The sequence below is a fragment of the Pontibacter diazotrophicus genome, from assembly GCF_003367245.1.
Classification (GTDB): Bacteria; Bacteroidota; Bacteroidia; order Cytophagales; family Hymenobacteraceae; genus Pontibacter; species Pontibacter diazotrophicus.
Genome location: NZ_QRGR01000010.1, coordinates 173014 through 228563 on the forward strand (window position 1 = coordinate 173014; position 55550 = coordinate 228563).

Below are 55550 nucleotides of genomic sequence, written 5' to 3' on the forward strand. Positions count from 1 at the left end.
CTTTGGCACCACTGTTCTCCGTTACATCATTGATGTATACACCATTCAGTGTTTTCAGATTCTGCTCTTTTGCGAAGGAAGCATCAATCTCACGGATAGAGGCACCTAACAAGGCACGCTGCACCTCTCCATACTTCAGCAGGTCGTCTACTACCTTGCTCACAATGGCAGATGGCACGGCAAAAGAATAACCGGCAAAAGAGCCTGTTTGTGAGGCAATCGCTGTGTTGATACCCACCAGGTCACCATTCAGGTTTACAAGGGCACCACCAGAGTTACCAGGGTTCACGGCAGCATCAGTCTGGATAAAGGACTCAATGGCCATATCGTTACCTCTGCGCAGGATATCGATGTTACGGCCTTTGGCACTCACGATACCAGCTGTTACAGTAGAAGTAAGGTTCATGGGGTTACCAACGGCAATTACCCATTCTCCAATCTGCAAATCATCAGAGTTCCCGTAACGTACGGTAGGGAGCTTATCAGCATCCACCTTCAACAAGGCAATGTCTGTAGTAGGGTCACTACCGACAAGCGTAGCCGTGAGACGGCGCTTATCATCCATTACTACTTCGATTTTATCGGCCTTATCAATTACGTGGTTGTTCGTTACGATGTATCCGTTTGAGGCAATGATTACGCCTGAACCGGAGCCCATCTGCGGCCCACGCGGTGCGCGCTCGCCGAAGCCGTCACCAAAGAACTCGCGTAAGAACGGGTCCATCGGGCTATTGCCACGGGCTGTGGCTCTGCCGCTATACTCCGTCATTACGTGTACTACGGCTGGCGTAGATACCTGTGCTGCTTTTATGAAATTAAGGCCTTCCGGCACAATTGCATTGCTGCTACGCATATCGCTGGTATAGCGAACGATAGGATTCTGCTGCTGCTGCTCGATTGAAACAATGCTTCCATCTTCTAACAGCTTGTAGCTACCTACCGCTACACTACCGCCCAGAACAGCTGAAAGTGCAACGCCAAGGATAAACTGCTTTGTCTTCATGTAATTAGTTTTAGTCTTTATATGTATAATATTTATATTCGCTCTAGTCTATATTGTAGATTGATAACGTTATAATAGTATACGGTAGTATATGCAAATGTGGTAGTTATCTTATCTACTTCTTACAGATAACAAAAAGGAGGCCAAATTTTTGGGCCTCCTTTTCTTTTTAGCAACCTTTTATTTCTTAAGCCGTTTTAGACTTTCCTTTCTCTGTATTTCCGTTCTCGGAGGCAGCTGTGGCTTTTCGTTCTACCTCTTTTGTTTTACTATTATTACCAGAATTAGAAGTAATGTTAATCTGTCGCTTCATAGTTTTGTGCTCATCCTTCGGTACGTTTACCAACAGCACACCATCCTGGAAGTTGGCCGTAATTTTATCAGGATTCACTTTATCAGGCAGGTAGAAGGTTCTGCTGAAGGAGCCATACTGAGTTTCCAACATATGATAGCGTCGGCCATCCTCTTTTTTCTCCAGTTTGCGCTCACCTGTAATCGTTAGCTTTCCTTCCTGAAAATCTATGTTGATATCCTCTGCTTTCACACCCGGTAACGCCAACTCTAATTCAAAGCCTTTGTCAGTTTCGCAGGCATCTACATGTGGTGTAAAGTCGGAAAAATTTCTTGTGTTTACAGACTCATTAAAGAACCTGTCTAACATCGAACTAAACGAATTCGGCATACTTTCCTGCATGCCATTGTATCTGCTCAGTGCCATTTTATACCTCCTTTTTTAGTTTAACATGGTTACAACTACGGTATAGTAAAAACTGTACCAACCATATTATCCTGCTAAATCATGTAAAAATGTCATTTTCAGCCATAAAAATAAGCTAAGTGACTGACCATTTTACAGTTAGCATACTTTTAGTAAGTAATACTGGCAGTGTTAGCGACTTTATTGATAGTATACTTCAGTTCCAGCCCCACAACCGGTGATATGCGGTTGCGCTTTGTGGTATAGCCTTCTTCTATCAATTGCTCCTCCTCATTATAAACCGGCGACACCAGGGCATAGTAATAGTTTGTCTGGCGCATGAAGTATGGCGTAAGGCGCAGCTTATCTGTTAGTTCATAGGTTATATTGATACGCAAGCGTGTACGGTCAATGCCACGCTCTTGTGTTTCCATATTTTCATCTTTGCCTAAACCAGATAGCAGCAGGGCTTCATAAGAAATGCTTGGGGTAATAAATTTACTTCTGAGTGGAAACTGCTTTCCTAACTCACCAGTCAAACGAAAACGGACGGAGGCATCCAGGTTTTCCTGGTTTACATATTCCGCCATCACCTGCTTATTAAAGAACAGGCTTTTGATACTTCCATTATGGCGCAGAAATAAAGCGCCGAAGGCAGACTTAGGATAATCTTCGGCGGCATAACGGAGCATCGCCCCGCCCCGCCAATGGTCAGTAAAGGTATGTTCATACCCTAGCGCCAGTTCTATACGCTCAAAAGTGCTTAGTGGTCCCGTCTCCCGAAGGTCGTTGTAGCGGGTATCGGTGTTGATGCGGTACTGGTTCCGGAAGAACAGTAAGCCATCCTCGCCTATACCATAATTTACCTGCAGTTCAGGCCAGATAGCGGCAGGAGCCGTTACTTTGTCCTGGGCCAGGGTGAAGAGCGGAAGCAAAACCAGCAGCAGGAATGGGTAAAGTTTCTTCATTTATTTTCGTTATAATGCTTTTCCTTCAGTGCTTCAATCATACCAAGCAGAATCTCACTTTCCCATTCATCAAATAAAATCCTTTCATTCAGCTCCGGATAGCTTTGATTGAAGATAGCAAAATAATCCTCATACTCCTTTACTCCCACTTCCTCCCAGTAAGCCAGGTGGTCCTGGTTTATAAAATAAACGCCTTCATCTGTCATTCGCACCTGCCTTATCTGAAATTCATGCGTCTGGTAAAACTCCTGGAGGTGATGGTCGATAATGCCGCGGAGGTAGTGTTCCCACATCCAGTTGACGATGCTGTTATAGGCCCTTATGTAGGCATTGTTCTTCTCGAAGTAGCTAACAAACTTAATTCTAAAGATACCGTTTTCTCTCGTTTTAACATCAATCCTGAAATCGCAGCCTACATAAAACCGGTACCATATTATCCAGTTCATGTTGAACTTGATGTCAAGAATATCCTCCCTGTCGATTTTGATTAGCCGGCCTGGTTCCAGATAGTTGGCTTCATACTCAAAATAATCAGGAGCAAGCCGGAGTGTCCGCTTTCTGTCGAACATACCTGCTGACAAATTAAAACTTAAGTTTTCAGCGTCCTCCATGGCCATGTTTTTAAGCCTTCAACTCCTGCAGTGCCACATAGGCCATCAGCCCGATACTCGTTTCGAGGGCGGCCTCATCTATATTAAAGGTAGGGGTATGCACTCCTGACACAATGCCGCGTGCCTCGTTGCGGGTGCCGAGGCGGTAGAAGCAGGCAGGAACTTCCTGGGAGTAGTAGGCAAAGTCCTCTGCTCCCATCCATAAATCCAGATCCACCACATTGTCTGCGCCCAAGTATGATTCTGCGGCGGCGCGGGCTCTCTCCGTCAGTTCCGGGTCGTTCTGCAGAAAAGGGTAGCCATTCTTGATGTCGATATCGCAGCTGCCGCCCATGCTCTCGCAGAGGCCTTCGGCCAGTTTCTTAATACGCTTGTGCGCCTCTTTCCGCCATACCTCGTTCATCGTCCGGAAGGTACCTTCTATCTTCACCTCATCCGGAATCACATTGGTTGCTCCCTTTGCCTCAATTTTACCGAAAGATAGCACCGAAGGCACTTTCGGGCTGGCATGGCGGCTCACAATCTGCTGCAGTGCCACAATAAGGTGTGAGGCTATCAGCACGGTGTCTATGTTCTGCTCGGGCATGGCTGCGTGCCCGCCTTTGCCTTTCACTGTGATGTAAATTTCGTCGGCACTCGCCATGTACATACCGGACCGGAAGCCTACTTTGCCTGCCGGCAGCATCGGGAAAACGTGCTGGCCTACTATCTTTTCAGGAGCCGGGTTCTGCAGCACGCCTTCTTTGATCATGATGGAGGCTCCGCCCGGGAATTTTTCCTCCCCTGGCTGAAAGATAAGCTTTACAGTGCCCTCAAACTCCTCCCGCAGTTCCTGCAGAATACGGGCCGCGCCCAGGAGGGAGGCCGTGTGTACATCATGGCCACAGGCATGCATGATGCCTTCGTTTCTAGATTTATAAGCCACCTCATTTGCCTCAACTATGGGCAGGGCATCTAAATCGGCGCGCAGGGCAATGGTTCTTTTCTCCGGGTTCTTTCCTTCAATCAGCGCTACCAGACCTGTTCCAGCCATCGGAGCGGGCTCTAGGCCATAGCTCTCCAGCACCTGCTTTACATAAGCGGCGGTGTTGTGCTCCTCAAACGACAGTTCAGGATTGGCGTGTATGTGTCGGCGCACCTGCACGGTGTCGGGGGCGTAGGCTTGTGCCAGTTCTTTTACTTTATCTACAGTGCTCATAAATCAATAGGCTAATGCGGGTATGTGCTGTGGTATCAAAAATAAAAAAGCGTTGCGACTATATCAGGCCGCAACGCTTTTAATAAAGTCCATTGTCTTTTGTCTAACGTCTATAGTCTGATCGCTCAGTACGACTTGTTAATGTTAATCTGTTCCTGCACTATCTGTGCGTTCGGAATAAGGTCTGATAGCTGATTGAGCACCTGTTGCGCCTCTACACGGCTAAAGAAGTCCCCTACCTTCAGGCGGAAATTAGGCTGCTGGTAGGTCAGGTAATCTTTCTCTTCCGGCACCCGTGCAATAATAGATTTCCGCAGGTCCATGACTGTCTGGCGCTCAGAGCCATTGTAGGCTAGAATGCGATAGCCTTGTGCATACTTAATGTTTTTGTTTACGCTTGCCACGGTATCCATCAGCACGGCCACTTTTTGGTTTACGTGGTTGGTGGGCTCTATACGTGCCACAGGCGCAGCGGCATCATCCATCGGATATTTAGGCCGGTACTGGCTCAGGTCTTCCGCTACTTTAACTCTTGTAGTTCCCCTGCCTGTATCTCCCGTGGCCCTGGCCGACGGAGAGGAACAGGCAGCACTGATAACGAAAGCGAGCAAAAGGAAAAGACTAACTATTCTGTTCATGGGTAACTATTTTAACGCTGGCAGAACAGCCTAACCTGTCGGCACCAGCCTTGATAAACGCTTCGGCATCGGCAAATGTTTTAATGCCTCCTGATGCTTTGATCTTGACCTGATTCGGCAGTACGCGGCGCATCAGCTTTATATCTTCCACAGACGCACCACGCGAGGCAAAGCCCGTAGAGGTTTTTACGTAATCCGCTTCTGCAGCAACGCAAATTTCACAGGCTTTCTCAATTTCCTCCGGAGATAACAGAGCTGTTTCGATGATTACTTTGAGCTCCGCTTTCTTCAGGTGGCAAAACTGGGCCAGTTCACTCAGTTCTTTTTCCACGGCTGCATACTTCCCTGATTTGAAGGCAGAGATATTCATCACCACATCAATTTCAGTAGCGCCGTCTTCTATGGCCTGGTGCGTCTCCAGCAGCTTTACCTTTTCGTGGTGGTAGCCCAGCGGAAATCCAATTACTGTCGCCACCTTCACCAGCGCGCCGGGGCCGAGGCTCTCTTTAGCCAAGGCTACATAGCATGGAGCCACACAAACAGCAGCGAAGCCATAGTTGCGTGCCTCGTTGCAAAGCTGCACCACCTGGTTGGCAGTTGCCTCGGGGCGCAGCTGGGTATGATCGATATAAGTAGCCAGTTCGTCTGCTTCCATAAAATAAGCTAAAAGAGAAAGGACATAAGAGAAAGAATTCACTTCCCTTATATCCTTTTCCTTTGTGTATGTACTTGTATGAGGCGCTTCTCTATCTTGATTCAAGACAATGATTTGCCCTATTTTTCGTCAATCAGCATGCAGCGGTTGTTCAGCAGGTCTTCCTCCACATTCTTGAACTTCACGTCTTTCAGCACGCGGCCATCGCTGTACTGCACGCTTACGCGGTCGTTACGGCCTGCTACCTTCTGAGAGTGCGCCGGCATAATTTTCTCCGGCTCCGGAGCTGGCGTTGTCGTTTGGCCAGCCTGATTCTCCAGCGATGAATGCACTTCCTGCTTCTGCTCCTGCAACACCGGTGGCTTTGGTGCCATTGGTGGCCTTATAGGCTGCTGCACCTGCTGTGGTGCCTGCACCGGAATATAGGCATGGAACAGGAACTGGATCGTTTGCTCATTTACTTTGCCAATCATGCGCTTGAACAGCTCAAACGACTCGAACTTGTAAATCAACAGCGGGTCTTTCTGTTCGTACACCGCATTCTGCACACTTTGCTTCAGGTCATCCATCTGGCGCAGGTGCTCTGTCCAGGCCTGGTCGATGGTGCCCAGCGTGATAATCTTCTCCATAGCACGGATCAGCTCCATACCATGTGACTCATACGTTTTGGTCAGGTTCGCCACAGCGGCCAGCTGGCGCTTGCCGTCTGTAAACGGCACTGCAACGTTTTCAATCATCGGTCCACGGTTCTGATGGATGTCGGAGATAATTGGGTAAGCCTGCTCACCTGTTTTCTTGTTCTTCTCCAGGTAATGGTTCAGTGCCTCGTTGTACAGGCGCTCTGCCAACTGGTTGGCCGGCACAGATTTAAACTCATCCTCTGTAATCTGGGTGTTGATACCGAACACACGGATAATATGCAGCTCGAAGTTAGCATAGTCGTTGATGTTCTTGTAACTCACCACCACGTCTTCGCTGATATCGTAGATCATGTTCCAGATATCCAGCTCCAGACGCTCACCGTACAGGGCATTGCGACGGCGCTTGTACACCACCTCACGTTGTGCGTTCATCACGTCATCGTACTCCAGCAGGCGCTTACGCTGTCCGAAGTTGTTTTCCTCCACCTTCTTCTGCGCACGCTCAATAGAGTTCGTGATCATAGAGTGCTGAATCACCTCGCCTTCTTCCAGACCCATACGGTCCATCAGGCGGGCAATACGGTCAGAGCCGAACAGGCGCATCAGGTTATCTTCCAGACTCACGAAGAACTGCGAAGAACCCGGGTCTCCCTGGCGACCGGCACGACCACGCAGCTGGCGGTCTACACGGCGGGACTCATGGCGCTCTGTACCCACAATGGCCAGACCACCGGCAGCTTTTGATTCCGGTGCCAGCTTAATGTCGGTACCACGACCTGCCATGTTTGTAGCGATTGTTACCGTTCCTGGCTTACCAGCCTCGGCTACAATCTCCGCTTCTTTCTGGTGCATCTTTGCGTTCAGTACCTGGTGCCTGATCTTGCGCATGGTCAGCATGCGGCTCAGGAGCTCTGATATTTCTACCGAAGTAGTACCTACCAGTACCGGACGGCCCTTCTCTGTCAGCTCCACGATCTCGTCGGCTACGGCATTGTATTTCTCACGGGTAGTTTTAAATACCTTGTCGTGCTCATCTTGTCTTTGAATCGGACGGTTAGTCGGAATTACCACCACATCCAGCTTATAGATATCCCAGAACTCGCCTGCTTCTGTTTCGGCTGTACCCGTCATACCACATAGCTTGTGGTACATACGGAAGTAGTTCTGCAGCGTAACAGTTGCGTAAGTCTGTGTGGCATCTTCTACCTTCACATTTTCTTTCGCCTCAATCGCCTGGTGTAATCCGTCAGAATAGCGACGGCCTTCCATTACGCGGCCTGTCTGCTCATCCACAATTTTCACCTTGTGGTCTGCTGTTACAATGTACTCTGTGTCTTTCTCGAAAAGGGTATAAGCCTTCAGCAGCTGGTTGATGGTATGCACGCGCTTTGTTTTCTCCTGATAGTCTGCTATCAGTTTTTCTTTCGCGTGCAGCTGCTCTTCCTCAGAAAGTGACTTGTTGTTTTCGATGTTGGCTATTTCTGTACCAATATCCGGCAGGATGAAAAGCTCCGGGTCTTCTCCCTGTCCGGTGATCAGGTCAATACCTTTCTCCGTCAGTTCGATTTGGTTGTGCTTTTCGTCGATGGTAAAGTACAGCGGTTCATCCGCCTCCGGCATCATGCGCGAGTTGTCCTGCAGGAAGTGGTTCTCTGTCTTCTGCAGCACGGCACGGTTACCCATTTCACTCAGATACTTAATCAAGGGCTTGCTCTTTGGCAGGCCACGGTACGCACGGAACAGGGAAAGTCCACCATCCTGTGTGTTTCCTTCTTTGATTAAGCGCTTTGCCTCTGTCAGGTAGTTATTCACGATTTTACGCTGCGCCTCCACCAGCATGGCAATGCGTGGCTTCAGTTGGTAAAACTCATGTTCATCGCCACGTGGCACCGGACCAGAGATGATCAATGGCGTACGCGCATCGTCAATCAATACGGAGTCCACCTCATCAATCATGGCGTAATGGTGCTTGCGCTGTACCAAGTCCTGCGGCTCTCTGGACATGTTGTCGCGCAGGTAGTCGAAGCCGAACTCGTTGTTGGTACCGTAAGTAATATCAGCTTTATAGGCATTGCGGCGGGCCTCAGAGTTTGGCTGGTGCTTGTCGATACAGTCGATGGACATGCCATGAAACTCAAATAAAGGCGCCATCCACTCAGAGTCACGCTTGGCCAGGTAGTCGTTTACCGTTACCACGTGCACGCCGCGTTTCGCCAGTGCATTCAGGTAGGCAGGCAAGGTAGCCACTAAGGTTTTACCTTCACCCGTCGCCATCTCTGCAATCTTGCCCTGGTGCAGCACAACACCACCTATTAGCTGTACATCATAGTGCAGCATGTCCCAGGTCACCTCACTGCCTGCGGCCAGCCATCTGTTCGCCCAGATAGCTTTGTCGCCATCAATCTGTACGTTTGGCTTGCGGGCAGCCAGTGCACGGTCCTTATCAGTAGCCGAAACGACTAGCTGTCCATTTTCTTTCCAGCGGCGGGCTGTTTCCTTCACAACAGCAAAACCAGCAGGCAGCACTTCCAACAGCACAACCTCCAGCTCTTTGTTACGCGCCTTTTCCAACTCATCAATCTCAGCGAAGATATTCTCTTTCTGGACAATGTTCAGTTCCGGCTCGTCGGCTATACGCTTGTGAAGCGCAGCAATTTTATCGTCTGTGGGCTTAAGCCGCTCATCAATAATGCCCTTGATCTCCTCCGTTCTCTGGCGAAGCTGGTCATCGGTGATATCCGCAAGCTTAAGGTATTCTTCGTTTATTTTAGATACGTAAGGTACAACCTCTTTAATATCCCTGTCGGATTTGGTTCCGAATAGTTTCGCAACGGTTTTACCGAAAAAATCAAGCATGTGTATGTATCTTCTTTAATTAAATCCTCTGTTCGTATTATCGTCAAAAATAAGCTGTTTTTCCGACATTCTTTGTGTCTTGTACTAAAACAGTACCAGAATAACAGTTGTATAGCTTTTCTGCCAAATTTTCCGCTAAAGCATATAGCTTTTGCTATACTTAAACCAGCAGCATAATAAGCTATGCCATACTAGGTAACGTGTGGCAATGTGGCAGAAGTTCGATTTTGATCGCTACAATTTTCCTACTGTTGGTTCTTTCTGACGGAGACGTTGCGCGACTTGAACGATAATTAGTATATCGTGGAATCAGGGTTGTTTAACTCAAACCTGATTTCTCCATTCTGTTCTATACCCGTTCCTACCCAGCCGGCCTTTCTGTAGAATGCTTCTGCCCGGGTACCGGGGTCTGTAGAAAGCCACAGCTTAGACTGCCCGGCATCAAAACTCCAGGTCACCATCAGGTCGTGCAATTCCCTGCCAGTCCCTTTCTTCTCAAACAGCGGGTCAACAAACAATGCCCAGATGTTTGACCGTGATAGGTCTACAATCGCGAAGCCGACCACTTCACCCTCTGCCTCACATACCCAACCAGCTCCTTTTTCCTGCAACATCTTACTACACATAGCAGGCGTAACCCGCGAAGGGTCTGACAACTGGTTTTCCAGTACCGCCATCCGCACTCTAAACATGCCTTCAATATCTCCTACTGTTGCGCGGCGAAAAACTATTCCTGACATATCAGCACAAAGATTATTTGAAACTTTTCTTACGAAAGCACCTTCTGAAACTCTACCACGTCCTGCCAGCCAGTGGGTGTTTGCAGCCAGTCTTTGCGGATACCAACTCTTTCGAAACCGGCTTTCTGAAAAAGATTGATGCTGGCCAGGTTTGTGGCCGTAACGGTGCAGTATACCTGGTGTAGCAGCAAGGTGCTCTGGCAATAGTCTAGCAACAGTTGAAGTGCCTCCGGCGCATGCCCTTTGCCCCTATGCGGAGCAGCCACCACAATGCCCAAACCTGCCCGCCTGTGCAAGGGGTCAAAATCGAAGAGGTCAATAGCCCCGGTGGCCTGGTCCTCCTGATTGCAGATAACCAGCCGTAGCTGTTTTACAGTGTAAATGTCGAGGGTGGCATTTTCGAGATACGCTTGCAGCACAAATCTCGAGTAGGGGGTGAGGCTATTGCCTACATGCCAGACAGACGTATCGTTTTCGAGGGTGTATAAAAAATCCAGATCAGTGGGTTCTAAAGCTCTGAGATATGTTTTTTCTGAACGTAGAAACACGCTGATTGGGATTTAGGGTTTACAGTTGCTGTTGTGGCTGCGCCTGCTGCAGCGGCACAGAACCTGTGAAGACTTGCTTCGCCGGCCCTACCAGGTTGATGTGTTTGATGGTATCTCCATCTTGTTTGAAGGTTACCTCCAACTCACCGCCTAAGGTTTTTACCTGCACGGGGCTCTTTAGCCCTTTCAAGCCTGCCACCAAAGCACAGGCGGTAACGCCCGTTCCGCACGAAAGTGTTTCATCTTCCACACCGCGCTCATAGGTGCGCACAAATATTTCATCCTCTGAAATCCGCTGTACAAAGTTCACGTTTGTGCCCTCTGCTGCAAAGCGCTCGTTGTAGCGGACGGCACGGCCTTCTGCATACACGTCCAGATCCTGCACGTTATCGACAAAGCGTACATAGTGCGGAGAACCGGTGTTCAGGTAAAAATCTGCTCCAATCTGCTCTATCTGCTGCACGTCATTCATCTTTAGCTGGATGAGGTCACGCTCCACGCTGGCCTGATGCTCTCCATCGGCGGCCAGGAAACAAGCCACGTCTTCTATCACGCCCAATTGCCTTGCAAAACGCACCGTGCAGCGCGCGCCATTCCCGCACATGGAGCCTAAGCGGCCGTCGGCGTTGTAGTACACCATCTCAAAGTCGTAGTCCGGATGGTCCTGCAGCAGAATTAATCCATCTGCCCCAACGCCGGTGCGTCTGTCACAAATTTGCTTTACAAACGTTTCATCGTCTGTAGGAAAAGAATGTTTACGATTATCGACCATCACGAAGTCGTTCCCCGTGCCCTGGTACTTATAAAAGGTTATTGCCATATCAGTGTAACAAAAAAATAGGCGACTGCGTGCACCTTTTAAGGTTCGGTGGATACGAGAGCCTGCTTAAACGTCATCCTTTGCGCTGCAAATTGCCCATAAAGGAACCTGTCATCACAGTTTTCTCACTCCATAGCGCTGCTATGAAGCTCTAAAACCGTTTCGCCAGAACCCTTTCTGAGCAATTTTCGCTTACAAAAACGAAATTTAAACAGGCTCTTAAGTACTTTTGCCTCTACCTCTAACCGGCACACAGCCAGAAATTAACGACAAAGATATGTATTCCTTTCTTACAACAGAAAACTGGGATGATTATGAATTGGTAGATTCCGGAAATTTCGAGAAACTGGAACGCTTTGGCCAATATTATGTGGCGCGCCCTGAGCCTCAGGCCATTTGGGACAAGCACCTTCCAGAGCAGGAGTGGCAGCGAATGGCCAATGCTGTATTTACCCGCGACAAAAACAGCACCGAAAAGGGCCAGTGGCAGCTGAAGAAAGGAATGCCCGAGCAGTGGTACATCAACTATAACTACAACGACCTGAAACTGCGCTTTCGTTTAGGATTATCCTCTTTTAAACATGTGGGCCTGTTTCCGGAGCAGGACAGCAACTGGAAATTTATTTATGATACTACCCGAAGATTGCAGACGCCGCAGCCAAAGGTGCTGAACATGTTTGCCTATACAGGTGCCGCCACACTCGCCGCCAAAGCTGCCGGAGCCGACGTAACGCACCTCGATTCGGTGAAGCAGGTAAACTTCTGGGCCCGCGACAACATGGAAGCCAGCAACCTCGACAACGTGCGCTGGATTGTGGAAGACGCCATGAAGTATGCCCGCCGGGAGGTAAAGCGCGGCAACACCTACAACGGCATCATCCTGGACCCTCCCTCCTATGGCCGCGGCCCGAACGGCGAAAAATGGCAGCTGGAAAACGAGCTGAACGAGATGGTGAAGCTGTGCCGCGAACTGCTGGACAAAACGGATTTTTTCCTGCTCATTAACCTCTACTCCATCGGCTTCTCCGCCATGATTCTGGATAACCTGATGCGGGAGACATTCGGAGAGCAGGTGCAGAACGAAGAACTGGGGGAGCTATACCTGCACGATAACGGCAACAGGAGATTGCCGTTAGGGACGTTTTTTAGGTTTAGTTCGGTGGGGAGGTAATATATTCTGTGGCTATCTCTTCTAGTACTTTCCTGCTTTGCGCAGCCAATACAACACTTCCTCCCCTTCCGGCACTTCAGCACAGTGGCTTTGCCAGTACCGCTGGTGGCTCCTGTAATCACCATTACCTGATTTGTCTTGTTTCTTTTCTTAATAGCTTACACCATTCCGATAAATGCCTATACCACATTTCTCTTGCTAAAAAAGCCATGCAGGGTTAAGCTTGAACAAGGCTGCGCAGCCGTCGCCTTCCTCTTCCCGACTCTGCGTTTTTAGCTTCTTCCACAATTCAGCCTTTACGGCTTTTAATAAGAACCACCACCTGCTGAGCCCGTAATATAAGTCACTTAACAGCAAATTAGTAGATGTTTTTTATTTTAAAGAATTGATATGTCAAAAGGTTCAAGAAGTATAGCAGCAGAATTGATAAAAGGTGCCATCGCAGGAGCAGCTTCCGTGTGGGTAATGGATAGGATTACCTGGTACATGTACAAGAATGAAGACCCCAAAGCATATTTGAAAGAGAAAAAAGCACAAGTGCACGGAAAGTATGTGGCAGACGTGGCAGTTGACAAAGCACTTGAGGCAACCGGAGCAGATCTTACTGACAGGCAGCGTTGGATGGCAGGAAGGGGCGTGCACTATTTTCTGGGGATGGCACCGGGGATGCTTTACGCCGCATTACGGCACAAGGTAAAGGGACTGGACGCAGGAGGAGGGTCTCTATACGGGTTTGGCCTTTTTGTAGTGATGGATGAGTTAGTAGCACCGGTGACAGGTCTGTCCTCAGGGCCTATGGCTTACCCATGGCAGGCGCACGCCAGGGGCTTGGCTGGCCACCTTGCAGTAGGAATGGTTACTGATGGTATGCTGAGAATGCTGGATAAAGCATTACCAGAATAACCTGTTACTGTCCGTTCCCCTCCTTGTTGAGAAGGCATACAGGTTCAGGAATACGAAGAGCCTCTATTTTGTTAAAGAACAAAATGAGAAACAAAGAAGCCTGGGGCCACTACCCAGGCTTCTTTTATGGGTTTGCCAGCATCGTTTTATTGAAAAGCAGCGATGATAAAAGCAGACTACCCATTTAACTATTGACATCATAGGTAGCGTACTATCAAGTGAAAGGGGGCCTTTGCCGTTGGAGTGGAGCTAATGGAAAGGTTTACCTGATAGCAATAGCAGCACGTGCTACCTCTTTTTTGTGCCCGTAGCACTTTAACTTCATCACGTTGATTGTATACCTTTGGGATTCCGCTAAATAACTCATTAGCGGAGACTTCGTACGGAAGTCAATACAGGTAATTTATCCTTTCCTGAGATAGGGCATTTACGCGCCTCACTTGAATTAAAGTATCATCTACTTGCTTCCGTACATCAATTTTGTTTGCCAATTGATACCAAGAGAGTATATAAACCTAACGCTACTTTGAAACCATTACTCCCCGTCTTTATGAAAAAATGCTTCGCACTTATAGACATGGGCACCAACACTTTTCACCTGCTAATTACAGAGGTAGATGAAGGTGGCCAACAGCATGACTTCGTGAAAACGAAGGTGCCGGTACGTTTAGGGCAGGGCGGCATCAGCAACGGAGCTATTGCGCCGGAAGCCTATGAGCGCGCTATCCGGACGCTAAAGGATTTCAGAAGGCAGGTTGATGAGCATGAGGTGGAGACAGTAAGGGCAATGGCAACGAGCATGGTGCGGAATGCCTCGAATGGCGATGACTTCATCAAGGATATTTTTAAGTGGACCGACATACAGGTGGAGGTAATTGACGGAGACAAGGAGGCCGAGTTCATTTACTATGGAGTGCGATCAGCCGGTGTATTGGATGAGCAAACGTCGCTGGTGATGGACATTGGCGGTGGCAGTGTGGAGTTCATTATCTGCAATAAGCAGGAGATTTTCTGGAAACGCAGCTTTGAAATCGGGGCGCAGCGCCTGATGGACCAGTTCTTCAAGCAAGACCCCATTGCACCGGAAAATGCCGAAGCAGAGAAAGTGTATCTAAGAGAAAAGCTACAGCCACTTACTGAAGCTGTGGCGCAATACAAGCCGAAGGTTTTAGTAGGTTCTTCCGGTACCTTCGATACGCTGTGTGACATTGATGCGCAAAGCAAAGGCGACTCCAGCCGACAGCAAAACCAACCAGCCGCCTCTGTGCTGCCTATAGACGACTTTTACCAGATACACCACGACCTGCTGCGCAAGAACCATGAAGAGCGTCTGGCTATACCGGGTATGCTGGAGATGCGCGTGGACATGATTGTGCTGGCTAGCATCGCTGTTGACTTTGTATTGGAGGCTTATAACCTGCAGGAAATCCGGGTTTCTGCTTATGCGCTGAAGGAAGGGGTACTGCAAAAGGTTCTGGAGGACGAGCGAGTATAGACTGGTGCATGAAGTATAGACTTTCTCCGTTACAGTTACCATCCAGGAGGTAGAAGTAAGGCATTCGTTCTATAATTTGTTAATTTGCCGCCTCTATCAGAGAACAACCCTTTATGCATTCATACAGACAACTTTTCGATTTTACACAAGATGTTTTTCTGCACATAGGCTGTCCGCCCAATGACGCCAAGTTAGCTGCCGAGGTACTTTTAGAAGCTGATTTACGTGGTGTGGATTCTCATGGCGTGGCCCGTTTAAGCGGCTATGTGCGCCTGTGGGAAGCTGGCCGCATCAATCCAAAGCCAAACATGCGCATTGTGCACGAAACACCCAGCACCGCTACTGTGGACGGTGACGGCGGCTTAGGCCTGGTGATTGCCCCAAAGGCCATGGACATCGCTATCGACAAAGCAGCCAAGGTAGGCACAGGCTGGGTATCAGTGAAAAATTCGAACCACTTTGGTATTGCAGGCTATCATGCCATGGAAGCATTATCATCCGACATGATCGGTATTGCCATGACGAATGCTTCGCCACTGGTGGCCCCGACTTTCTCTACTGACCGTATGCTGGGTACGAACCCGATTGCGGTAGCCATTCCGACTAAAAACCAGCCCCCGTTTGTCGCAGACTTTGCCACTGCCTCCGCTGCCAATGGCAAGCTGGAGATATTACAGCGGAAAGAGAAAAAGGCACCCGTAGGCTGGATTCAGACAAAAGAGGGAGATCGCTCTACCAATGCCAATGAACTGAAGGACGGTGGTGCCTTGCTGCCATTGGGCAGCGACAAAGTACACGGAAGCCATAAAGGCTATGCTCTTGCTTCTATTGTGGATATCTTTTCTGCCGTGCTTTCAGGTGCTAATTATGGCCCTTGGGTACCTCCGTTTGTGAGCTTTCTGCCAGTAGCTGAGAACCTGGTTGGAGAGGGCATCGGTCATTTCCTGGGTGCCATGCGTGTAGATGCTTTCCGTCCGGCCGACGAGTTTAAAGCGCATATGGATAACTGGATTGAAACTTTCCGTAAAGCAAAAGTAAAGAAAGGCCAGAAGGCAGTGCTGATTCCGGGAGACCCGGAGCGCGAGATGACGGAGAAGCGCCTGAAGAAAGGAATTCCGCTGCTGCCACCTGTTGCGCGTGACCTGGAGGAACTGGGTAAGCGCTTCGGCATTAAATTATGAAAGATATGGCAGAAACCTCTACAGCAAGGTTCTTTAAAGGCATTGGCGTAGGCTCCGGAAGCAGAAGTATCCTGATGATGGTGATCGCTTGGGCTCTGAACGTGCTGTGGCTTGGGCTGAACTACTTCTGGCGGTTTGCATCTGTAGAGGTTTTGCTGGCCATCCCTATCCTGCTGCTGCTTTACGCACTAATAGCCTTACTGGCTTATACTTATTGGGGGGTGCGGGAAGTGCGGGAACAGGATGCGCCGTATGCCAATGTGATGGTGGGGGTGATTGTGGCGGTAACACTGTTATACTTCAATTATAACTTGTTGGAGTTTGTGTTGGGGGTGTTAAACTGAAAAAAGACACAAGTATCAAGACACAAGGCTTTTTGTTTGAGTATTATGTATGAGATGTTGCCCTAGAAGTAATTACAATAGATACACTTAATAAAGCAAAAAGCGCTGACAGAAACCTGCCAGCGCTTTCATTTTTATAGCTATATGTGTTTATTAATCAATCTTTTTACCAGACATAGCCTTCTTGATGGAAATCTGCATGACGCGTTCTGCAAATGGGCTTGTCTGTGCTTCCAGCACATCCACGGCACCATAAATAGCGTCTTTGTCGCCACCGGAGGCCAGTACATCTTTCAGGTTCTGCACGTTTTTACGGGTAAGCGCTATCTCCTCCTCCGTCAGGTGCTCTGCGTTCTTCTCCACGAAACGCTCTACCTGGTACAGCATCTGCTCGGCTGTGCTGCGCGCCTCAATTTGCATACGCGCCGACACGTCGTCTTTGGCGTGCGTGATGGAATCCATCAGCATCTGCTCTACCTGCTCATCCGTCAGGCCGTACTGTGGCTTCACTTCCACCTCCTGTCGTGTGCCGGAACGCTCCTCTACCGCCTCTACCTTCAGGATACCGTCAGCATTCAGGATAAAGTTCACATCTACTTTCGGGAAGCCTGCCGGCATGGCCGGTATGCCTTTCAGATCAAACTCGGCTAGCTTGCGGTTCTCCTTCACAATATCGCGCTCGCCCTGAAAAACGGATATCTTCATGTTCACCTGTCCGTCCACAGAAGTAGTATACTGCCGCCCTGCCTTCGTCGGAATCTTTGAGTTTCTCGGGATGATGGGGTCCATCAGGCCACCCATCGTTTCAATACCCAGCGTGAGCGGCGTTACGTCCAGTAGCAGGATATCCTTGCGGTTACCGGCCAGAATATCGGCCTGGATGGCGGCGCCCAGTGCTACTACCTCGTCCGGGTTATGCGAGTTATTCGCTGGCTTCCCGAAGAACGCTGACACGGCATCGTATACCATCGGCACACGGGTGGAGCCTCCCACCATAATCACGGCGTCAATCTGCTCCGGCTTCAGCTTGGCATCGCCCATTGCCTGGCGGCAGCTATCCATTGTTCTCGCTACGATAGGCGCTATCAGCTCTTCGAAGGTGTGCCGCTCCAGGTGACATTCTATTTCACCGTTGATGTTGCTGGTATATACTTCCTGAGAACTCAGCGCTTTCTTTGCCTCCTCCGCTTTCAGGCGCAGTTCCTGCGACAGGTTCTTATCCTGGTTGATGGTATCCGCAACAAGCTGGTTCTCGCTTATCCAGTGGTTGATGATGGCGCGGTCAAAGTCATCGCCGCCCAAATAAGTATCACCGTTGGTGGAAAGTACCTCAAAGATGCCTTGGTGTATGCTCAGGATAGAGATATCAAACGTACCGCCGCCTAAGTCATATACCGCCACTGTCTTCTCCTCATTCGGGTCAATGCCGATACCGTAGGCCAGTGCGGCCGCAGTTGGCTCGTTCACAATGCGGAGCACCTCCAACCCTGCCAGTTTACCGGCATCGCGGGTAGCCTGCCGCTGCGAATCGTTGAAGTAAGCGGGTACGGTGATAACGGCACGGTTTACCGGCGTTTTAAGCGAATGCTCCGCCCGTTCGCGCAGTTCCTTTAGTATTTCTGCTGATAGCTCTATAGGAGAATAAAACTTATCCTTCACCCGGACTTTTACCAGTCCTTCGCTATCATCATCTATAATTTTATATCCGAAGTAGTCTTTATGCTCGCCAAGGTCCCTGTAGGATTTGCCAAGCAGGCGCTTCACCGAGTAAATGGTATTCGCAGGATCAGTGATGAGGTACTCTTTCGCCTCTGTACCCACCAGTGTTTCGCCATTCTGTGTGAAGTGCACCACCGAGGGCACAATGGTGCCTCGGCCCTGGTCGTTGATTGCGATGGGTGTCTTATCTTCAGGATGGATGTAGGCCACCAAGCTGTTGGTCGTTCCTAAATCTATACCTACTATTACTTCTGCCTGCTGAAGCGCACCAGTAGAAAGGTTTATTGCAACTTTTGCCATAGTATCTGTTATTACGTGAGGTCACTACTGTTTAGCGGTGACACATGGGCACAAAGTTACAAATAATTTGGGGAGGGATTTGTTTGTGGGGTAAGCGGTTTAGATGCAGCTTCTAAATGGGCTACAGGTAGCCAGTGATTGTTAGTTGGCCTTGGGTGCTGTTCCCCTTTCGCAACCTCTATAGGTAGTGCATGACCTAAAGTTCAAGACTCCTAATCCTCTTTTTCCACAATGATGAATACGTCTTCGTTCGGGCGCTTCATCAGGTACTTCTCCCGGGCAAACTTCTCCAGCAGTTCAGAATTACTCATAAGCTCCTTACGGTCCTGCTGCACTTCCTCCATTTTCTCCAGGTAATGCTCCTTTTCCTCCTCTAAATTACTGAGGGTTTTGTTCATCTGGTATTGTGTAATAAAGTCATTGGAGTCAAAAAAGAGCATCCAGACTAGAAACAGGAAAGAGGTGATGAAATAGAAATTGCGGAAGATTCTGGGAATGCGTCTGTACATAGCGGTAAGGGTAAAAAAGCTCTTATACAAAAATAAGGCTGTGAGTCAGATAACCCACAGCCTTAGCATATTTATTTTATGTTCTGTGTTACTAGAACTTTCTTCCAGGGAAGTAAGCTACTTCACCAAGCTCCTCCTCAATGCGAAGCAGTTGGTTGTATTTTGCCATACGGTCTGAGCGGGAAGCTGAACCAGTCTTGATCTGACCCGTGTTCAGGGCAACAGCAAGGTCAGCAATGGTGTTGTCCTCTGTCTCGCCGGAACGGTGGCTCATCACGCTCTTATAGCCATGGCGACGGCCAAGGTTAATGGCGTCGATGGTCTCCGTTAGCGTACCAATCTGGTTTACTTTGATCAGGATAGAGTTGGCAACGCCCTGGTCTATGCCTTGCTGCAGACGGTCTACGTTCGTTACAAACAGGTCATCACCTACCAGCTGCACTTTGTCACCGATTTTATCAGTCAGTTCTTTCCAGCCTTTCCAGTCATCCTCGGCCATACTGTCTTCCAGTGAAATGATAGGGTACTTATTCACCCACTCACTCCAGTAGCTTACCATCTCAGAAGAAGAAAGCTTTTCGCCGGTAGACTTCTTGAAGTGATAAGTGCCAGAAGATGCATCGTAGAACTCAGAGGAGGCAGCATCCATGGCAATCATCATGTCGTCGCCTGGCTTGTAACCAGCGGCTTCAATTGCCTGAAGTACTACTTCTATTGCCTCTACGTTAGAAGCAATGTTTGGAGCAAAGCCACCTTCATCCCCTACATTTGTAGAAAGGCCTTTTTTCTTCAGTACGTTCTTCAGGTGATGGAACACCTCAGAACCCATACGCAGTGCCTCAGAGAAAGACTCAGCACCTATAGGCATAATCATGAACTCCTGGAAGTCGATGGCATTGTCTGCGTGGCTACCGCCGTTAAGGATGTTCATCATCGGCACGGGCAAGGTATTGGCGTTCACACCACCCACATAGCGGTAAAGCGGCATGTTCAGCTCCTGTGCGGCTGCACGGGCAATAGCCAATGACACACCTAAAATAGCGTTAGCACCTAAGTTACCTTTGTTACCAGAGCCATCCAGCTCGATCATTATCTTGTCAAGCAGGTTCTGCTCATACACCTGGAAACCAATAAGTTCTTCGGCAATTTTCTCATTCACGTTCTGCACAGCCTGCAGTACGCCTTTGCCCATGTATTTGCTCTTATCGTTGTCGCGCAGTTCTACTGCTTCGTGCACGCCCGTAGACGCACCAGAAGGCACTGCGGCACGGCCAAAAGCACCATATTCTGTCGTTACATCTACTTCAACAGTAGGATTTCCTCTTGAATCGAAGATTTGTCTCGCTTTGATGTCTGTGATTAAGCTCATGTTTTGTTTCTAAAATAGTTTTACTTGATTTTACTTTGTTCTAACAGTTCGATGAAGTCATCAAAAAGGTATTCTGAGTCGTGTGGTCCTGGAGATGATTCGGGGTGATATTGCACAGAAAAGGCAGGCTTCGATTTCATACGAATGCCTTCAATGGTATTATCGTTCAGGTTGATATGTGTAACCTCTACTTCCGGATGATTTCGCAATTGTTCGGCATCTACTACGAAGCCATGGTTCTGGCTCGTAATTTCAGAGCGACCCGTGCGCAGGTTCTTTACAGGGTGGTTTAAGCCGCGGTGTCCGTTGTGCATTTTATAAGTGGCTATCCCGTTGGCCTGTGCCAGCATCTGGTGTCCCATACAGATTCCAAACAGCGGCTTCTGTTTCTCCAGCATCTGCTTCACGCTGTTAACCGCAACTGTCGTAGCAGCAGGGTCACCGGGGCCGTTAGATATAAAGTAGCCATCCGGGTTCCACTGTTCCATTTCTTCAAAGGGCGTGTTGTAGGGGTATACCTTCACTTCACAGCCACGCGCCACCAGATTCTTGAGACTGTTTTGCTTGACGCCAAGATCAAGCACTGCTACTCTATACTTTACCTCCTCCGGCGTAAAATGATAGATTTCAGGAGTACTCACCTTCGAGGATAGCTCCAGGCCAGCCATCGACGGCACCTCTGCCAACTTTTTACGCAACTCCTCGATGTCTGTTGTTTCTGAGGAGACAATTGCGTTCATAGCTCCCTTATCGCGGATATGGCGTACCAGCGCTCTGGTGTCTATCTCACAAATGCCCACCACTCCTGCATTTTCAAAGTAGTCCTGCAAAGAGCCTTCAGCCGTTTTCCGGGAGAAGTGACTGGAAAAATCTTTGCAAACCAGGCCACTGATCTGAATTTTGTTTGACTCTACTTCCTGATGTTGTACACCATAGTTACCCACATGAGACACAGTGGTCACAACCATTTGGCCATAATAGGATGGGTCGGTAAAGATTTCCTGATAACCTGTCATCCCGGTGTTGAAACATAGCTCGCCGCCGGATGTACCAATTCGACCGAGGCTTTTACCCTTATAAACGGTACCATCTTCTAAAAGAAGTATCGCTTCTGTTGAAATTTGCTTCTTCATAATAATGATTTGTTACAAAAATAAAAAAGGGACACGACTTACGTCATGTCCCTTTAAAATATTTACAAAAAAAGCTTACTTAGCATCTTTTGTCTCTTCGTTAGAATCAGTAGATTCTTCAGGAGCACTAGTAGCGTCAGTAGATGCTGCAGGAGCTTCAGTCTCAGCCTGAGCAGCTGCTTCAACAGCCGGAGCTGCTGTTCCAGCATCAGTAACAGGTGCAGTGGCTGTTGTAGCCTCTGTGTTCTCCGTGTTAGCGGCATCGCTGCTCTTCTTACCACCGCGGCGACGCGTTCTCTTCGCACCACCAGTAGCAGTAGAAGCTGAAGCCAGCATATCCTCGTTGTAGTCTACCAGCTCGATAACACACATCTCTGCGTTGTCACCCAGTCTGTAGCCAGTCTTCAGGATGCGGGTATAACCGCCTGGTCTGTTTGCTACTTTTACAGATACTTCATCAAAAAGCTCCTTTACAGACTCTTTGTTCTGCAGGTAAGCAAAACAAGTTCTTCTGGAGTGAGTAGTATCGTTTTTAGATTTAGTTAACAAAGGCTCCACATACTTACGCAGTGCTTTCGCCTTGGCTACTGTAGTAGATACGCGCTTGTGCAGGATAAGGGAAGCTGCCATGTTTGACAGCATTGCCTTACGGTGTGACGCCGTTCTTCCTAAGTGATTGATTTTTTTACCGTGTCTCATTATTGTAATTTGTGCACGTGCATACCGTCGATCAACCTTTTCAGGGATAGGGAATTATGCCGTAGATTATTTAATCTTCTTCTAATTTGTACTTAGAAAGGTCCATACCAAAAACCAGTCCTTTTTCCTGAACCAGGTTCTCTAATTCTGTTAATGACTTCTTACCGAAGTTTCTGAACTTCATCATGTCTGAGATGTCCAACTGCACCAGGTCGCCGAGTGTTTTGATATCGGCAGCCTTCAGGCAGTTGTATGCGCGCACAGATAAATCCATGTCCTGAAGAGAAGTCTTCAAAACTTTACGCATATGCAATAATTCTTCGTCTACAGCTTCTTCCTCTTCAGGCTTGGCTGTTTCGAATGTCATGGTATTGTCAGAGAACAGCATGAAATGCTGAATCAGGATGTTGGCAGCACCTTTCAATGCTTCCTCGGGATGAATCGAACCGTCTGTCTGGATGTCAAGAACGAGCTTCTCGTAGTCAGTTTTCTGCTCTACACGCGTGTTCTCCACACTAAACTTCACGTTTTTTATAGGTGTATAGATGGCATCTATAGAGATTTGACCGAATACTTGTTCAGCCGGCTTATTTTCATCAGCGGGCACATAGCCACGGCCTTTCTGAACTGTCAGCTCAACCTCGAAGTTGATGCTAGGATCCAGGTGGCAAATCACCAGTTCCGGATTCAGCACTTCGAAGCTGGAAGTGAATTTGTTTATATCACCAGCAGTAAAAGTATCCTGACCACTTAGACTAACAGTGATCTTTTCGTCTTGCATTTCGCTGATTTTCTTCATGCGAACCATCTTCAAGTTAAGGATAATGTCAGAGACATCCTCAACTACCCCTTCAACAGACGAAAACTCATGCAATACACCACCTATACGGATGCTCGTGATGGCATATCCTTCTAAAGATGAAAGAAGAATTCTTCGCAGAGCATTACCGATGGTTACACCGTAACCTTTTTCAAGCGGCTTGAATTCAAATGAACCATGAAAGTCGTCGGCTTTTTCCATCACAACTTTCTCTGGCATCTGAAATGCTAATATTGACATACTTGCAGTGTTAAAGGTTATAAATTGATTATGCTGCTTACTTAGAGTAAAGCTCGACGATGAGCTGCTCCTGAATTTTCTCAGGGATTTGCTCTCTGTCTGGCGTAGCTACGTACTGACCTGACATTTCGCTTGCATTCCACTCTAACCAGCTATAGGCGCGCGCATTATGCACAGCAAGTGATGTAGTAATAGCCTCAAGAGACTTGGATTTCTCTCTTACCGCTACCACTTCACCTACCTTCAGGCTGTATGAAGGAATGTTAACGATTTCACCGTTAACCAGGATGTGCTTATGCAGCACAAGCTGACGAGCAGCTCTTCTGGTTGGAGCTATACCTAAACGGTAAACAGTATTATCTAATCTAGACTCCAGTAACACTAACAGGTTCTCACCGGTAACACCACCTTTTCTGTGAGCTTTTTCAAAGATGTTAGCGAATTGTTTTTCCAGAATACCGTATATGTATTTTGCTTTCTGCTTTTCATTCAGCTGAATAGCATATTCAGACTGCTTTTTGCGACGGCCACGGCCGTGCATCCCCGGAGGGTAAGCTTTTTTCTTAAGCGCTTTGCTTGGGCCGAAAATCTCTTCGTTGAATTTTCTTGAGATTTTACTTTTTGGACCAGTATATCTTGCCATTTCTTAAATTAATTTGAAATTAAACTCTTCTGCGTTTTGGTGGACGACATCCGTTGTGCGGCAGAGGGGTAACGTCTTTGATAGAGGTTACTTCTATACCAGTGTTTTGTACCGTGCGGATGGCAGACTCTCTACCTGAACCCGGACCTTTCACAAACACCTCAGCCTTGCGCATTCCAAGGTCATAAGCAACTTTGGCGCAATCGCCAGCTGCCATCTGAGCCGCATACGGAGTGTTCTTTTTAGAACCCTTAAAGCCCATTTTACCAGCAGAAGCCCAAGATATTACCTGGCCAACGTTATTGGTTACTGATATAATGATGTTATTGAAAGAAGCCTTGATGTGTACCTGACCCACTGGTTCTACAATAACTACACGCTTTTTAGCTTTATCTTTTCTTTTCTGAGCCATTATCAATTATTATTTAGAAGCTTTCTTCTTGTTTGCAACTGTCTTACGCTTACCTTTTCGGGTACGTGAGTTGTTTTTGGTACGCTGTCCGCGTACTGGCAAACCCTTACGGTGTCTTAACCCACGGTAGCTTCCGATGTCCATCAGACGCTTGATGTGCAATTGCACCTCAGAACGCAGAACACCTTCAGTTTTGTGATCAGCTGCAATAATTGATCTGATCTCACCGGCTTCATCTTCTGTCCAGTCTTTTACCTTTTTGTCAAGATCCACCCCGGCTTTAGTAAGGATTCTCTGCGAAAGGTTACGACCAATACCAAAGATATAGGTCAAAGCGATTTCGCCTCTTTTGTTATCCGGAATATCTACTCCTGCAATTCTAGCCATACTATTATTTAATTATCCTTGTCTTTGTTTATATCTTGGATTCTTTTTGTTGATTACATAAAGCTTCCCCTTGCGGCGAATAACTTTACAATCAGCACTTCTCTTTTTTACTGATGCTTTAACTTTCATTTTATTTATTTATATCGGTAAACAATTCTGCCTTTTGTGAGGTCGTAAGGCGACATTTCTAACTTTACTCTATCACCGGGCAAAATTTTGATATAATGCATTCTCATTTTACCGGAAATATGAGCAACTACCTGATGACCGTTTTCAAGCTCCACTCTAAACATGGCGTTAGACAAAGCTTCAATTATAGTTCCGTCTTGTTCTATGGACGACTGTTTTGCCATTTATGATTTATTTGCTTCTTCTATATAATCAAATGTTGTTAAAATCTCAGCCTTATCCTTACGCACCACTACGGAATGCTCGAAATGGGCAGAAGGTTTTTTATCTTTCGTTCGAATCGTCCAACCGTCGTCCTCCTGCACAATGTGCCGGGTTCCGAGATTGATCATGGGCTCAATAGCAATAACCAAACCATTCTGAAGCTTGATACCTTGCCCGCGACGGCCATAGTTTGGAACCTCAGGAGATTCATGCAAATTCTGACCGATGCCATGCCCCACAAGTTCTCTAACGACACTGTAACCATGCGCTTCGGCATGCTCCTGTATCGTGTAGCTAACGTCGCCTAATCGGGAACCAACTGTTGCTTTTTCAATACCTTTATAAAGCGACTCTTTTGTCACTTTCAAGAGGTCTTTCACCTCTTCCGAAACGTTGCCCACAGCATGCGTATAAGCACAGTCGCTGTGGAACCCTTTGTAGTAAACACCAGCATCAACAGAAATTATATCTCCATCGTTCAAAGTGTACGCACTAGGAAAGCCATGTACAACAGTAGCATTTACTGATATACACAGGCTATAAGGGAAACCGTTGTAATTTTTAAAAGATGGCTGGCCGCCATTGTCTTTGATGAATTCCTCTGCCCGTTTATCTAACGTAAGCGTAGAAACACCTTCTTTTATAAGACGAGCAATTTCGCCATGTGCTTTGCTCAATATCAAAGCACTCTGGCGAATAAGCTCTATTTCTTCTTCTGTTTTATAATTAATCATTTACTAAGATGCCATGGTAGGTATGGTCTCAGTTCTACCGCGAAGCTTTCCTGATTTCATCATACCATCATAGTGACGCATAAGCAGATAGCTTTCTACTTGCTGCAATGTATCCAGCACAACACCAACCATGATGATGAGTGAAGTACCCCCAAAGAACTGAGAAAACTCTCTTGTTACACCCAATAGCATAGCTATAGAGGGGAATATGGCAACCAATGCAAGATAAATAGCACCCGGAAGCGTGATTCTTGTTAAGATAGTGTCAATGTATTCAGAGGTTGCTCGGCCAGGTTTAACACCCGGAACAAATCCCCCGCTTCTCTTCAGGTCATCGGCAATCTGGTTCGGGTTAACGCTGATAGCAGTGTAAAAGTAAGTAAACACCAGAATCAACAGACCGAACACAACATTATACTGCCAGGAGGTAAAATCTGAGAATGTAGCTCCAATGTAGTTTGCAGTTTCATTAGAATCAGCCCAGATAGACGCTACCATAGAAGGTAAAAACATCAGGGACTGTGCAAAAATGATAGGCATTACACCTGCTGCATTTACTTTAAGTGGAATAAACTGTCGCTGTCCACTATATAAAGAACTACCTCCTACCTGCTTTGCGTACTGAACCGGAATTCTTCGGATAGCCTGTGTCAGCATTACAACCGACATAACCACGAAGAACAGAACAAACATTTCAAATAAGAACAATAAGGCTCCATTCAGCTGTTTTGACAATGCTTCAGCGAAAATAGCGCCCGGAAACCGGGAGATAATACCGATCATAATCAGCATAGAGATACCGTTTCCGATACCTTTGTCTGTAATCTTCTCTCCTAACCACATACAGAAGATCGTACCTGAAGTAAGCACAATCATGGACGTGATGGTGAAGAGCGTTTGGTTGATCACTATCGCTTCAGCATTCAGCGTGGCAACAAAGCCTACCGCCTGGGCTAAAGTAATGATAATGGTAAGGACGCGGGTAATCTGGTTGATTTTCTTTCGACCAGTTTCCCCCTCCTTTTGCATTTTCTGAAAATACGGAACAGCAATGGTTAATAACTGCAATACAATCGAAGCTGATATGTAAGGCATGATACCTAACGCAAAGATAGATGCATTGCTAAATGCTCCACCCAGGAATGTATCTAACAAACCAAACAGGCCACCAGTGTTGGCCTGAAGTTGATTAGGATCAACGCCAGGTAAAACAACAAAAGAACCAAGTCTAAATATTGCAATGAAGAAAAGGGTATTAAAGATCCTTACCCGAAGGTCTTCAATCGCAAAAATGTTCTTAATAGTTGTTATAAACTTCTTCATACCGATCGATTAGAGCGCTACTGTTTTGCCGCCTGCTTTTTCTATGGATGATGTTGCAGTTCCAGAGAATGCATGGGCATGTACTTCTACAGCTTTGTTCAACTCTCCTCTGCCTAATATTTTTACTTTATCGTTTTTCTGAATCAGTCCGTGTGCTTTGAAGAAATCAAAGTTGAAAACTGTTTCATTGCCTGACTCGGCCAAAGACTGTAATACATCTAAGTTGATGGCTTTATACTCAACACGGTTGATGTTTTTGAAGCCGAACTTAGGTACGCGTCTCTGAAGTGGCATCTGACCACCTTCGAATCCGGATTTCTGTGAATAACCAGAACGGGACTTGGCACCTTTATGACCACGCGTAGAAGTTCCACCTCTACCGGATCCAGTACCTCTACCTATTCTTTTTCTGGTCTTTACAGCACCTTCTGCAGGTTTTAAAGAATTTAAGTACATTATTGAAAGTCTTTAACTTCTACTAAACTGTGAACTTTTTTTATCATACCAGCAATCTGAGGCGTATTCTCAACAGACACTGATCTGCTTATTTTACCAAGACCAAGCGCTTTCATAGTCGCTTTCTGATCCTGAGGGCGGCCAATGATACTTTTGACCTGAGTGATTGTTACTTTAGCCATTTCAATTATCCGTTGAATACTTTCTGTAAATTAACACCACGTTGCTGGGCAACAGCCAAAGGATCACGCATTTTAGAAAGAGCGTCGAAAGTTGCCTTCACCACGTTGTGTGGGTTAGAGGATCCTTTAGACTTGCAAAGTACGTCTTTTATACCAGCACTCTCCAATACAGCACGCATCGCACCACCAGCAATAACACCGGTACCGGCCGCAGCTGGTTTGATTAGTACAAAACCGCCAGAGTATTTACCCTCCATTGGGTGTGGCACTGTGCTATGGTAAATAGGAACTTTAACTAAGTTCTTCTTCGCATCATCGATTCCTTTTGCGATAGCATCTGTTACTTCATTGGCTTTACCAAGTCCGTATCCTACTACGCCGTTTCCGTCACCTACTACAACGATGGCAGCAAAACTGAATCTTCTACCACCCTTAACAACCTTGGCAACACGATTAATGGCTACTACTTTCTCTTTGAGTTCGATTTCGCTCGCCTTTACGCTTCGTATATTATTCTTCAACATAATTATTAGAATTTAAGGCCAGCTTCACGAGCGCCTTCTGCCAATGATTTAACTTTACCGTGATACAGGTAGCCAGAACGGTCGAAAACTACTTCAGAGATACCTTTCTCTATTGCTTTCGCTGCGATCTCTTTACCTACTCTACCGGCAGTCTCCACATTTGCTTTTGCATCATCAAGTTTCACTGAAGAGGCAGCTGCTAGTGTCACACCAGTAGTATCGTCGATTAGCTGTGCGTAAATTCCTTTGTTACTGCGAAACACAGACAATCTTGGCCTTGCAGAAGTACCAGAAATTTTGTTTCTGATACCTCTTTTGATTCTTAGTCTTCTTGTAATCTTATTAGTAGACATGATGATGATTATTTAGACGCTGTCTTACCAGCTTTTCTTCTGATTACTTCACCTACGAAGCGGATACCCTTACCTTTGTATGGCTCAACTTTACGCAGTGATCTGATTTTAGCAGCAACCTGTCCCAGTAATTGCTTGTCGTTACTGTCAAGCGTGATAACCGGAGACTTACCTTTTTCAGTTACAGCTGTTGCCGAAACTCCTTCTGGTAAGCTTAAGTAGATGTTGTGTGAATATCCCAGGGATAGTTCAAGAATTGTACCTACCATGGATGCTTTATAACCTACACCTACCAGTTCAAGCTTTTCTTGATAACCTTCGGTTACTCCTATCACCATGTTATTGATAAGTGACCTGTACAAGCCGTGCATCGCCTTGTGGCGCTTCTGCTCAGTTGGGCGCTCTACAACAAGCTCGTTGTCCTGCTGCTTCACGATAATATCTTTATCCACCGGAGTAGATAAAGAACCCTTTGGTCCCTTTACCGTAACAACATTGTTATCAGCAACGGATATTTCAATATTTCCTGGCAGGGTGATTGGCAATTTTCCTATACGTGACATTGTCTATCCTCCTAATTAATAAACGTAACATAACACCTCGCCACCGATTTTCAGTGTGCTGGCTTCTTTCTCTGTCATTACGCCTTTGGAAGTAGACAATATTGCAATGCCTAAACCATTCAGTACACGTGGCAGGTTTTCGCTTCCGGCGTATTTTCGCAGCCCTGGCTTACTTACCCTATCAATTTTCACAATAGCAGATTGCTTGGTGTTAGGGTTGTACTTCAGAGCTATCTTGATTGTACCTTGTACTGCAGAGTCTTCAAACTTGTAGCTCTGGATGTACCCTTTGTCGTACAATACCTTCGTAATCTCTTTCTTTATATTGCTAGATGGTATTTCAACTATTCTATGGTTCGCTTTGATAGCGTTACGCACTCTAGTTAAATAATCTGCTATTGGATCTGTGTTCATTCTGATTTAATAAAATAACGTATGCTTTATCCAAGCGAGGGGCAAAGATACTAATATCTTTTGATGATTCTTAATATGTTAAGAAAAATTTACCAGCTCGACTTTGTTACACCAGGAATTTTACCCATAACTGCCAGCTCTCTGAAAACCACACGGGAGATACCGAATTTTCTCATGTATCCTCTTGGTCGTCCAGACAATTTGCAACGGTTATGAAGTCTCACAGGGGATGCGTTACGAGGCAGCTTGTCTAAAGCTTCGTAATCTCCGTTTGCTTTAAGTTCAGCTCTTTTTGTAGCATATTTCGCTACAGCCTTCTGTCTTTTAAGCTCTCTTGCTTTTACTGATTCTTTTGCCATTTTCTTATTTCTTAACGTTGATGAAAGGCATGCCGAATGCTTTTAACAGTTCGTAGCTTTCTTCGTCTGTGCTAGCTGTCGTAACAAAAGTAATATCCATACCAGTGATGGCTTTTACTTTGTCGATGCTGATCTCAGGGAAGATGATCTGCTCTTTTACACCTAATGTATAGTTACCACGGCCATCAAAGCCTTTATCGTTCACACCTCTGAAGTCACGTACACGTGGAAGTGCAATCGTCAGCAAACGGTCCAGGAACTCATACATTTTCTCACCTCTTAGTGTTACGCGGGCACCGATAGGCATTCCCTCACGCAATTTAAAGTTCGAAACCGACTTCTTTGCGATTGTTGCAACAGCTCTTTGTCCAGTGATGGTAGTAAGCTCATCCACACCAATATCAACCAGCTTTTTGTCAGACACGGCAGCACCGATACCTTTGTTGATTGAAATTTTAGTGAGTTTTGGCACCTGCATGATGTTCTTGTACTGGAACTTCTCTCTTAAGGCAGGCACTACCTCATTCTCGTATTTTTCTTTAAATCTTGTAGTAGCCATCTTAGATTACTTCTCCTGTCTTTTTAGAGTAACGCTCTGTTTTACCTTCGCTGTTTTTTCTCGTAGCCGCTTTTGTTGTTTCACCTGACTTAGGGTCAACAAGGGCTACGTTGCTAGCATGCATAGGAGCTTCTACTTTGCTTATGCCACCCTGTGGGTTCTGTGCACTTGGCTTAGCGTGTTTCGTTACTAAGTTTAAGCCTTCAATAGTTACTCGCTGCTTCTCTAGGTTAACAGCAGTTATGCGGCCAGTCTTGCCGCGTTCATCACCGGCAATTACTTTAACTGTATCGCCAGTCTTTACATGAAGTTTTTTCTTATTCATTTTAATCTGAATTAATGGTTATAGAACTTCAGGCGCTAACGAAACAATTTTCATGAATTGCTTTTCACGAAGTTCACGTGCAACCGGGCCAAAGATACGCGTACCGCGTGGCTCATTGTTTGCGTTTAGAAGAACGGCAGCGTTGTCGTCAAAACGGATATAAGACCCGTCTTTTCTTCTAATCTCTTTTTTAGTTCTTACAATAACTGCTTTAGAAACAGTTCCCTTTTTTATGTTTCCAGAAGAAAGAGCTGATTTTACAGTTACTACAATTTTATCACCAATTGAAGCGTATTTCTTACCGGTACCGCCTAAAACGCGAATGCAAAGAACTTCTTTGGCACCGCTGTTATCAGCTACTGATAGTCTTGATTCCTGCTGTATCATCTTATTTCGCTCTTTCTATTATTTCTACTAAACGCCAGTTCTTATTCTTGCTAAGCGGACGTGTCTCCTGGATGCGTACAGTGTCACCAATGTTGCAATCGTTGTTCTCGTCGTGCGCCATGAATTTAGTGGACTTCTTTAGAAACTTACCGTAAATCGGGTGTTTCATTCTGCTTTCCACCTTTACCGTGATAGACTTGTTCATCTTGTTGCTAACAACCGTACCACTTCTTTCTTTTCTTAGATTTCTCTCTTCCATGATTTAATAAGTCTTAAGAGTTAGCTAATTCACGACTGCGTTTTTCCGTGTTCAGGCGAGCGATGTTACGCTTCGCCTCACGAATTTTCATGGGGTTCTCTAGAGGAGATATGGCATGTGCAAAACGAAGGTTCTGCATATTGGCGCGCTCAGTGTTTAGCCTTTCGTTCAGCTCTTCTGAAGACAAAGCTTTGATCTCTGAATTTTTCATTTTCTATTATCCAACGTAATCTCTACGTACTACAAATTTTGTTCTTACCGGCAGTTTCTGAGCAGCCAGTCTTAACGACTCCTGAGCTACTTCTAAAGAAACACCATCAGATTCGAACATGATGGTACCCGGCTTCACTACAGCTACCCAATATTCCGGGGAACCTTTACCCTTACCCATACGCACCTCTGCAGGCTTCTTGGTAATAGGCTTGTCAGGGAAGATACGAATCCATACCTGGCCTTCACGCTTCATTGCTCTTGTCATCGCGATACGAGCGGCCTCAATCTGGCGGCTGGTGATCCATGTAGCTTCCAGCGATTTTATTGCGAAAGAACCAAATGAAATAGTACTGCCTCTATGAGCCAGACCTTTCACGCGGCCTTTTTGCATTTTTCTATATTTAGTCCTTTTAGGCTGTAACATTTTCTAAAACGTCTTAATGTTAACAATCAATTATTGACGACGCTTGGTGTTGCGCTTTGGCCCACCGGCACCATCCGTTTTCTTACGGTTGCCACCACGTCTATCACCACCACCGGCATTTCCACCAGGTCCACCTTTGCCGCTTTCTAAGCCTGCATTAGGAGTAAGATCTCTCTTGCCGTAAACTTCGCCTTTGAAGATCCATACTTTGATACCCAGTTTACCGTACACTGTCTGCGCTTCAGACAAAGCATAGTCGATATCTGCACGAAGCGTGTGAAGAGGAGTTCTTCCTTCTTTGTAGTGCTCCGTTCTTGCCATTTCAGCACCGCCTAAACGGCCTGATACCTGCACCTTGATACCTTCAGCTCCTACACGTAGTGCAGAGGCAATTGCCTGCTTCATGGCACGGCGGAAAGAGATACGAGCCTGCAGCTGCTGCGCGATAGACTCGCCTACCAGTTTAGCATCCAACTCAGGGCGCTTAATTTCAAAGATATTGATTTGGATATCCTTGTTGGTAATCTTCTTAAGCTCCTCTTTGATCTTATCTACTTCTGCTCCGCCTTTACCAATAACAACACCTGGTCTGGCAGTGTTAACAGTAATAGTGATGCGCTTCAGCGTTCTTTCAATAATGATTTTAGAAATACCGCCTTTAGGAATACGTGCTAGTATATATTTTCTGATTTTCTCGTCTTCAATCAGCTTTTCAGCGAAGTCTTTGCCGCCATACCAGTTAGAATCCCAACCTTTGATAATGCCGAGTCGAAAACCGATTGGATTTACTTTCTGTCCCATTTCTTACTTGTTGGCTTTTTTAGATTTCTTTGATTGCTGTTGTTCCAATTGCTCTTCCGTCATGCTGTCGATGATAACCGTTACATGGTTAGATCGCTTTCTGATGCGGTGTCCACGGCCTTGCGGCGCTGGGCGCAGGCGCTTCAGCATTCTTCCTTCGTCCACAAAGATCTCTCGGATGTAAAGATTTGCATCTTCAATGCGAGCATCTTCGTTTTTCTGCTGCCAGTTAGATAAAGCAGATAAAAGAAGCTTCTCAAGTCTCTCTGCACCAGAGTTTGCCTCAAACTTCAACAAATTCAGGGCTCTTGCTACGCTTTTGCCGCGTATCAAGCCAGCTACTAATCTCATTTTGCGAGGAGAAGTAGGCACATTATTCAATTTTGCTACTGCTTCCATGATTATCGCTTGCCTTTATCTTTTTTAGCTATATGACCTCTGAAGTTTCTGGTTGGGGCAAACTCACCGAGTTTATGACCTACCATGTTTTCCGTCACATATACCGGAATAAATTTATTACCATTATGTACTGCGAAGGTATGACCTACGAAATCCGGAGAAATCATAGAGCGGCGAGACCAGGTTTTAATAACCGTCTTCTTATTGCCTTCGTTCATTACATTTACTTTTCTTTCGAGCCTATAGTCAATGTAAGGCCCTTTTTTTAATGATCTAGCCATTTATTTCTTCTTTCCTCTATTAACTATAAGCTGTTCTGAATACTTGTTCTTGTTGCGGGTCTTCATACCTTTTGCATACAAGCCCTTACGTGAGCGTGGGTGACCGCCTGAAGACTTACCTTCACCACCACCCATTGGGTGATCGACAGGGTTCATGGCAACACCACGTACACGAGGTCTCTTACCTAACCATCTATTACGCCCTGCTTTACCAAGGTTCACGTTCATGTGGTCAGAGTTAGAAACAGTACCTACAGTTGCTACACAATTTACTAACACCATTCTAAGCTCACCTGAAGGAAGCTTTATCGTTGCATAGCGTGCTTCACGCGCCACCAACTGGGCATAAGATCCAGCACTTCTTGCAAGTACCGCACCTGCACCAGGCTGCAATTCGATGTTGTGAATGATTGTACCTAGAGGAATATCAGATAAAGGCAGGCAGTTGCCTACTTCCGGAGCTATACCAGGGCCTGAAGTAACTACAGTACCAACCTGTAGCCCGGCAGGAGCAATGATATAAGCTTTCTCTCCGTCAACGTAATGAAGCAGGGCGATACGTGCTGTTCTGTTTGGATCGTACTCAATCGTTTTAACAGTTGCAGGAACGCCATGTTTTGTACGCTTGAAATCGATTACCCGGTATTTCTTCTTATGACCACCGCCCGTATAGCGCATTGTCATTTTACCTGAGTTATTGCGTCCACCAGATTTTTTGATAGGTGCCAACAAAGATTTTTCCGGAGTAGATGTTGTTACCTCCTCGAAAGAAGGGGCTACTCTAAATCTTTGACCTGGTGTTGTTGGTCTTAACTTTTTTAAAGCCATTTTAACTTAATTATATGCCGCTGTAAAAGTCTATTACTTCACCCTCTTTCAGGGTTACTATTGCTTTCTTGATCAAAGAAGTACGACCACTTACTGCTCCGGATTTGGTATACTTTGTTTTCGTTTTACCAAGGGTGCGCATGGTAGCTACTTTCACTACAGTAACTCCGTACATCTTCTCAATCGTTTTTCTGATTTCTACTTTATTGGCGTTTCTATGTACCTCAAAAGCATATTTGCCTACCTCATTCAAGGCAGCAAATTTTTCAGTAATGATGGGTCTTTTCAGAACGTTCATAATTATTTCGTGCTAAAGAGGTTATCTAATACATTTAAAGAATCTTCCACCAATAACAACTTCTGTGTGTTCAACAGGTCGTAAGTATTGATATCGCTCGCTGTAGAAATTTTCACTTTTGGCAGGTTTCTACCGGAAAGTACAATGTTCTTATCAACAGCAGGTAACACCAGTAAAGTTTTACCAGTTGACTGAAGGTTGTTCAGGATTCCTTTGAATTCGCTTGTCTTAGGAGCATCTAAAGAGAAAGCCTCCACTAAAGCTACCTGGTTGTTGCGGGCCAGAAGCGAAAGGGCAGAAAGACGAGCTGTACGCTTCAGCTTTTTGTTCAGCTTGAAGGAATAATCTCTTGGCTTAGGACCAAACACACGGCCACCACCTACAAAAAGAGGTGATTTGATGCTACCTGCACGGGCACCACCTGTACCTTTTTGCTTCTTTATCTTTTTAGTAGAACCTGCTACTTCGGCGCGCTCTTTTGACTTGTGCGTACCTTGTCTCTGATTTGCCAAGTACTGCTTTACGTCAAGATACATTGCATGCTCGTTTGGCTCTAAACCAAACACAGCCTCAGAAAGTGTTACCTTTCTGCCTGTATCTTCACCTTTTATATTTAATACAGAAAGCTCCATTATTTATTTCTCAATTAACACGTAAGAATTTTTGGCACCTGGTACAGAGCCACTAACAACCAAAAGGTTTTTGTCTGCAATAACGCGCAACACAACTAAGTTTTCAATCTTAACTCTGTTTCCGCCTGTTCTACCAGCCATTCGCATACCTTTGAATACTCTTGAAGGCCATGAAGCAGCACCAATCGAACCTGGGTGCCTTGCCCTGTTGTGCTGACCGTGCGTTTGGCCACCAACACCAGCAAAACCGTGGCGCTTTACCACACCCTGGAAACCTTTACCTTTGGATGTTCCTACAACATCGATGAATTCATTCTCGATGAACAGGTTCACATCAACGGTTTCTCCTAATGTATAAGAAGTACCTTCTTCGATGGTGAATTCTGCTACTCTTTTCTTTGGAGTTGTATTCGCTTTCTTGTAGTGTCCGGCTTCTGCCTTCGTTACTCTCTTAAGCTTCTTTTCGCCGTAGGCAAGCTGTACAGCTTCGTAGCCATCCGTCTCGACTGTCTTCACCTGAGTAACTACACATGGGCCTGCTTGAATAAGCGTAACGGGTGTGTATTTACCATCTGCTGTGAAGAGGCTTGTCATTCCGATTTTTTTACCGATAATTCCAGGCATTCAACTAATTTTTTAAAAGATGGATATAGAATATTGTTTCCCCTCAGTTTTCTAAGGGAGTGCAAAGTTAAGAAAATATTTTTTCTTACAATAACTTTCACCTAAAATATTTATGAATCATGCAGTTATAAAAAAAGAGAACTGATTTCTCAGTTCTCTTTTTTTAATGGTTCCTGTATTTATCAAACTTTGATTTCTACATCAACTCCGCTTGGCAGCTCAAGTTTCATCAAAGCATCTACTGTTTTAGAGCTTGTAGAATAGATATCTACCAGACGCTTGTAAGTGCAAAGCTGGAACTGCTCACGAGACTTCTTGTTCACGTGTGGTGAACGTAGTACAGTGAATTTATCCTTCTCAGTTGGAAGAGGAATTGGTCCGCTTACGATGGCACCAGTAGCTTTTACAGCCTTCACAATCTTCTCCGAAGATTTGTCTACCAGGTTGTGGTCGTAAGACTTCAGTTTTATTCTTATTTTCTGATTCATTATTTTACTACTATTTAGCTGCAGTTCCTTTTAATTTGGCAATGATGGCATCTGCTAATCCCTGCGGTACCTGCTCGTAATGTGAGAAGGTAAGTGATGCAGTAGCTCTACCAGAAGTAATGGTTCTAAGATCTGTTACATAACCGAACAGTTCTGAAAGTGGTACGCTTGCCTTTACTACTGAAGATGTGCCTTTTGTATCCATACCTTTCATCAAACCTCTTCTTCTGTTCAAGTCGCCTGTAACAGGTCCAGTGTATTCATCTGGTGTCACTACGTCAACTGCCATGATTGGCTCAAGAAGCTTCGGAGCACACTGCTTACCTGCCTCTTTGAAGCCCTGACGCGCAGCTAGTTCAAATGACAAGGCATCAGAGTCAACATCGTGGAATGAACCGTGGAACAGACGCACCTTCATAGAGTCTATCGGGAAGCCAGCCAGGATACCATTCTTCATGGCCTCTTCGAAACCTTTCTGAATAGCCGGGATAAATTCACGTGGAATAACTCCACCTACAATTGCATTTTCGAACTCAAGACCTGGCTTGTCGTCCTCACGTGGCCCCATGTTGAACACGATGTCGGCGAACTTACCACGACCACCAGACTGCTTCTTGAATACCTCACGGTGCTCAATTGTTTTGGTGATGGTTTCTTTGTAAGCTACCTGAGGAGCACCCTGGTTCAACTCAACCTTGAATTCACGCTTCATACGGTCGATGATGATCTCGAGGTGAAGCTCACCCATACCTCTCAGGATTGTCTGACCAGTTTCTTCGTCCGTATTCACCTGCAGTGTTGGGTCTTCCTCCACAAGTTTGGCAATCGCCATACCCATTTTATCAGAGTCAGCCTGTGTTTTAGGCTCAATAGCGTAACCGATTACTGGCTCAGGGAAGTCCATAGACTCGAGAACGATCTTTGAGTTTTGCTCGCAAAGTGTGTCGCCTGTCTTGATGTCCTTGAAACCTACAACGGCAGCAATATCACCAGCAGCCAGTCTGTCGATCTGGTTCTGCTTGTTAGCGTGCATCTGGAAGATACGTGAAATACGTTCTTTGTTGCCAGAGCGCGTGTTAAAGATATAAGAACCTGACTCCAGCACACCCGAATACGCACGTACGAAGCACAGACGACCTACATAAGGATCGGTAGCAATTTTGAATGCCAGGCCTGCGAAAGGCTCTGTCTCACTTGGCTTACGCTTTACTTCCTCGCCTGTATCAGGATTGATACCTGTGATACTTTCTTTGTCCATTGGTGACGGGCAAAGTGCCATCACATAGTCCAGCATTGTCTGTACGCCTTTGTTCTTGAAAGAAGAACCGCAAAGCATTGGAACAATCGCCATGTCAATAGTAGCAGCACGAAGCGCAGCAATGATTTCATCTTCCGTGATGGACTCCGGATCTTCGAAGTATTTCTCCATCAAACGCTCATCATAGTCCGCTACTGCTTCCAGAAGTTTCTCTCTGTATTCAGCTGCTTCTTCCACCATGTCATCCGGAATCGGAACTTCAGTAAAGGTCATTCCTTTATCTTCTTCGTTCCAGATAATTCCACGGTTGTTTACCAGGTCCACAACACCTTTAAAGTTATCTTCACCACCTATTGGTAACTGAAGCGCTACAGCGTTAGAACCAAGCATTTCCTTCACCTGCTTGCAAACAGCAAGGAAGTCAGCACCTGAGCGGTCCATTTTGTTCACGAAACCGATACGGGCAACTTTGTAGTTATCAGCAAGGCGCCAGTTTGTCTCAGACTGAGGCTCTACACCGTCCACGGCACTGAAAAGGAATACCAGACCATCCAGTACGCGAAGAGAGCGGTTTACCTCTACGGTAAAGTCCACGTGACCTGGCGTGTCAATGATGTTGATATGATATTCTGTACCTCTGTATGGCCACTTTACTGTTGTAGCGGCAGATGTAATGGTAATACCACGCTCCTGCTCCTGCTCCATCCAGTCCATTGTTGCAGCGCCATCATGCACTTCACCAATTTTATGGCTTACACCGGCGTAATATAGAATTCGTTCGGTCGTAGTGGTCTTACCGGCGTCAATGTGCGCGGCAATACCAATATTCCGTGTGTATAATAAGTCTCTTGTTGCCATGCTTAGAATCTAAAGTGTGAGAACGCTTTGTTTGCTTCTGCCATTCTGTGCATGTCGTCTTTTTTCTTAACGGCAGCACCTTCGCCCTTAGCAGCAGCAATAATCTCTCCTGCTAATCTGTCTTTCATCGTTTTCTCACCTCTCTTGCGAGAAAGGGAAATCATCCACTTAATACCCAGAGATACTCTGCGATCCGGTCGGACCTCAGTCGGCACTTGGAACGTAGCACCCCCTACCCTGCGGCTCTTCACTTCGACACTCGGCATGATGTTGTTCAATGCCTTCTTCCAAGTTTCAAGACCGTTTTCTTTTGTTCTTTGCTCTACTATTTCTACAGCATCGTAGAAGATTCCGTATGCAACACTTTTCTTACCGTCAACCATCATGTAGTTAACGAAACGTGTTACCAGGGTCTCTTTGTACTTAGGATCGGGAAGGAGAATTCTACTTTTCGGCTTTGCTTTTCTCATTGTATTTGTACTCTATAAATTATTTTTTCTTTCCACCTTTACCTGCGGCAGCAGCTGGCTGTCCTGGCTTAGGTCGTTTTGCACCGTACTTAGAACGGGACTGAAGACGGCCGCTTACACCAGCAGTATCCAACGCACCACGTACTATGTGGTAACGTACACCCGGAAGGTCTTTCACTCTACCTCCTCTGATAAGCACAATCGAGTGCTCCTGAAGGTTGTGGCCTTCACCCGGGATATAGGCGTTGACTTCTTTACCGTTTGTTAATCTTACCCTTGCCACTTTTCGCATGGCAGAGTTTGGCTTCTTAGGCGTTGTGGTATATACTCTTGTACATACGCCACGACGCTGTGGGCATGAATCTAGGGCAGGAGATTTAGATTTAGATGTTAGTTTCTCTCTTCCCTTTCTTACTAGTTGCTGTATAGTAGGCATTTACAATCTGTTAATTTTAGATTTCTTCTACTCAAAATTTCGGACTGCAAAGGTATATAAATCCCCTTGCAATTTCAAAATTTTAATTCATTAATTATTAGCACCTTAGGCCTCCCCAACCGTTCCACCGAAGTTCATCGGGAAAGAGGGAGCTTCCTGTGCATGCTTTATCTCGCCGAAGCTGTCCTCGAACTTTTTGACGTTATCAGCCAGAGCAGCCAATAATCTCTTGGCGTGCTCCGGCGTAATAACAACTCTTGCTTTGACTTTTGCTTTTGGCAGACCTGGCATCAATCTTATAAAATCAATTACAAATTCGCTGCTCGAGTGGGCTATCATCGCTAAATTGGCATATTCGCCTTCAGCTACCTCCTCTGACAGTTCAATGTTTATCTGATTTTGCTTTTGCAGATCTTCCGCCATGTCTCAATTATCTTTTCTGTAATTCTTGCTGTCTCTTGGTAGTGGCCTTTTTAGACTCTACCAACGCTTCGTACTCATCCTGGCTTCCTACAATCAGCTTCTGATACTCCCTCAGACCTGTACCTGCCGGAATCAGGTGACCCACGATAACGTTTTCTTTCAGACCCAGTAACTCATCTGCTTTACCTTTGATAGCAGCCTCGCTGAGCACCTTCGTCGTTTCCTGGAAGGATGCAGCTGAGATAAAGCTTTGCGTACCAAGTGAAGCCTGTGTGATACCTTGCAGCGTTGGTCTTGACACGGATGGAGATGCATCACGCACCGTTACCAGTTTCATATCCCTGCGCTTCAGGCTGGAGTTCTCGTCACGAAGCCTTCTGGCCGTAACAATCTGTCCTGGCTTCAGGTTAGGTGAATCACCAGACTCCTCTACCACTTTCATGTCGATGATGCGGTCGTTTTCTTCCATGAAGGTAATCTTATCCACCACCTGGTTTTCCAGGAAGCTTGTATCACCCGCATCAACCACTATCACTTTCTGCATCATCTGGCGTACAACCACCTCAATGTGCTTGTCGTTGATCTTCACACCCTGCAGACGGTATACTTCCTGAATCTCATTTACAAGGTACTCTTGTACAGCACCCGGTCCCTGAATATTCAAGATGTCTGACGGCGTGATAGCGCCATCTGACAGTGGCATACCCGCACGTACGAAGTCATTGTCCTGCACGAGGATGTGCTTGGAAAGCGGCACCATGTATTTCTTCTTCACTCCGTCTTTCGACTCGATGTAGATTTCACGGTTACCACGCTTCACGGTACCATAGGTTACCACACCATCAATTTCAGACACAACGGCCGGGTTAGATGGGTTACGCGCCTCGAATAATTCCGTCACTCGTGGCAGACCACCTGTAATGTCACGCGTTTTACCTATAGCACGAGGAATCTTCACCAGAATTTGTCCGGCTTTGATTTTCTCGCCGTTCTCTACCGTTAAGTGAGCTCCTACCGGAATGTTGTAGCCTTTTGGCTCGCCGTTCTTCGGATTCACGATAATGGCAGGGTTCTGCGTCTTATCTTTTGTATCAATAATTACTTTCTCACGGTAACCAGTCTGCTCATCCGACTCCTCGCGGTATGTGATACCCTCAATCACGGATTCGTAAGCAATTTCACCGTCGAACTCGGAAAGAATCACCGCGTTGTATGGATCCCAGTTACAGATCTGAGCACCTTTCTCTATGATTTGACCATCGTTCACGTGCAGGAATGAACCGTAAGGCACGTGGTTGCTGATCAACAGTTTGCCAGTATTTGGATCAACGACTTTTACCTCGCCTGAACGACCCATTACTACTTTCACCGGTTCCCCTTCGTTGTTGACTGTATCCAGCGAGCGAACATCTTCATACTCAACCTTACCGCCGAACTTCGCCAGGATAGTTGCATCTACCGCAATGTTAGACGCAGTACCACCTACGTGGAAAGTACGGAGTGTCAGCTGTGTACCCGGCTCACCGATGGACTGTGCAGCGATAACGCCTACAGCCTCACCTTTCTGCACCATAAAGCCTGTTGCCAGGTTACGGCCGTAGCACTTGGCGCAGATACCGCGCTTGGATTCACAGGTAAGCACGGAACGGATTTCCACAGCCTCAATCGCAGTTGCCTCGATAGCACGGGCAATTTCTTCTGTAATTTCCGATCCGGATTCCGCTATCAGGTCATTCGTAATCGGGTCATATACATCATGCACCATTACACGACCCAGGATACGCTCTGAAAGTGTCTCCACGATATCTTCATTGTCTTTCAGTGCACTTACTTCCAAACCTCTCAGTGTACCGCAGTCTTCTTCGTTCACGATCACGTCCTGCGACACGTCTACCAGACGTCGTGTCAGGTAACCGGCATCGGCTGTTTTAAGGGCCGTATCCGCAAGACCTTTACGGGCACCGTGTGTAGAGATAAAGTACTCGATTACATCCAGGCCTTCCTTGAAGTTAGAAAGGATTGGGTTTTCGATAATCTCACCCACAGAACCCTGTAGCGACTTCTGAGGCTTGGCCATCAGACCTCTCATACCACCTAACTGACGAATCTGCTCTCTTGAACCACGGGCTCCGGAGTGCATCATCATAAAGATGGAGTTAAAGCCCTGGTCATCGTTCTCCAGACGAACCATCAACGTTTCCGTAATCTGGTTGTTGATACGTGTCCAGATATCAATTACCTGGTTGTAACGCTCATTGTCTGTGATCAGACCCATGGAGTAGTTTTGCCATACAGCAGCCACATCCTTCTTAGCCTGCGCTACCAGAATGTCTTTTTCCTTTGGTATCTGAATATCACCCAGACCCATAGAAAGACCGCCTTTATAGGCAGACTGGAATCCAAGAGTTTTAATATCGTCCAGGAACTGAGCGGTACGCGCCATACCCGTTTCTTTGAACACACGGGAGATAATCTGCTGCAGTTTCTTCTTTGTCAGCAGTTCATCTATGTATCCTACTTCCTCAGGTACAAACTGGTTGAAGATGACACGGCCGGCTACGGTTTCAATTGACTTGGTTACCAGTTCGCCTTGCTCGTTTCTGATTTTTGTTCTTACTTTAATGTATGCCTGCTTCGAAAGGAGACCTTCGTTGATGGCAATGATCACTTCCTCCGCAGAGTAGAAGCTCATACCCTCACCTTTGATCTTCTCGTTTTCAGTCGTGCGCTTTCCTTTAGATACATAGTATAAACCAAGTACCATGTCCTGAGAAGGTACTGCAATCGGAGCACCGTTTGCAGGGTTCAGGATGTTGTGCGACGCCAGCATCAGCATAGAGGCTTCCAGTACAGCAGCAGGTCCTAGTGGAACGTGCACCGCCATCTGGTCACCGTCAAAGTCAGCGTTAAATGCTGTACACACCAGTGGGTGCAGCTGAATCGCTTTTCCTTCGATCAGTTTTGGCTGGAAAGCCTGAATACCTAATCTGTGGAGCGTAGGAGCACGGTTAAGGAGTACCGGGTGGCCTTTCAGCACATTCTCCAGGATATCCCATACTACTGGGTCCTTACGGTCTACTATTTTCTTTGCAGACTTCACCGTTTTCACGATGCCTCTTTCGATCAGCTTGCGGATGATGAACGGCTTGAAGAGCTCAGCTGCCATGTTCTTAGGCAGACCGCACTCATGCAGCTTCAGTTCAGGACCTACCACAATTACCGAACGACCGGAGTAGTCCACACGCTTACCAAGCAAGTTCTGACGGAAACGACCCTGCTTACCTTTTAGCATGTCGGAAAGTGACTTCAGCGCACGGTTACCTTCTGCACGAACAGCGTTCACTTTACGTGAGTTGTCGAACAGGGAGTCAACTGCTTCCTGCAGCATTCGCTTCTCGTTACGAAGGATTACTTCAGGGGCTTTGATCTCTATCAGGCGCTTCAGACGGTTGTTACGAATAATCACACGTCTGTAAAGGTCGTTCAGGTCAGAGGTAGCGAAACGGCCACCATCCAACGGAACAAGCGGGCGAAGCTCCGGCGGAATAACAGGCACCATGCGGATGATCATCCACTCTGGTCTGTTCTCGATGCGGGTAGCAGCATCACGGAAAGCCTCTACAACGCGCAGTCGCTTCAACGCGTCTGCTTTACGCTGCTGAGAAGTCTCGTGTGCAGCAGAGTGACGCAACTCATAAGACATGTCGTCCAGGTTGGTACGCTCCAGTAGCATTTGCAGCGCCTCGGCACCCATCCTTGCGATGAACTTGTTCGGGTCGTTGTTATCCAACGCCTGGTTCTCACGCGGAAGTTTGTCAATCATATCCAGGTACTCATCCTCAGTCAGGAAGTCCAGTGTGTTTACACCGTCTTCTGCCAGAATACCTGGCTGGATCACTGCATATCTTTCGTAATAGATAATCTGGTCAAGCTTCTTTGTTGGTAAGCCTAACAGATATCCTATTTTATTCGGAAGTGATTTGAAGTACCAGATATGCGCCACCGGAACAACCAGTTCGATGTGGCCCATGCGCTCGCGGCGCACTTTTTTCTCCGTCACCTCTACACCGCAACGGTCGCAGATGATGCCTTTATATCTGATTCTCTTATACTTTCCGCAGTGGCATTCCCAATCCTTTACAGGTCCGAATATTCTTTCGCAGAATAAACCACCCATTTCAGGCTTATAGGTTCTATAGTTTATGGTCTCAGGCTTTGTTACTTCCCCGTTGGAACGCTCCAGGATTGACTCTGGTGAAGCCAAGCTGATCGTTACTTTAGAGAAATCCTGAGAAAGTTTTTTATTTTTCGCAAATGCCATATTATATTATAATAATGTCGATACAATGAATTGGCTTTACAGCTAAAATCGGTCCAAACACAAGCTAAGCGCTTCGGCCGTAGCCTTAGCGCTTAGTGTATGGTTTATTATTCTAACGTAATCTCCAGTGCCAGACCTCTTAGCTCGTGAATCAGTACGTTGAATGACTCAGGGATATTTGGTTTTGGCAACACATCGCCCTTTACGATTGCTTCATAAGCTTTCGCACGGCCGATCACGTCATCTGATTTCACTGTAAGTATTTCCTGCAGCACGTTTGAAGCACCGAATGCCTCCAACGCCCACACCTCCATCTCACCGAAACGCTGACCACCAAACTGGGCTTTACCACCCAATGGCTGCTGTGTAATAAGTGAGTATGGTCCGATAGAACGAGCGTGCATCTTATCATCTACCAGGTGACCCAGTTTCAGCATGTAAATCACACCTACTGTTACCGGCTGGTCGAAACGATCTCCTGAAAGACCATCAAACAGGTAAGAACGTCCGAAATGCGGAAGCCCTGCCTCAGCCAGCTCAGCAGAAACCTGCTCTTCTGTGGCACCGTCGAAGATTGGTGTAGCATATTTTCTACCCAATTTCAGACCTGCCCATCCAAGCACCGTCTCGTAAATCTGACCGATGTTCATCCTTGAAGGTACACCCAGCGGGTTCAGCACGATGTCCATTGGAGTTCCGTCTTCTAAGAACGGCATATCCTCCTCACGAACGATTCTTGCTACCACACCTTTGTTACCGTGACGTCCCGCCATCTTGTCACCCACTTTCAGCTTACGCTTCTTAGCGATGTATACTTTGGCAAGCTGCACGATACCTGCCGGCAACTCATCTCCTACCTCCAGTGTGAAACGCTCACGCTTGAAGTGTGCAGAAGTGATGTTTCTGCGCTTGTTGTAGTTCTTAACAAGCTCCACCAGCATTGTGTTCACTTTCTCATCAGCAGTCCAGTTCTCCAGGATCAGGTCCTTGAACATGTTCACTTCTTCCGGAACAGCGTAGTTGCTTTCGTCCTTGTAAGGGTTTTTCTCAGGGAACAACGCTTCAGTGATGTTCTTTCTGGTGAACTTCACCCCTTTTGTAAGGATTTCATCACCGAACTTATGTCTGATGCCCTGCGACGTTTTGCCTTCCAGTAAAGCAACAAGCTTGTCAGCCATCACATTCTTGATGCTGATCAGGTCTTTGCTGTATTTTACCTTCAGTTCTTCAACCTCTTTCTTAGACTTGGCACGCAGGTTCTTGTCTTTCTTCGGACGGGAGAACAGCTTTGTCTCAATCACCACACCATTCAGTGATGGCGGTGCCTTAAGCGACGCATCTTTCACATCACCGGCTTTATCACCGAAGATGGCACGAAGCAGCTTTTCCTCTGGCGTAGGGTCTGTCTCTCCCTTCGGCGTGATTTTACCGATAAGGATATCTCCTTCCGTTACTTCCGCACCGATGCGGATGATACCGTTCTCATCCAGGTTTCTTACTGCTTCTTCACTTACGTTCGGGATTTCAGAAGTTAATTCTTCCTCTCCACGCTTCGTCTCACGAACTTCCAGCTCAAACTCCTCAATGTGGATAGACGTGAATATATCATCACGCACTACCTTTTCAGAGATTACGATGGCATCCTCAAAGTTATAACCCTGCCATGGCATGAACGCCACCTGCATGTTACGCCCGATGGCCAGCTCGCCGTTGTTGGTGGCGTAGCCTTCGCAAAGTGGCTCCCCTTTGGTTACGCGGTCACCTTTTCTCACTATCGGAGAGAGGTTGATACACGTATCCTGGTTTGTTCTTCTGAACTTCACCATTTTGTAGGTTACGTACTCTGCGTCGAAGGAAACAAGTTTCTCTTCTTCGCTCAGGTCGTACTTCACTACAATCTTAGTAGAGTCAACAAAGTCAATTACACCGTCGCCTTCTGCAATCACCAAAGCTCTTGAGTCGATAGCTGCTCTTCTTTCCAGACCAGTACCTACAATCGGAGCCTCTGCCTTCAGCAGTGGCACAGCCTGGCGCTGCATGTTCGAACCCATCAGGGCACGGTTAGCATCATCATGCTCCAGGAACGGAATCATAGAAGCCGCTACCGATACAATCTGGTTCGGCGCAACGTCCATATAAGTATATGTTTCCGGCGCCTCCACAGGGAAGTCACCTTCGAAACGTCCTTTTACAGTCGGATTCACAAAGTTACCGCCCTCATCAATCACGGCATTCGCCTGTGCGATGTGGTGGGTGTCTTCTTCCTCGGCAGTTAAGTACTCAACAGTTCCATCTACTACTACTTTACCTTCGATTACCTTTCTGTAAGGTGTCTCGATAAAGCCCATGTGGTTCACGCGGGCGTGCACACACAGCGAAGAAATCAGACCAATGTTCGGACCTTCCGGAGTTTCAATGGTACACAGTCGGCCGTAGTGCGTGTAGTGAACGTCACGTACCTCGAAACCGGCACGCTCTCTTGACAGACCGCCTGGCCCCAGTGCTGATACACGACGCTTGTGCGTCACTTCAGCCAGCGGGTTCGTCTGGTCCATGAACTGAGACAGCTGGTTTGTTCCGAAGAACGAGTTGATCACTGAAGACAGCGTACGCGCGTTGATAAGGTCAACAGGCTTGAAGTCTTCGTTGTCGCGCACGTTCATACGCTCTTTGATGGTACGGGCCATACGGGCCAGACCAACACCGAACTGTGCGTAAAGCTGCTCTCCAACCGTTCTGACACGGCGGTTGCTCAGGTGGTCAATATCATCCACCACCGCTTTTGAGTTGATCAGACCGATCAGGTACTTCACGATAAGCACGATGTCTTCATTCGTCAGTACTTTCGCTTCCCAGTTCGTGTCAAGACCAAGCTTCTTGTTGATTCTGTAACGACCAACCTCGCCTAAGTCATAACGCTTATCTGAGAAAAACAGCTTCTGAATGATGTCACGTGCCGTTTCAACGTCCGGAGCCTCTGTGTTACGCAGCTGGCGGTAGATTTGCTCTACTGCTTCCTGCTCAGAGTTAGAGTTGTCCTTCTGAAGCGTATTATATATAATCGCGTAATCAGCGATGTTTACATTCTCACGGTGCAGAATAATTGATTTTACACCTGAGTCTACAATGATATCGATATCCTCCTGAGTGAGTTCAGAGTCACGCTCCAGAATCACTTCGTTACGGTCGATGGATACTACCTCACCGGTGTCTTCATCTACGAAGTCTTCTGTCCATGTTCTTAAAACACGTGCAGCAAGTCTTCTTCCGATAGAGTTCTTCAGGGAATTCTTATCTGCCGGGATTTCCTCAGAAAGGCCGAACAGATCCAGTATATCTTTGTCAGTACCGTAACCGATGGCACGCAGCAACGTTGTAACCGGGAATTTCTTCTTACGGTCGATGTAGGCATACATCACGTTGTTCACGTCAGTAGCAAACTCCACCCAGGATCCTTTAAAAGGAATAATTCTGGCAGAATAGAGTTTTGTACCGTTTGTATGCTTACTTTGTGCAAAGAACACACCTGGTGATCTGTGAAGCTGCGATACGATAACACGCTCTGCACCATTAATCACGAAAGAACCTTTCTCGGTCATGTATGGGATGTTACCCAGGAACACTTCCTGCTCGATTGTCTCGAAGTCTTCGTTATCCTCATCGTTACAGATCAGGCGAAGCTTTGCTTTAAGTGGAACAGAATACGTTAGCCCTCTGTCGATGCTTTCATCAACAGAGTATTTAGGAGGATCTATATGATAGTCGATAAACTCCAGTACGAAGTTTTCTCTTGAATCTGATATGGGAAAGTTCTCGGCAAAAACCTTGAACAGCCCTTCCTGAGCCCTATTCTCCGCTGGTGTCTCCAACTGAAAGAAGTCCTGAAATGACTGAAGCTGAACATCTAAGAAGTCAGGATAGTCAATGACCGGATTAATAGAGGCGAAATTTATTCGCTCTGTCGTTCTATTGTTAGCCAAAGCTTTTGGAATTTAGTTAATAAAAAGTAACAAACACACAGAGTCCAAAACAACTGTGGGCAAAAAAAGGGTTCCAAAAACTTGAACCCATGTACAAACAGGAAAAGACCTGACGCATTTGTCAGGTCTACCTGTTATCGGTATGTTGATATAGTGGGATTATTTAACCTCCACTTCAGCACCAGCTTCTTCCAAAGATTTCTTCAGTGATTCCGCTTCGTCTTTTGCAACACCTTCTTTAAGTGCTTTAGGAGCGCCATCAACTAATTCTTTAGCCTCTTTCAGACCAAGACCAGTTAACTCTTTTACCAGTTTTACAACTGCTAATTTAGAGGCACCTGCTGCCTTCAGGATTACGTCAAAAGAAGTTTTTTCTTCTGCTGCGGCTCCTGCTTCAGCGCCACCACCACCTGCTACCATAGTTGGGGCTGCAGCAGCTGGCTCGATGCCGTACTCATCCTTCAGAATAGTAGCTAGTTCACTAACTTCCTTAACAGTTAAGTTTACTAACTGCTCAGCGAATGCTTTCAAATCTGCCATTTTTATTGAAATTAAAAGTTACTTATTGATTACGTTTTTAAAATTATTCTTTTTCCGATAAAGTTTTCAGGATACCGGCCAATTTACCACCACTGCTCTGAAGCGCTGAAATAACGTTCTTCGCAGGAGACTGTAGTAAACCGATAACATCACCGATGAGTTCATCCTTAGACTTGATCTTTGTCAGTGCATCCAGTTGCTCGTCGCCAATGTAAAGTCCTGCGTCGATGTAAGCACCTTTCAGAAGTGGAAGCGGGTTGCCTTTCTTTCTGAAGTCCTTGATGAGTTTTGCAGGGGCATTGCCTGACTCCGTAGAGAACAGGATACCGGAAGCGCCTTTCAAAACACCTTCAAGTGCAGTTGTATCAGCCTCTAAAGTATCTAGAGCCTTCTGGATTAGTGTATTCTTGTATACTTTGTACTCCAGACCGCGGTCAAAGCACATTCTCCTGAACTGGTTGATGCTGGCTACGCTCATGGTAGAAGCATCTGTAATATAGAAGTAGTTCGTGTTGGCGAACTTCTCGGTCAGTTCATTTACGATTATCTCTTTTTCTTCCCTGGTCATTTTTCTTAGATTGCTGAGTTCTTGTCAACGGTTACAGCCGGGCTCATCGTGCTGGACATGGTAATGCTCCTGATGTATGTACCCTTTGCAGAGGCTGGCTTCAATCGGTTAAGTGTCTGAAGCACCTCATGTGCGTTTGCAGCAAGCTGCTCTGCAGAGAAAGAAGACTTCCCTACGCTGGTGTGGATAATTCCGAACTTGTCTACTTTGAAGTCGATTTTACCGGCTTTCACTTCTTTTACTGCTTTCGCAACATCCTGCGTTACAGTTCCTGATTTCGGGTTTGGCATCAGGTTACGAGGTCCCAGGATTCTACCTAAACGACCTACTTTCGCCATAACGGCAGGCATGGTGATGATAACGTCTACATCCGTCCAGCCTTTTTCGATTTTCTGGATGAAATCATCCAGACCTACGAAGTCTGCACCGGCGTCTCTTGCTTCCTGCTCTTTGTCAGGAGTAACAAGGGCAAGCACTTTTACATCTTTACCTGTACCATGAGGCAACGTAACGATACCACGTACCATCTGGTCTGCCTTACGAGGGTCAACTCCCAGGCGTACATCTATATCAACAGAAGCGTCGAACTTAGTGAAGGTAATGTCCTTTACAACTGAAGCGGCATCTGCTAAAGAATACTCTTTTGTCAGGTCAGCTTTTTCTAAAGCAGCCTTCCTCTTTTTTGAAATCTTTGCCATTTTCCTTTAACTTATTATTCGCTCCACGGAGCATTACCAGAAACTGTGATACCCATGCTTCGTGCAGTACCAGCTACTTGTTTCATAGCGGACTCTACTTTGAAAGCATTCAAATCAGGCATTTTTGTTTCTGCAATTTCTCTGATCTGATCCCATGTTACAGAGCCTACTTTGTTTCTGTTCGGCTCTTTTGAACCGCCCTTAAGCTTAGCAGCATCTAACAACAATACAGGAGCAGGAGGCGTCTTAATAACGAAGTCAAAAGACTTATCTGCATAGATTGTAATCAGTACTGGTAACACTTGTCCAGGCTTATCCTGAGTTCTAGCGTTAAACTGCTTGCAGAACTCCATGATGTTAAGACCTTTAGAACCAAGCGCAGGTCCAATCGGTGGCGAAGGATTCGCTGCACCTCCCTTTACCTGAAGTTTCAGGTAACCTTTAATTTCTTTTGCCATTATATAATTTTACTACGATTCTTTTTCTACCTGCATGTAATTCAGCTCTACCGGGGTGTTTCTTCCGAAGATTTTCACCATCACGTTCAGCTTCTTACGTTCTTCAAACACTTCTTCCACTGTACCGGAGAAGCCACTGAAAGGACCATCCATCACTTTCACAATTTCCCCAACTATAAATGGTGTGTCCAGTACTTCTGTCTGCTCTTCTGCTTCGTCTACTGTTCCCAGTATTCTGTTAACTTCAGACTGTCGCAGCGGAACAGCTTTTTTTGTTGCCGAGCCATCATTCGCACCTAAAAAGCCAATAACGCCCGGGGTGCTGATGATAATGTGCTCTGCTTCACCATGAGAAAGGTCAGCGTGAATCAGCACATAACCCGGAAAGAAGCTACGCTCCCTGATTCTTTTCTTACCGTTTCGCATCTCGTATACCTTCTCCGCCGGTATTAACACCTGGGGAACGTATTCTTCGAGGCCCTGTCTCATTATCTCATGCTCCAGGTAAGCTTTCGCTTTTTTCTCCTGGCCACTTACTGCGCGCACTACATACCACTTTAAATCAGCCATATTCCTAATTTAAAACTGGTTGTAGAACCACGTCAGGCCTGAATCAAAAACAAAGTCCATCGCGCCCACTACAAGAGCAAAAATTAAAGAACCTATCAACACCAATACAGAACTCCTTTGCAATTCTGAATAAGTTGGCCAAGAGACTTTGTCTCTCATTTCCTCAACTGTCTCGTTTATGTAGGTTGTTACTTTGCTCATCGCTTCGCTAAACTGAAATTAAAAATTGCACGGGTGGAGAGACTCGAACTCCCAGCCAATGGTTTTGGAGACCACTACTCTACCAATTGAGCTACACCCGTAAAAAAATGCACACCACTTTTTGTCAAATGGAGTGCAAATTTATGTAATTTATTTATGAATTCAAACCCGTTCTTAAGAAAGTTTCTAAGAACGGGTTTGAAACATATTATTAGTCAAGGATTTCAGTTACCTGACCGGCACCTACTGTTCTACCACCCTCACGGATAGCGAAACGCAGACCTTTCTCCATGGCTACCTTGTTGATCAACGACACAGTGATTGTGATGTTGTCACCTGGCATAACCATTTCTACTCCTTCAGGAAGCTTAATCTCACCAGTAACGTCTGTTGTTCTCAGGTAGAACTGTGGACGGTATCTGTTGAAGAATGGCGTGTGACGGCCACCTTCTTCTTTTGAAAGAACGTAAACCTCAGCTTTGAACTCCTGGTGCGGCTTAACAGAACCTGGCTTGCAGATAACCATACCACGACGGATATCAGACTTTTCAATACCGCGAAGCAACAGACCTACGTTGTCACCAGCTTCACCTCTGTCAAGGATTTTACGGAACATCTCAACACCAGTCACTACTGACTTCATGTTTTCAGCACCCATACCCAGGATATCAACCTGCTCACCAGAGTTAACTACACCACGCTCGATACGGCCTGTCGCAACAGTACCACGACCCGTGATAGAGAACACGTCTTCTACTGGCATCAGGAATGGAAGGTCAGTCAGACGAGCTGGAATTGGAATCCAAGAGTCAACAGCCTCCATTAATTCTTCGATAGTAGCAACCCACTTCGCATCGCCGTTCAAGCCACCAAGAGCAGAACCTTGAATTACAGGAATGTTATCGCCATCAAAATCATAGAAAGAAAGCAGTTCACGGATTTCCATCTCCACAAGCTCAAGAAGCTCTGGGTCATCCACCATGTCCACTTTGTTCATGAATACTACCAGCTGAGGAACACCTACCTGACGGGCAAGAAGGATGTGCTCACGTGTTTGTGGCATCGGGCCATCAGTAGCAGCAACCACAAGGATAGCACCGTCCATCTGGGCAGCACCAGTAACCATGTTCTTCACGTAGTCAGCGTGACCTGGGCAGTCAACGTGTGCATAGTGACGGTTTACAGTTGCGTATTCTACGTGTGATGTATTGATAGTAATACCTCTTTCTTTTTCTTCAGGAGCGTTGTCAATTGAAGAGAAGTCACGAAGTTTAGCAAGACCTTTGTTAGCCAACACTGTAGTGATAGCAGCAGTCAAAGTAGTTTTGCCGTGGTCAACGTGACCAATAGTACCGATATTTACGTGCGGTTTGGAACGGTCAAATGTTTCTTTAGCCATTGTATGATATTAAATTAAGGTTAAAACGTTTAAGTTTATGTCGCGCTTTTTAATTACACGTAACGGACTTTGAGCCAACGATGGGAATTGAACCCACGACCTCTTCCTTACCAAGGAAGCACTCTACCCCTGAGCTACGTCGGCTTCTAAGTTCACTTTGATAGTACAACCCTATTTACAGTAAAAAGGAAGCTCATCTGCATGAATTTCCTTCTCCAGTTAATCCGTAAATTAATAAGTCGTAATCTCTTTAACTTAAATGAGCGGGAGACGAGGGTCGAACTCGCGGCCTATAGCTTGGAAGGCTATCGCTCTACCAACTGAGCTACTCCCGCTTTTTTCCAATTTTGAATAACTGAATGTGTGAATGACTGAATAAAAAACAAGAACTGAATTCAGCCATTCTGTTATTTAATCATTCAAAATAAAAAAGTGGGGAGAGCAGGATTCGAACCTGCGAAGTATCACTACAACGGAGTTACAGTCCGTCCCATTTGGCCGCTCTGGAATCTCCCCGACTTCACTAATTAACAATAAATCAGCAAAACTTTCCCTTAGACTTTCCTCTTTAAGAGGCCTTGCTTGTTCTAAGGAGATGCAAAATTAAGCGCTTTTTCTTTCAAGTCAAATAATATCGAAAATAAATGTGAATTATTTTTCCCTCGTTAGCGGCCGTACATCTGCAGCAGGCGCTCATCCTTCTCATTCTGGCGTATCTGCTGGAGCAGTTCCTGCACCTCCGCCCTTTCAGACATTACCATAAGTGCCTGATAGGCAGCGGCACGCACATAATATTGTTCACTGTTCTGTGCAAGATTTGCCAGTAAGGTTATGACCTCCGGTGTATTGGTCTGGCTGTTGCCCGCTAAGTAAGCACCGAAGCTCTGTAACATATAATACAGTTGCGATCCGCTTGCGTCCTGTACCTGGCGCATAAACCAGTCGTATTTCTCCGGCCCACCCTGCACTGCATAGTAAGAGGCAAGTGCCAGTACAATATCTTCGTTCTGTTCCTCCTCAAATGCTGCCAGCCGCTGCTTTGTGTCCGCTGCACCGGTGCCCGCATAGGCCAGTATACCTGCGGCAGCTGCCAGATAAGAGCTATCCTGCATCGCCTGCTCAAATACAGGGGTATGCTTTCCGCCGTTCCAGCCGGCAAGTGCCAGTATAGCTTCTGCCCGTACGGCCCCTTCCTTGTCCTGTAACGCCATCTGCCGGATGGTGTTCTCCACGGTGCTTGCCTGTCCTTCTTTCAGGTTGCTCAGGCTGTTGATAGCAGCACTTCTTACGCGCCAGTAATCATCATTGAGGGCTGTCTGGTACATTTGCAGCACTTGCGGCTGCTGCAAGCTGTCTTCCAAAGTCATCATCGCCTCCAGCTTTGGCCCCAGTTGCTGGGTATGCTCAAACTGGTACACCAGTTCCTCTTGTGACTTCTCATGCTCTACTACTCCCAATAGCTGCTGCTCTGCATCAAAAAGCACCAGTTCCGGCTCCGTTGGCACATTAAAAGTAAAGGTTTGCTCGGCCTTGTCTACCACAATAGGATAAACTGTTTTTTTGCCTCCGGCCCAGACGGCCACCTGTAGTGGCAATCTGTATACCGGCGCATAAGCCGTGTCCTGGGTTTGCGTTACCTGCAGGCGCAGCTGCCCGTTCTGGTAACTATCCTCCACCTTCAGTTCCGGATGACCTGCCTGCATAAACCATTGGTCAAAGAACCACATCAGGTCCCTGCCCGTCACATCCTCAAAAGCCAGGCGCAGTTCTGCTATCTCTACATCAGAGAATTTGTTCTGCGTGAGGTAGCGGTTCAGCGATGCCCACCAGGCCTCGTCTCCCACCAGGTTGCGCAGCATGTGCAGCACCCGGCCTCCTTTGGCATAGGAGTGGCTGTCGAACATATCTTCCCGGTCTTCATAATGATAGCGGATAATAGGCTCCCGCTTTGTCTCCGCCTCATTCAGGTATTGGCTCAGCTCATCCATCTGCAGGTAAGCGGCTTCGTCCTGGCCATATTTGTGCTCGGCCCACAGGTACTCTGAGTAATTGGCGAAAGCTTCGTTCAGCGGCAGGTTAGCCCATGACTCCGTTGTTACATAATCGCCAAACCACTGGTGAAACAGCTCGTGTGCAATAATGCCGTCCCAGTTCTTGTCCAGCAGCTCCCGCTCATTCAGTTGCAGCGCCTCCATAAAGATAGAAGCCGAGGTGTTCTCCATCGCCCCTGATACATAGTCCCGCACCACTATCTGCGAGTACTTTGCCCAAGGGTACTCCACCCCCAGCTTTGTAGAGAAGAACTCCATCATCTCGGGCGTGTTCCCGAATATCTGTTTGGCAGTGCCCTCATACTCCGGCTCTACATAGTAATTCACTTCTTTATTACGCCACTTGTCTTTTACCACGGCAAATTTGCCTACTGCCATCATGGCTAAATAGGGGGCGTGTGGCAGGTCCTGTTTCCAGTAATCTGTCCGGGTGCCGTCGGCGTTCTGCCGGGAGTACACAAACTCCCCGTTGGAGAGCGTCATGTACTTCGGGTCCACTGTCATATAAATTTCCTGCGTGGAGCGCTCGTTCGGGGAATCAATTGTAGGGAACCAGGCGGAGTTCGCTTCCGTTTCGCCCTGCGTCCAGATTTGCATCGGCTTGTTGAGCTCGGCCCCGAGTGGGTTAATGAAATACAGTCCTTTGTCTGATGTGATGGCATCGCTGCCGCCAGCCTCCAGCTCGTTTGGCTTGGCTGTGTAATTTATCTCCACCACATACTCCTCTGTGCGGGTGTATGCCTTATTCAGGTTGATGGCTAGCTTCCGTCCGTCATAGCTGTACTTGAGGGGGCTGCCAT

Annotated in this window: 64 protein-coding genes and 4 tRNA genes (2 of these 68 only partly in view); 5 read left to right on the forward strand and 63 right to left on the reverse strand. The window is 46.6% G+C overall.

Going from position 1 to position 55550, the window contains the following annotated elements:
* The 11 genes from DXT99_RS10945 to dapF all read right to left on the reverse strand — a co-directional run.
* A protein-coding gene (locus DXT99_RS10945; RefSeq protein WP_115565591.1) for a Do family serine endopeptidase crosses the window boundary here: on the reverse strand, positions 1 to 1003 show its 5' portion. It extends 488 nt beyond the left edge of the window; 1003 of the gene's 1491 nt are visible here — the first part of the coding sequence; the start codon lies at positions 1001 to 1003; its stop codon lies off the left edge, out of view.
* Between the two features lie 187 nt (positions 1004 to 1190).
* Positions 1191 to 1721, reverse strand: a complete 531-nt coding sequence (locus DXT99_RS10950) for an Hsp20/alpha crystallin family protein (RefSeq protein WP_115565592.1) — start codon at positions 1719 to 1721, stop codon at positions 1191 to 1193.
* 149 nt (positions 1722 to 1870) lie between these two features.
* Positions 1871 to 2668, reverse strand: a complete 798-nt coding sequence (locus DXT99_RS10955; RefSeq protein ID WP_115565593.1) for a DUF2490 domain-containing protein — start codon at positions 2666 to 2668, stop codon at positions 1871 to 1873.
* On the reverse strand, positions 2665 to 3279 hold the full coding sequence (locus tag DXT99_RS10960; RefSeq protein WP_147294202.1) for a hypothetical protein: 615 nt from the start codon (positions 3277 to 3279) through the stop codon (positions 2665 to 2667). Before DXT99_RS10960 ends, DXT99_RS10955 begins: the two co-directional genes overlap by 4 nt.
* Positions 3280 to 3289: 10 nt before the next feature.
* On the reverse strand, positions 3290 to 4477 hold the full coding sequence (locus DXT99_RS10965; protein ID WP_115565595.1) for a M20 metallopeptidase family protein: 1188 nt from the start codon (positions 4475 to 4477) through the stop codon (positions 3290 to 3292).
* 125 nt (positions 4478 to 4602) lie between these two features.
* Positions 4603 to 5115, reverse strand: coding sequence for a sporulation protein (locus DXT99_RS10970; RefSeq protein WP_115565596.1), 513 nt, complete (start codon positions 5113 to 5115; stop codon positions 4603 to 4605).
* Complete coding sequence (gene deoC, locus DXT99_RS10975; RefSeq protein WP_115565597.1) at positions 5099 to 5770, reverse strand: deoxyribose-phosphate aldolase; 672 nt, start codon at positions 5768 to 5770, stop codon at positions 5099 to 5101. Before deoC ends, DXT99_RS10970 begins: the two co-directional genes overlap by 17 nt.
* 119 nt (positions 5771 to 5889) lie before the next feature.
* Positions 5890 to 9267 (reverse strand): preprotein translocase subunit SecA, encoded by a 3378-nt coding sequence (secA, locus tag DXT99_RS10980; RefSeq protein ID WP_115565598.1) that lies wholly within the window; start codon positions 9265 to 9267, stop codon positions 5890 to 5892.
* A 293-nt stretch (positions 9268 to 9560) separates the two neighbouring features.
* Positions 9561 to 10007, reverse strand: a complete 447-nt coding sequence (locus tag DXT99_RS10985) for a GNAT family N-acetyltransferase (RefSeq protein WP_115565599.1) — start codon at positions 10005 to 10007, stop codon at positions 9561 to 9563.
* A 29-nt stretch (positions 10008 to 10036) separates the two neighbouring features.
* Complete coding sequence (locus DXT99_RS10990) at positions 10037 to 10555, reverse strand: GNAT family N-acetyltransferase (RefSeq protein WP_115565600.1); 519 nt, start codon at positions 10553 to 10555, stop codon at positions 10037 to 10039.
* 19 nt (positions 10556 to 10574) lie between these two features.
* Positions 10575 to 11375 carry a diaminopimelate epimerase gene (dapF, locus tag DXT99_RS10995; RefSeq protein WP_115565601.1) on the reverse strand — a complete coding sequence of 267 codons (801 nt, stop codon included), beginning with the start codon at positions 11373 to 11375 and terminating at the stop codon, positions 10575 to 10577.
* Positions 11376 to 11652: 277 nt separating this feature from the next.
* Between dapF and DXT99_RS11000 the strand changes: the two genes are divergently transcribed.
* From DXT99_RS11000 to DXT99_RS11020, 5 genes are all read left to right on the forward strand, one after another.
* Positions 11653 to 12546, forward strand: coding sequence for a class I SAM-dependent methyltransferase (locus DXT99_RS11000; protein ID WP_115565682.1), 894 nt, complete (start codon positions 11653 to 11655; stop codon positions 12544 to 12546).
* 390 nt (positions 12547 to 12936) lie between these two features.
* On the forward strand, positions 12937 to 13449 hold the full coding sequence (locus DXT99_RS11005) for a DUF1440 domain-containing protein (protein ID WP_115565602.1): 513 nt from the start codon (positions 12937 to 12939) through the stop codon (positions 13447 to 13449).
* A 550-nt stretch (positions 13450 to 13999) separates the two neighbouring features.
* Positions 14000 to 14944 carry a Ppx/GppA phosphatase family protein gene (locus DXT99_RS11010; protein ID WP_115565603.1) on the forward strand — a complete coding sequence of 315 codons (945 nt, stop codon included), beginning with the start codon at positions 14000 to 14002 and terminating at the stop codon, positions 14942 to 14944.
* 113 nt (positions 14945 to 15057) lie between these two features.
* A complete protein-coding gene (locus DXT99_RS11015) occupies positions 15058 to 16125 on the forward strand; it encodes an Ldh family oxidoreductase (RefSeq protein WP_115565604.1) in 1068 nt (355 codons plus the stop codon).
* 5 nt (positions 16126 to 16130) lie between these two features.
* On the forward strand, positions 16131 to 16469 hold the full coding sequence (locus tag DXT99_RS11020; RefSeq protein WP_115565683.1) for a hypothetical protein: 339 nt from the start codon (positions 16131 to 16133) through the stop codon (positions 16467 to 16469).
* 153 nt (positions 16470 to 16622) lie between these two features.
* On the opposite strand, the gene dnaK is transcribed toward DXT99_RS11020, so the two are convergent.
* The 52 genes from dnaK to DXT99_RS11280 form a co-directional block, all read right to left on the reverse strand.
* The gene (gene dnaK, locus DXT99_RS11025) at positions 16623 to 18488 is read right to left on the reverse strand and encodes a molecular chaperone DnaK (RefSeq protein WP_115565605.1); all 1866 of its coding nucleotides are present in this window, start codon (positions 18486 to 18488) and stop codon (positions 16623 to 16625) included.
* Positions 18489 to 18700: 212 nt separating this feature from the next.
* Complete coding sequence (locus tag DXT99_RS11030; protein WP_115565606.1) at positions 18701 to 18997, reverse strand: FtsB family cell division protein; 297 nt, start codon at positions 18995 to 18997, stop codon at positions 18701 to 18703.
* Positions 18998 to 19088: 91 nt separating this feature from the next.
* Complete coding sequence (gene eno, locus DXT99_RS11035) at positions 19089 to 20366, reverse strand: phosphopyruvate hydratase (protein WP_115565607.1); 1278 nt, start codon at positions 20364 to 20366, stop codon at positions 19089 to 19091.
* A 20-nt stretch (positions 20367 to 20386) separates the two neighbouring features.
* Positions 20387 to 21499 (reverse strand): glutamine-hydrolyzing carbamoyl-phosphate synthase small subunit, encoded by a 1113-nt coding sequence (gene carA / locus DXT99_RS11040; protein ID WP_115565608.1) that lies wholly within the window; start codon positions 21497 to 21499, stop codon positions 20387 to 20389.
* A gap of 75 nt (positions 21500 to 21574) precedes the next feature.
* Positions 21575 to 22198 carry a 50S ribosomal protein L17 gene (gene rplQ / locus DXT99_RS11045; RefSeq protein WP_115565609.1) on the reverse strand — a complete coding sequence of 208 codons (624 nt, stop codon included), beginning with the start codon at positions 22196 to 22198 and terminating at the stop codon, positions 21575 to 21577.
* A gap of 70 nt (positions 22199 to 22268) precedes the next feature.
* On the reverse strand, positions 22269 to 23258 hold the full coding sequence (locus tag DXT99_RS11050; protein WP_115565610.1) for a DNA-directed RNA polymerase subunit alpha: 990 nt from the start codon (positions 23256 to 23258) through the stop codon (positions 22269 to 22271).
* A 37-nt stretch (positions 23259 to 23295) separates the two neighbouring features.
* On the reverse strand, positions 23296 to 23901 hold the full coding sequence (gene rpsD / locus DXT99_RS11055; RefSeq protein WP_115565611.1) for a 30S ribosomal protein S4: 606 nt from the start codon (positions 23899 to 23901) through the stop codon (positions 23296 to 23298).
* 19 nt (positions 23902 to 23920) lie between these two features.
* Positions 23921 to 24313 carry a 30S ribosomal protein S11 gene (rpsK, locus tag DXT99_RS11060; protein ID WP_115565612.1) on the reverse strand — a complete coding sequence of 131 codons (393 nt, stop codon included), beginning with the start codon at positions 24311 to 24313 and terminating at the stop codon, positions 23921 to 23923.
* A gap of 9 nt (positions 24314 to 24322) precedes the next feature.
* Positions 24323 to 24700 (reverse strand): 30S ribosomal protein S13, encoded by a 378-nt coding sequence (gene rpsM, locus DXT99_RS11065; RefSeq protein WP_115565613.1) that lies wholly within the window; start codon positions 24698 to 24700, stop codon positions 24323 to 24325.
* Positions 24701 to 24712: 12 nt separating this feature from the next.
* The gene (gene ykgO, locus DXT99_RS11070) at positions 24713 to 24829 is read right to left on the reverse strand and encodes a type B 50S ribosomal protein L36 (RefSeq protein WP_034256541.1); all 117 of its coding nucleotides are present in this window, start codon (positions 24827 to 24829) and stop codon (positions 24713 to 24715) included.
* A 5-nt stretch (positions 24830 to 24834) separates the two neighbouring features.
* A complete protein-coding gene (infA, locus tag DXT99_RS11075; RefSeq protein ID WP_115565614.1) occupies positions 24835 to 25053 on the reverse strand; it encodes a translation initiation factor IF-1 in 219 nt (72 codons plus the stop codon).
* The gene (map, locus tag DXT99_RS11080) at positions 25054 to 25827 is read right to left on the reverse strand and encodes a type I methionyl aminopeptidase (RefSeq protein ID WP_115565615.1); all 774 of its coding nucleotides are present in this window, start codon (positions 25825 to 25827) and stop codon (positions 25054 to 25056) included.
* A 3-nt stretch (positions 25828 to 25830) separates the two neighbouring features.
* Positions 25831 to 27150: a preprotein translocase subunit SecY gene (secY, locus tag DXT99_RS11085; protein ID WP_115565616.1), complete on the reverse strand. Its 1320-nt coding sequence runs from the start codon at positions 27148 to 27150 to the stop codon at positions 25831 to 25833.
* 9 nt (positions 27151 to 27159) lie between these two features.
* Positions 27160 to 27606 carry a 50S ribosomal protein L15 gene (gene rplO / locus DXT99_RS11090; protein ID WP_115565617.1) on the reverse strand — a complete coding sequence of 149 codons (447 nt, stop codon included), beginning with the start codon at positions 27604 to 27606 and terminating at the stop codon, positions 27160 to 27162.
* Positions 27606 to 27788, reverse strand: coding sequence for a 50S ribosomal protein L30 (gene rpmD / locus DXT99_RS11095; RefSeq protein WP_115565618.1), 183 nt, complete (start codon positions 27786 to 27788; stop codon positions 27606 to 27608). Before rpmD ends, rplO begins: the two co-directional genes overlap by 1 nt.
* Before the next feature lie 5 nt (positions 27789 to 27793).
* On the reverse strand, positions 27794 to 28312 hold the full coding sequence (gene rpsE, locus DXT99_RS11100) for a 30S ribosomal protein S5 (protein ID WP_115565619.1): 519 nt from the start codon (positions 28310 to 28312) through the stop codon (positions 27794 to 27796).
* A 5-nt stretch (positions 28313 to 28317) separates the two neighbouring features.
* Positions 28318 to 28665, reverse strand: coding sequence for a 50S ribosomal protein L18 (gene rplR / locus DXT99_RS11105; RefSeq protein WP_115565620.1), 348 nt, complete (start codon positions 28663 to 28665; stop codon positions 28318 to 28320).
* Between the two features lie 8 nt (positions 28666 to 28673).
* On the reverse strand, positions 28674 to 29228 hold the full coding sequence (gene rplF / locus DXT99_RS11110; RefSeq protein ID WP_115565621.1) for a 50S ribosomal protein L6: 555 nt from the start codon (positions 29226 to 29228) through the stop codon (positions 28674 to 28676).
* A gap of 15 nt (positions 29229 to 29243) precedes the next feature.
* On the reverse strand, positions 29244 to 29642 hold the full coding sequence (rpsH, locus tag DXT99_RS11115; RefSeq protein WP_115565622.1) for a 30S ribosomal protein S8: 399 nt from the start codon (positions 29640 to 29642) through the stop codon (positions 29244 to 29246).
* 89 nt (positions 29643 to 29731) lie between these two features.
* Entirely contained in the window at positions 29732 to 30001 is a 270-nt protein-coding gene (gene rpsN / locus DXT99_RS11120) for a 30S ribosomal protein S14 (protein ID WP_115565623.1), read from the reverse strand.
* Positions 30002 to 30005: 4 nt separating this feature from the next.
* Positions 30006 to 30560: a 50S ribosomal protein L5 gene (rplE, locus tag DXT99_RS11125; protein ID WP_115565624.1), complete on the reverse strand. Its 555-nt coding sequence runs from the start codon at positions 30558 to 30560 to the stop codon at positions 30006 to 30008.
* A gap of 1 nt (position 30561) precedes the next feature.
* Entirely contained in the window at positions 30562 to 30885 is a 324-nt protein-coding gene (gene rplX / locus DXT99_RS11130) for a 50S ribosomal protein L24 (protein ID WP_115565625.1), read from the reverse strand.
* 18 nt (positions 30886 to 30903) lie between these two features.
* Entirely contained in the window at positions 30904 to 31272 is a 369-nt protein-coding gene (gene rplN, locus DXT99_RS11135; RefSeq protein ID WP_115565626.1) for a 50S ribosomal protein L14, read from the reverse strand.
* 1 nt (position 31273) lies between these two features.
* Positions 31274 to 31531, reverse strand: a complete 258-nt coding sequence (gene rpsQ, locus DXT99_RS11140) for a 30S ribosomal protein S17 (protein ID WP_115565627.1) — start codon at positions 31529 to 31531, stop codon at positions 31274 to 31276.
* A 13-nt stretch (positions 31532 to 31544) separates the two neighbouring features.
* Positions 31545 to 31742 (reverse strand): 50S ribosomal protein L29, encoded by a 198-nt coding sequence (gene rpmC, locus DXT99_RS11145; RefSeq protein ID WP_115565628.1) that lies wholly within the window; start codon positions 31740 to 31742, stop codon positions 31545 to 31547.
* Between the two features lie 6 nt (positions 31743 to 31748).
* On the reverse strand, positions 31749 to 32168 hold the full coding sequence (gene rplP / locus DXT99_RS11150; protein ID WP_115565629.1) for a 50S ribosomal protein L16: 420 nt from the start codon (positions 32166 to 32168) through the stop codon (positions 31749 to 31751).
* A 30-nt stretch (positions 32169 to 32198) separates the two neighbouring features.
* Positions 32199 to 32969 carry a 30S ribosomal protein S3 gene (gene rpsC, locus DXT99_RS11155; RefSeq protein WP_115565630.1) on the reverse strand — a complete coding sequence of 257 codons (771 nt, stop codon included), beginning with the start codon at positions 32967 to 32969 and terminating at the stop codon, positions 32199 to 32201.
* A gap of 3 nt (positions 32970 to 32972) precedes the next feature.
* The gene (gene rplV / locus DXT99_RS11160) at positions 32973 to 33368 is read right to left on the reverse strand and encodes a 50S ribosomal protein L22 (protein ID WP_115565631.1); all 396 of its coding nucleotides are present in this window, start codon (positions 33366 to 33368) and stop codon (positions 32973 to 32975) included.
* 2 nt (positions 33369 to 33370) lie between these two features.
* Positions 33371 to 33649: a 30S ribosomal protein S19 gene (gene rpsS / locus DXT99_RS11165; RefSeq protein WP_115565632.1), complete on the reverse strand. Its 279-nt coding sequence runs from the start codon at positions 33647 to 33649 to the stop codon at positions 33371 to 33373.
* Positions 33650 to 34477, reverse strand: coding sequence for a 50S ribosomal protein L2 (gene rplB, locus DXT99_RS11170; protein ID WP_115565633.1), 828 nt, complete (start codon positions 34475 to 34477; stop codon positions 33650 to 33652).
* Between the two features lie 10 nt (positions 34478 to 34487).
* Entirely contained in the window at positions 34488 to 34775 is a 288-nt protein-coding gene (rplW, locus tag DXT99_RS11175; RefSeq protein ID WP_115565634.1) for a 50S ribosomal protein L23, read from the reverse strand.
* A gap of 2 nt (positions 34776 to 34777) precedes the next feature.
* Positions 34778 to 35407: a 50S ribosomal protein L4 gene (gene rplD / locus DXT99_RS11180; RefSeq protein ID WP_115565635.1), complete on the reverse strand. Its 630-nt coding sequence runs from the start codon at positions 35405 to 35407 to the stop codon at positions 34778 to 34780.
* 3 nt (positions 35408 to 35410) lie between these two features.
* Positions 35411 to 36031, reverse strand: coding sequence for a 50S ribosomal protein L3 (rplC, locus tag DXT99_RS11185; protein ID WP_115565636.1), 621 nt, complete (start codon positions 36029 to 36031; stop codon positions 35411 to 35413).
* A 182-nt stretch (positions 36032 to 36213) separates the two neighbouring features.
* Positions 36214 to 36519 (reverse strand): 30S ribosomal protein S10, encoded by a 306-nt coding sequence (gene rpsJ / locus DXT99_RS11190; RefSeq protein ID WP_007654312.1) that lies wholly within the window; start codon positions 36517 to 36519, stop codon positions 36214 to 36216.
* 10 nt (positions 36520 to 36529) lie between these two features.
* On the reverse strand, positions 36530 to 38635 hold the full coding sequence (fusA, locus tag DXT99_RS11195) for an elongation factor G (protein WP_115565637.1): 2106 nt from the start codon (positions 38633 to 38635) through the stop codon (positions 36530 to 36532).
* A gap of 2 nt (positions 38636 to 38637) precedes the next feature.
* A complete protein-coding gene (rpsG, locus tag DXT99_RS11200) occupies positions 38638 to 39105 on the reverse strand; it encodes a 30S ribosomal protein S7 (RefSeq protein ID WP_115565638.1) in 468 nt (155 codons plus the stop codon).
* Between the two features lie 19 nt (positions 39106 to 39124).
* Complete coding sequence (rpsL, locus tag DXT99_RS11205; RefSeq protein WP_115565639.1) at positions 39125 to 39541, reverse strand: 30S ribosomal protein S12; 417 nt, start codon at positions 39539 to 39541, stop codon at positions 39125 to 39127.
* Between the two features lie 105 nt (positions 39542 to 39646).
* Complete coding sequence (locus DXT99_RS11210; protein WP_115565640.1) at positions 39647 to 39964, reverse strand: DUF3467 domain-containing protein; 318 nt, start codon at positions 39962 to 39964, stop codon at positions 39647 to 39649.
* 7 nt (positions 39965 to 39971) lie between these two features.
* Positions 39972 to 44285, reverse strand: a complete 4314-nt coding sequence (gene rpoC, locus DXT99_RS11215; RefSeq protein ID WP_115565641.1) for a DNA-directed RNA polymerase subunit beta' — start codon at positions 44283 to 44285, stop codon at positions 39972 to 39974.
* Positions 44286 to 44392: 107 nt separating this feature from the next.
* Entirely contained in the window at positions 44393 to 48265 is a 3873-nt protein-coding gene (gene rpoB / locus DXT99_RS11220; protein ID WP_115565642.1) for a DNA-directed RNA polymerase subunit beta, read from the reverse strand.
* A gap of 159 nt (positions 48266 to 48424) precedes the next feature.
* Positions 48425 to 48805, reverse strand: a complete 381-nt coding sequence (gene rplL / locus DXT99_RS11225) for a 50S ribosomal protein L7/L12 (protein ID WP_115565643.1) — start codon at positions 48803 to 48805, stop codon at positions 48425 to 48427.
* Positions 48806 to 48848: 43 nt separating this feature from the next.
* Complete coding sequence (rplJ, locus tag DXT99_RS11230) at positions 48849 to 49373, reverse strand: 50S ribosomal protein L10 (RefSeq protein WP_115565644.1); 525 nt, start codon at positions 49371 to 49373, stop codon at positions 48849 to 48851.
* A gap of 5 nt (positions 49374 to 49378) precedes the next feature.
* A complete protein-coding gene (rplA, locus tag DXT99_RS11235; RefSeq protein ID WP_115565645.1) occupies positions 49379 to 50071 on the reverse strand; it encodes a 50S ribosomal protein L1 in 693 nt (230 codons plus the stop codon).
* Between the two features lie 14 nt (positions 50072 to 50085).
* Positions 50086 to 50529: a 50S ribosomal protein L11 gene (gene rplK, locus DXT99_RS11240; protein WP_115565646.1), complete on the reverse strand. Its 444-nt coding sequence runs from the start codon at positions 50527 to 50529 to the stop codon at positions 50086 to 50088.
* A gap of 12 nt (positions 50530 to 50541) precedes the next feature.
* The gene (gene nusG, locus DXT99_RS11245; RefSeq protein ID WP_115565647.1) at positions 50542 to 51099 is read right to left on the reverse strand and encodes a transcription termination/antitermination protein NusG; all 558 of its coding nucleotides are present in this window, start codon (positions 51097 to 51099) and stop codon (positions 50542 to 50544) included.
* Positions 51100 to 51108: 9 nt separating this feature from the next.
* The gene (gene secE, locus DXT99_RS11250; protein ID WP_115565648.1) at positions 51109 to 51300 is read right to left on the reverse strand and encodes a preprotein translocase subunit SecE; all 192 of its coding nucleotides are present in this window, start codon (positions 51298 to 51300) and stop codon (positions 51109 to 51111) included.
* A gap of 28 nt (positions 51301 to 51328) precedes the next feature.
* Positions 51329 to 51401, reverse strand: a tRNA-Trp gene (locus DXT99_RS11255).
* Between the two features lie 110 nt (positions 51402 to 51511).
* A complete protein-coding gene (tuf, locus tag DXT99_RS11260) occupies positions 51512 to 52699 on the reverse strand; it encodes an elongation factor Tu (RefSeq protein ID WP_115565649.1) in 1188 nt (395 codons plus the stop codon).
* 72 nt (positions 52700 to 52771) lie between these two features.
* A tRNA-Thr gene (locus DXT99_RS11265) sits at positions 52772 to 52843 on the reverse strand.
* Between the two features lie 118 nt (positions 52844 to 52961).
* Positions 52962 to 53034 (reverse strand) — tRNA-Gly (locus tag DXT99_RS11270).
* A gap of 98 nt (positions 53035 to 53132) precedes the next feature.
* Positions 53133 to 53215: transfer RNA gene (locus tag DXT99_RS11275), tRNA-Tyr, on the reverse strand.
* A gap of 149 nt (positions 53216 to 53364) precedes the next feature.
* Positions 53365 to 55550, reverse strand: partial view of a M1 family aminopeptidase gene (locus tag DXT99_RS11280; RefSeq protein WP_115565650.1) — the 3' portion only. Its footprint extends 376 nt past the window's final position; the window shows 2186 of its 2562 coding nt (coding positions 377–2562); its start codon lies beyond the right edge, outside the window; its stop codon occupies positions 53365 to 53367.

What these genes read in the sequence shown, in the direction of transcription:
- rpsH (WP_115565622.1), bottom strand. Translation starts at nt 29,642, where the DNA reads ATGAACACAGATCCAATAGCAGATTATTTAACTAGAGTGCGTAACGCT.
- eno (WP_115565607.1), bottom strand. Translation starts at nt 20,366, where the DNA reads ATGAGCTTAATCACAGACATCAAAGCGAGACAAATCTTCGATTCAAGA.
- infA (WP_115565614.1), bottom strand. Translation starts at nt 25,053, where the DNA reads ATGGCAAAACAGTCGTCCATAGAACAAGACGGAACTATAATTGAAGCT.
- rpsN (WP_115565623.1), bottom strand. Translation starts at nt 30,001, where the DNA reads ATGGCAAAAGAATCAGTAAAAGCAAGAGAGCTTAAAAGACAGAAGGCT.
- rplF (WP_115565621.1), bottom strand. Translation starts at nt 29,228, where the DNA reads ATGTCACGTATAGGAAAATTGCCAATCACCCTGCCAGGAAATATTGAA.
- rpsL (WP_115565639.1), bottom strand. Translation starts at nt 39,541, where the DNA reads ATGCCTACTATACAGCAACTAGTAAGAAAGGGAAGAGAGAAACTAACA.
- rplP (WP_115565629.1), bottom strand. Translation starts at nt 32,168, where the DNA reads ATGTTACAGCCTAAAAGGACTAAATATAGAAAAATGCAAAAAGGCCGC.
- dnaK (WP_115565605.1), bottom strand. Translation starts at nt 18,488, where the DNA reads ATGGCAAAAGTTGCAATAAACCTTTCTACTGGTGCGCTTCAGCAGGCA.
- DXT99_RS10985 (WP_115565599.1), bottom strand. Translation starts at nt 10,007, where the DNA reads ATGTCAGGAATAGTTTTTCGCCGCGCAACAGTAGGAGATATTGAAGGC.
- rplD (WP_115565635.1), bottom strand. Translation starts at nt 35,407, where the DNA reads ATGGAGCTTTCTGTATTAAATATAAAAGGTGAAGATACAGGCAGAAAG.
- rpoC (WP_115565641.1), bottom strand. Translation starts at nt 44,285, where the DNA reads ATGGCATTTGCGAAAAATAAAAAACTTTCTCAGGATTTCTCTAAAGTA.
- rplC (WP_115565636.1), bottom strand. Translation starts at nt 36,031, where the DNA reads ATGCCTGGAATTATCGGTAAAAAAATCGGAATGACAAGCCTCTTCACA.
- rplO (WP_115565617.1), bottom strand. Translation starts at nt 27,606, where the DNA reads ATGTACTTAAATTCTTTAAAACCTGCAGAAGGTGCTGTAAAGACCAGA.
- rplR (WP_115565620.1), bottom strand. Translation starts at nt 28,665, where the DNA reads ATGTCTACTAATAAGATTACAAGAAGACTAAGAATCAAAAGAGGTATC.
- rpmC (WP_115565628.1), bottom strand. Translation starts at nt 31,742, where the DNA reads ATGAAAAATTCAGAGATCAAAGCTTTGTCTTCAGAAGAGCTGAACGAA.
- tuf (WP_115565649.1), bottom strand. Translation starts at nt 52,699, where the DNA reads ATGGCTAAAGAAACATTTGACCGTTCCAAACCGCACGTAAATATCGGT.
- carA (WP_115565608.1), bottom strand. Translation starts at nt 21,499, where the DNA reads ATGAAGAAGCAAATTTCAACAGAAGCGATACTTCTTTTAGAAGATGGT.
- DXT99_RS10955 (WP_115565593.1), bottom strand. Translation starts at nt 2,668, where the DNA reads ATGAAGAAACTTTACCCATTCCTGCTGCTGGTTTTGCTTCCGCTCTTC.
- DXT99_RS11050 (WP_115565610.1), bottom strand. Translation starts at nt 23,258, where the DNA reads ATGTCAATATTAGCATTTCAGATGCCAGAGAAAGTTGTGATGGAAAAA.
- rplX (WP_115565625.1), bottom strand. Translation starts at nt 30,885, where the DNA reads ATGAATAAGAAAAAACTTCATGTAAAGACTGGCGATACAGTTAAAGTA.
- fusA (WP_115565637.1), bottom strand. Translation starts at nt 38,635, where the DNA reads ATGGCAACAAGAGACTTATTATACACACGGAATATTGGTATTGCCGCG.
- rplW (WP_115565634.1), bottom strand. Translation starts at nt 34,775, where the DNA reads ATGAACGTTCTGAAAAGACCCATCATTACTGAAAAATTTGCTGCCTTG.
- rplN (WP_115565626.1), bottom strand. Translation starts at nt 31,272, where the DNA reads ATGATACAGCAGGAATCAAGACTATCAGTAGCTGATAACAGCGGTGCC.
- DXT99_RS11005 (WP_115565602.1), top strand. Translation starts at nt 12,937, where the DNA reads ATGTCAAAAGGTTCAAGAAGTATAGCAGCAGAATTGATAAAAGGTGCC.
- rplL (WP_115565643.1), bottom strand. Translation starts at nt 48,805, where the DNA reads ATGGCAGATTTGAAAGCATTCGCTGAGCAGTTAGTAAACTTAACTGTT.
- DXT99_RS11210 (WP_115565640.1), bottom strand. Translation starts at nt 39,964, where the DNA reads ATGGCGGAAGATCTGCAAAAGCAAAATCAGATAAACATTGAACTGTCA.
- secE (WP_115565648.1), bottom strand. Translation starts at nt 51,300, where the DNA reads ATGAGCAAAGTAACAACCTACATAAACGAGACAGTTGAGGAAATGAGA.
- DXT99_RS10960 (WP_147294202.1), bottom strand. Translation starts at nt 3,279, where the DNA reads ATGGAGGACGCTGAAAACTTAAGTTTTAATTTGTCAGCAGGTATGTTC.
- rpmD (WP_115565618.1), bottom strand. Translation starts at nt 27,788, where the DNA reads ATGGCTAAAGTAACAATCACTCAGGTCAAAAGTATCATTGGCCGCCCT.
- rplB (WP_115565633.1), bottom strand. Translation starts at nt 34,477, where the DNA reads ATGGCTTTAAAAAAGTTAAGACCAACAACACCAGGTCAAAGATTTAGA.
- DXT99_RS11010 (WP_115565603.1), top strand. Translation starts at nt 14,000, where the DNA reads ATGAAAAAATGCTTCGCACTTATAGACATGGGCACCAACACTTTTCAC.
- deoC (WP_115565597.1), bottom strand. Translation starts at nt 5,770, where the DNA reads ATGGAAGCAGACGAACTGGCTACTTATATCGATCATACCCAGCTGCGC.
- rpsJ (WP_007654312.1), bottom strand. Translation starts at nt 36,519, where the DNA reads ATGAATCAGAAAATAAGAATAAAACTGAAGTCTTACGACCACAACCTG.
- rplA (WP_115565645.1), bottom strand. Translation starts at nt 50,071, where the DNA reads ATGGCAAAGATTTCAAAAAAGAGGAAGGCTGCTTTAGAAAAAGCTGAC.
- map (WP_115565615.1), bottom strand. Translation starts at nt 25,827, where the DNA reads ATGATTAATTATAAAACAGAAGAAGAAATAGAGCTTATTCGCCAGAGT.
- rplV (WP_115565631.1), bottom strand. Translation starts at nt 33,368, where the DNA reads ATGGAAGCAGTAGCAAAATTGAATAATGTGCCTACTTCTCCTCGCAAA.
- rplE (WP_115565624.1), bottom strand. Translation starts at nt 30,560, where the DNA reads ATGGCTACTACAAGATTTAAAGAAAAATACGAGAATGAGGTAGTGCCT.
- DXT99_RS11000 (WP_115565682.1), top strand. Translation starts at nt 11,653, where the DNA reads ATGTATTCCTTTCTTACAACAGAAAACTGGGATGATTATGAATTGGTA.
- ykgO (WP_034256541.1), bottom strand. Translation starts at nt 24,829, where the DNA reads ATGAAAGTTAAAGCATCAGTAAAAAAGAGAAGTGCTGATTGTAAAGTT.
- rplJ (WP_115565644.1), bottom strand. Translation starts at nt 49,373, where the DNA reads ATGACCAGGGAAGAAAAAGAGATAATCGTAAATGAACTGACCGAGAAG.
- dapF (WP_115565601.1), bottom strand. Translation starts at nt 11,375, where the DNA reads ATGGCAATAACCTTTTATAAGTACCAGGGCACGGGGAACGACTTCGTG.
- DXT99_RS10970 (WP_115565596.1), bottom strand. Translation starts at nt 5,115, where the DNA reads ATGAACAGAATAGTTAGTCTTTTCCTTTTGCTCGCTTTCGTTATCAGT.
- DXT99_RS11015 (WP_115565604.1), top strand. Translation starts at nt 15,058, where the DNA reads ATGCATTCATACAGACAACTTTTCGATTTTACACAAGATGTTTTTCTG.
- rpsE (WP_115565619.1), bottom strand. Translation starts at nt 28,312, where the DNA reads ATGTTGAAGAATAATATACGAAGCGTAAAGGCGAGCGAAATCGAACTC.
- DXT99_RS11020 (WP_115565683.1), top strand. Translation starts at nt 16,131, where the DNA reads ATGGCAGAAACCTCTACAGCAAGGTTCTTTAAAGGCATTGGCGTAGGC.
- secA (WP_115565598.1), bottom strand. Translation starts at nt 9,267, where the DNA reads ATGCTTGATTTTTTCGGTAAAACCGTTGCGAAACTATTCGGAACCAAA.
- nusG (WP_115565647.1), bottom strand. Translation starts at nt 51,099, where the DNA reads ATGGCTGATTTAAAGTGGTATGTAGTGCGCGCAGTAAGTGGCCAGGAG.
- rplQ (WP_115565609.1), bottom strand. Translation starts at nt 22,198, where the DNA reads ATGAGACACGGTAAAAAAATCAATCACTTAGGAAGAACGGCGTCACAC.
- rpsM (WP_115565613.1), bottom strand. Translation starts at nt 24,700, where the DNA reads ATGGCTAGAATTGCAGGAGTAGATATTCCGGATAACAAAAGAGGCGAA.
- DXT99_RS10965 (WP_115565595.1), bottom strand. Translation starts at nt 4,477, where the DNA reads ATGAGCACTGTAGATAAAGTAAAAGAACTGGCACAAGCCTACGCCCCC.
- DXT99_RS10950 (WP_115565592.1), bottom strand. Translation starts at nt 1,721, where the DNA reads ATGGCACTGAGCAGATACAATGGCATGCAGGAAAGTATGCCGAATTCG.
- rpsS (WP_115565632.1), bottom strand. Translation starts at nt 33,649, where the DNA reads ATGGCTAGATCATTAAAAAAAGGGCCTTACATTGACTATAGGCTCGAA.
- secY (WP_115565616.1), bottom strand. Translation starts at nt 27,150, where the DNA reads ATGAAGAAGTTTATAACAACTATTAAGAACATTTTTGCGATTGAAGAC.
- rpsD (WP_115565611.1), bottom strand. Translation starts at nt 23,901, where the DNA reads ATGGCAAGATATACTGGTCCAAAAAGTAAAATCTCAAGAAAATTCAAC.
- rplK (WP_115565646.1), bottom strand. Translation starts at nt 50,529, where the DNA reads ATGGCAAAAGAAATTAAAGGTTACCTGAAACTTCAGGTAAAGGGAGGT.
- DXT99_RS11030 (WP_115565606.1), bottom strand. Translation starts at nt 18,997, where the DNA reads ATGTACAGACGCATTCCCAGAATCTTCCGCAATTTCTATTTCATCACC.
- rpsK (WP_115565612.1), bottom strand. Translation starts at nt 24,313, where the DNA reads ATGGCTCAGAAAAGAAAAGATAAAGCTAAAAAGCGTGTAGTTATTGTA.
- rpsQ (WP_115565627.1), bottom strand. Translation starts at nt 31,531, where the DNA reads ATGGAAGAGAGAAATCTAAGAAAAGAAAGAAGTGGTACGGTTGTTAGC.
- rpsC (WP_115565630.1), bottom strand. Translation starts at nt 32,969, where the DNA reads ATGGGACAGAAAGTAAATCCAATCGGTTTTCGACTCGGCATTATCAAA.
- rpsG (WP_115565638.1), bottom strand. Translation starts at nt 39,105, where the DNA reads ATGAGAAAAGCAAAGCCGAAAAGTAGAATTCTCCTTCCCGATCCTAAG.